General features: G+C 73.5%; 51 protein-coding genes (1 of these 51 cut by a window edge). 28 read left to right on the top strand and 23 right to left on the bottom strand.

Annotation, left to right across the window (positions count from 1 at the left end):
• Positions 1–56, bottom strand: partial view of a bifunctional DNA primase/polymerase gene (locus AC07FY_RS13840; protein ID WP_479005037.1) — the 5' end (the start) only. It extends 631 nt beyond the left edge of the window; the window shows 56 of its 687 coding nt (coding positions 1–56); it begins with the start codon at positions 54–56; its stop codon lies beyond the left edge, outside the window.
• A 214-nt stretch (positions 57–270) separates the two neighbouring features.
• Between AC07FY_RS13840 and AC07FY_RS13835 the strand changes: the two genes are divergently transcribed.
• Both AC07FY_RS13835 and AC07FY_RS13830 read left to right on the top strand, forming a co-directional pair.
• Positions 271–1,653, top strand: coding sequence for a transcriptional regulator (locus tag AC07FY_RS13835; protein WP_479005034.1), 1,383 nt, complete (start codon positions 271–273; stop codon positions 1,651–1,653).
• A 126-nt stretch (positions 1,654–1,779) separates the two neighbouring features.
• Positions 1,780–3,135 (top strand): hypothetical protein, encoded by a 1,356-nt coding sequence (locus AC07FY_RS13830; RefSeq protein WP_479005031.1) that lies wholly within the window; start codon positions 1,780–1,782, stop codon positions 3,133–3,135.
• 13 nt (positions 3,136–3,148) lie between these two features.
• On the opposite strand, the gene AC07FY_RS13825 is transcribed toward AC07FY_RS13830, so the two are convergent.
• Positions 3,149–4,456 (bottom strand): ABC transporter substrate-binding protein, encoded by a 1,308-nt coding sequence (locus AC07FY_RS13825; protein ID WP_479005028.1) that lies wholly within the window; start codon positions 4,454–4,456, stop codon positions 3,149–3,151.
• Positions 4,457–4,664: 208 nt separating this feature from the next.
• Between AC07FY_RS13825 and AC07FY_RS13820 the strand changes: the two genes are divergently transcribed.
• Both AC07FY_RS13820 and purU read left to right on the top strand, forming a co-directional pair.
• Positions 4,665–5,111, top strand: coding sequence for an SCO4402 family protein (locus AC07FY_RS13820; RefSeq protein WP_479005482.1), 447 nt, complete (start codon positions 4,665–4,667; stop codon positions 5,109–5,111).
• Positions 5,112–5,125: 14 nt separating this feature from the next.
• Complete coding sequence (gene purU / locus AC07FY_RS13815) at positions 5,126–6,007, top strand: formyltetrahydrofolate deformylase (protein ID WP_479005025.1); 882 nt, start codon at positions 5,126–5,128, stop codon at positions 6,005–6,007.
• Positions 6,008–6,059: 52 nt separating this feature from the next.
• On the opposite strand, the gene AC07FY_RS13810 is transcribed toward purU, so the two are convergent.
• Positions 6,060–6,578, bottom strand: coding sequence for an EF-hand domain-containing protein (locus AC07FY_RS13810; protein ID WP_479005022.1), 519 nt, complete (start codon positions 6,576–6,578; stop codon positions 6,060–6,062).
• Positions 6,579–6,878: 300 nt separating this feature from the next.
• Here AC07FY_RS13810 and AC07FY_RS13805 point away from each other — a divergent pair, with 300 nt between their 5' ends.
• Both AC07FY_RS13805 and AC07FY_RS13800 read left to right on the top strand, forming a co-directional pair.
• Positions 6,879–7,442, top strand: coding sequence for a sigma-70 family RNA polymerase sigma factor (locus AC07FY_RS13805; RefSeq protein WP_479005019.1), 564 nt, complete (start codon positions 6,879–6,881; stop codon positions 7,440–7,442).
• The gene (locus AC07FY_RS13800) at positions 7,439–8,683 is read left to right on the top strand and encodes a maleylpyruvate isomerase N-terminal domain-containing protein (RefSeq protein WP_479005016.1); all 1,245 of its coding nucleotides are present in this window, start codon (positions 7,439–7,441) and stop codon (positions 8,681–8,683) included. Before AC07FY_RS13805 ends, AC07FY_RS13800 begins: the two co-directional genes overlap by 4 nt.
• A gap of 56 nt (positions 8,684–8,739) precedes the next feature.
• On the opposite strand, the gene AC07FY_RS13795 is transcribed toward AC07FY_RS13800, so the two are convergent.
• Positions 8,740–10,428, bottom strand: a complete 1,689-nt coding sequence (locus tag AC07FY_RS13795) for a class I adenylate-forming enzyme family protein (RefSeq protein WP_479005013.1) — start codon at positions 10,426–10,428, stop codon at positions 8,740–8,742.
• 136 nt (positions 10,429–10,564) lie between these two features.
• Between AC07FY_RS13795 and AC07FY_RS13790 the strand changes: the two genes are divergently transcribed.
• From AC07FY_RS13790 to AC07FY_RS13775, 4 genes are all read left to right on the top strand, one after another.
• Positions 10,565–11,776 (top strand): amidohydrolase family protein, encoded by a 1,212-nt coding sequence (locus AC07FY_RS13790; protein ID WP_479005011.1) that lies wholly within the window; start codon positions 10,565–10,567, stop codon positions 11,774–11,776.
• Positions 11,776–12,933 carry an acyl-CoA dehydrogenase gene (locus tag AC07FY_RS13785; protein WP_479005009.1) on the top strand — a complete coding sequence of 386 codons (1,158 nt, stop codon included), beginning with the start codon at positions 11,776–11,778 and terminating at the stop codon, positions 12,931–12,933. Before AC07FY_RS13790 ends, AC07FY_RS13785 begins: the two co-directional genes overlap by 1 nt.
• 5 nt (positions 12,934–12,938) lie before the next feature.
• Positions 12,939–13,835, top strand: coding sequence for an acyl-CoA dehydrogenase family protein (locus tag AC07FY_RS13780; protein WP_479005479.1), 897 nt, complete (start codon positions 12,939–12,941; stop codon positions 13,833–13,835).
• 311 nt (positions 13,836–14,146) lie between these two features.
• Positions 14,147–14,611 (top strand): ATP-binding protein, encoded by a 465-nt coding sequence (locus AC07FY_RS13775; RefSeq protein ID WP_479005006.1) that lies wholly within the window; start codon positions 14,147–14,149, stop codon positions 14,609–14,611.
• A gap of 242 nt (positions 14,612–14,853) precedes the next feature.
• Here the strand turns inward: AC07FY_RS13775 and AC07FY_RS13770 are convergent, their stop codons facing one another.
• The gene (locus AC07FY_RS13770) at positions 14,854–15,579 is read right to left on the bottom strand and encodes a hypothetical protein (RefSeq protein WP_479005003.1); all 726 of its coding nucleotides are present in this window, start codon (positions 15,577–15,579) and stop codon (positions 14,854–14,856) included.
• A gap of 257 nt (positions 15,580–15,836) precedes the next feature.
• Between AC07FY_RS13770 and AC07FY_RS13765 the strand changes: the two genes are divergently transcribed.
• Positions 15,837–16,430, top strand: a complete 594-nt coding sequence (locus AC07FY_RS13765) for an MBL fold metallo-hydrolase (protein WP_479005000.1) — start codon at positions 15,837–15,839, stop codon at positions 16,428–16,430.
• A 115-nt stretch (positions 16,431–16,545) separates the two neighbouring features.
• Here the strand turns inward: AC07FY_RS13765 and AC07FY_RS13760 are convergent, their stop codons facing one another.
• Entirely contained in the window at positions 16,546–17,472 is a 927-nt protein-coding gene (locus AC07FY_RS13760; RefSeq protein WP_479004997.1) for a cyclase family protein, read from the bottom strand.
• A 108-nt stretch (positions 17,473–17,580) separates the two neighbouring features.
• Here AC07FY_RS13760 and AC07FY_RS13755 point away from each other — a divergent pair, with 108 nt between their 5' ends.
• From AC07FY_RS13755 to AC07FY_RS13745, 3 genes are read left to right on the top strand one after another with little or no spacing between them, the layout of a single operon-like run.
• Positions 17,581–18,492 carry an SDR family NAD(P)-dependent oxidoreductase gene (locus AC07FY_RS13755; RefSeq protein WP_479004995.1) on the top strand — a complete coding sequence of 304 codons (912 nt, stop codon included), beginning with the start codon at positions 17,581–17,583 and terminating at the stop codon, positions 18,490–18,492.
• A 17-nt stretch (positions 18,493–18,509) separates the two neighbouring features.
• Positions 18,510–19,763: an acyl-CoA dehydrogenase family protein gene (locus tag AC07FY_RS13750; protein WP_479004993.1), complete on the top strand. Its 1,254-nt coding sequence runs from the start codon at positions 18,510–18,512 to the stop codon at positions 19,761–19,763.
• Positions 19,760–20,827, top strand: coding sequence for a Zn-dependent alcohol dehydrogenase (locus tag AC07FY_RS13745; protein ID WP_479004991.1), 1,068 nt, complete (start codon positions 19,760–19,762; stop codon positions 20,825–20,827). The genes AC07FY_RS13750 and AC07FY_RS13745 overlap by 4 nt, the downstream gene beginning before the upstream one ends.
• A gap of 90 nt (positions 20,828–20,917) precedes the next feature.
• Here AC07FY_RS13745 and AC07FY_RS13740 read toward each other — a convergent pair whose 3' ends face one another.
• The gene (locus AC07FY_RS13740; RefSeq protein ID WP_479005476.1) at positions 20,918–21,535 is read right to left on the bottom strand and encodes a flavin reductase family protein; all 618 of its coding nucleotides are present in this window, start codon (positions 21,533–21,535) and stop codon (positions 20,918–20,920) included.
• Between the two features lie 204 nt (positions 21,536–21,739).
• Here AC07FY_RS13740 and AC07FY_RS13735 point away from each other — a divergent pair, with 204 nt between their 5' ends.
• The 3 genes from AC07FY_RS13735 to AC07FY_RS13725 all read left to right on the top strand — a co-directional run bounded on the left by AC07FY_RS13735 (position 21,740) and on the right by AC07FY_RS13725 (position 24,248).
• Positions 21,740–22,570, top strand: coding sequence for a hypothetical protein (locus AC07FY_RS13735; protein WP_479004988.1), 831 nt, complete (start codon positions 21,740–21,742; stop codon positions 22,568–22,570).
• Positions 22,571–22,580: 10 nt separating this feature from the next.
• On the top strand, positions 22,581–23,327 hold the full coding sequence (locus tag AC07FY_RS13730; protein ID WP_479004985.1) for a hypothetical protein: 747 nt from the start codon (positions 22,581–22,583) through the stop codon (positions 23,325–23,327).
• 141 nt (positions 23,328–23,468) lie between these two features.
• Positions 23,469–24,248 (top strand): VOC family protein, encoded by a 780-nt coding sequence (locus AC07FY_RS13725; RefSeq protein ID WP_479004983.1) that lies wholly within the window; start codon positions 23,469–23,471, stop codon positions 24,246–24,248.
• A gap of 22 nt (positions 24,249–24,270) precedes the next feature.
• Here the strand turns inward: AC07FY_RS13725 and AC07FY_RS13720 are convergent, their stop codons facing one another.
• The 3 genes from AC07FY_RS13720 to AC07FY_RS13710 form a co-directional block, all read right to left on the bottom strand.
• Positions 24,271–25,074, bottom strand: coding sequence for an enoyl-CoA hydratase/isomerase family protein (locus AC07FY_RS13720; protein ID WP_479004980.1), 804 nt, complete (start codon positions 25,072–25,074; stop codon positions 24,271–24,273).
• Positions 25,075–25,531: 457 nt separating this feature from the next.
• A complete protein-coding gene (locus AC07FY_RS13715; RefSeq protein WP_479004977.1) occupies positions 25,532–27,766 on the bottom strand; it encodes an acetate--CoA ligase family protein in 2,235 nt (744 codons plus the stop codon).
• A gap of 183 nt (positions 27,767–27,949) precedes the next feature.
• Positions 27,950–29,131 carry a flavin-containing monooxygenase gene (locus AC07FY_RS13710; RefSeq protein WP_479004974.1) on the bottom strand — a complete coding sequence of 394 codons (1,182 nt, stop codon included), beginning with the start codon at positions 29,129–29,131 and terminating at the stop codon, positions 27,950–27,952.
• A 191-nt stretch (positions 29,132–29,322) separates the two neighbouring features.
• On the opposite strand from AC07FY_RS13710, the gene AC07FY_RS13705 reads away from it, so the two are divergent.
• Positions 29,323–29,775 (top strand): DoxX family protein, encoded by a 453-nt coding sequence (locus AC07FY_RS13705; protein WP_479004972.1) that lies wholly within the window; start codon positions 29,323–29,325, stop codon positions 29,773–29,775.
• Complete coding sequence (locus AC07FY_RS13700) at positions 29,772–30,185, top strand: Zn-ribbon domain-containing OB-fold protein (protein WP_479004970.1); 414 nt, start codon at positions 29,772–29,774, stop codon at positions 30,183–30,185. Before AC07FY_RS13705 ends, AC07FY_RS13700 begins: the two co-directional genes overlap by 4 nt.
• Positions 30,186–30,333: 148 nt before the next feature.
• Here AC07FY_RS13700 and AC07FY_RS13695 read toward each other — a convergent pair whose 3' ends face one another.
• A complete protein-coding gene (locus AC07FY_RS13695; RefSeq protein WP_479004967.1) occupies positions 30,334–31,011 on the bottom strand; it encodes a pyridoxine/pyridoxamine 5'-phosphate oxidase in 678 nt (225 codons plus the stop codon).
• A 128-nt stretch (positions 31,012–31,139) separates the two neighbouring features.
• The gene (locus tag AC07FY_RS13690) at positions 31,140–32,336 is read right to left on the bottom strand and encodes an acetyl-CoA acetyltransferase (protein ID WP_479004965.1); all 1,197 of its coding nucleotides are present in this window, start codon (positions 32,334–32,336) and stop codon (positions 31,140–31,142) included.
• Between the two features lie 144 nt (positions 32,337–32,480).
• Here AC07FY_RS13690 and AC07FY_RS13685 point away from each other — a divergent pair, with 144 nt between their 5' ends.
• Together AC07FY_RS13685 and AC07FY_RS13680 are read left to right on the top strand one after the other, a co-directional pair.
• Positions 32,481–33,677 (top strand): acyl-CoA dehydrogenase family protein, encoded by a 1,197-nt coding sequence (locus AC07FY_RS13685; protein ID WP_479004962.1) that lies wholly within the window; start codon positions 32,481–32,483, stop codon positions 33,675–33,677.
• Positions 33,674–34,156, top strand: coding sequence for a nitroreductase/quinone reductase family protein (locus tag AC07FY_RS13680; RefSeq protein ID WP_479004959.1), 483 nt, complete (start codon positions 33,674–33,676; stop codon positions 34,154–34,156). Before AC07FY_RS13685 ends, AC07FY_RS13680 begins: the two co-directional genes overlap by 4 nt.
• Positions 34,157–34,217: 61 nt before the next feature.
• Here the strand turns inward: AC07FY_RS13680 and AC07FY_RS13675 are convergent, their stop codons facing one another.
• A complete protein-coding gene (locus tag AC07FY_RS13675) occupies positions 34,218–34,865 on the bottom strand; it encodes a TetR family transcriptional regulator (protein WP_479004957.1) in 648 nt (215 codons plus the stop codon).
• 292 nt (positions 34,866–35,157) lie between these two features.
• Between AC07FY_RS13675 and kbpA the strand changes: the two genes are divergently transcribed.
• The 3 genes from kbpA to AC07FY_RS13660 all read left to right on the top strand — a co-directional run bounded on the left by kbpA (position 35,158) and on the right by AC07FY_RS13660 (position 39,155).
• Positions 35,158–35,952 (top strand): AfsK-binding protein KbpA, encoded by a 795-nt coding sequence (gene kbpA / locus AC07FY_RS13670; RefSeq protein WP_479004954.1) that lies wholly within the window; start codon positions 35,158–35,160, stop codon positions 35,950–35,952.
• A gap of 239 nt (positions 35,953–36,191) precedes the next feature.
• Positions 36,192–38,597 carry a protein serine/threonine kinase AfsK gene (gene afsK / locus AC07FY_RS13665; RefSeq protein WP_479004951.1) on the top strand — a complete coding sequence of 802 codons (2,406 nt, stop codon included), beginning with the start codon at positions 36,192–36,194 and terminating at the stop codon, positions 38,595–38,597.
• Between the two features lie 48 nt (positions 38,598–38,645).
• The gene (locus AC07FY_RS13660; RefSeq protein WP_479004948.1) at positions 38,646–39,155 is read left to right on the top strand and encodes a peptidylprolyl isomerase; all 510 of its coding nucleotides are present in this window, start codon (positions 38,646–38,648) and stop codon (positions 39,153–39,155) included.
• A gap of 157 nt (positions 39,156–39,312) precedes the next feature.
• On the opposite strand, the gene AC07FY_RS13655 is transcribed toward AC07FY_RS13660, so the two are convergent.
• Genes AC07FY_RS13655 through AC07FY_RS13645 form a run of 3 tightly spaced genes read right to left on the bottom strand, consistent with a single transcriptional unit; the run spans position 39,313 to position 41,705 of the window.
• Positions 39,313–40,089, bottom strand: coding sequence for an enoyl-CoA hydratase/isomerase family protein (locus tag AC07FY_RS13655; protein ID WP_479004945.1), 777 nt, complete (start codon positions 40,087–40,089; stop codon positions 39,313–39,315).
• A complete protein-coding gene (locus AC07FY_RS13650; protein WP_479004942.1) occupies positions 40,086–40,532 on the bottom strand; it encodes a Zn-ribbon domain-containing OB-fold protein in 447 nt (148 codons plus the stop codon). Before AC07FY_RS13650 ends, AC07FY_RS13655 begins: the two co-directional genes overlap by 4 nt.
• Positions 40,533–40,553: 21 nt before the next feature.
• Positions 40,554–41,705 (bottom strand): lipid-transfer protein, encoded by a 1,152-nt coding sequence (locus AC07FY_RS13645; protein ID WP_479004939.1) that lies wholly within the window; start codon positions 41,703–41,705, stop codon positions 40,554–40,556.
• Between the two features lie 93 nt (positions 41,706–41,798).
• On the opposite strand from AC07FY_RS13645, the gene AC07FY_RS13640 reads away from it, so the two are divergent.
• Positions 41,799–43,469: a FadD3 family acyl-CoA ligase gene (locus AC07FY_RS13640; RefSeq protein WP_479004937.1), complete on the top strand. Its 1,671-nt coding sequence runs from the start codon at positions 41,799–41,801 to the stop codon at positions 43,467–43,469.
• A 13-nt stretch (positions 43,470–43,482) separates the two neighbouring features.
• On the opposite strand, the gene AC07FY_RS13635 is transcribed toward AC07FY_RS13640, so the two are convergent.
• The 4 genes from AC07FY_RS13635 to afsR all read right to left on the bottom strand — a co-directional run bounded on the left by AC07FY_RS13635 (position 43,483) and on the right by afsR (position 48,233).
• Positions 43,483–43,749 carry a hypothetical protein gene (locus AC07FY_RS13635; RefSeq protein WP_479004935.1) on the bottom strand — a complete coding sequence of 89 codons (267 nt, stop codon included), beginning with the start codon at positions 43,747–43,749 and terminating at the stop codon, positions 43,483–43,485.
• A gap of 47 nt (positions 43,750–43,796) precedes the next feature.
• A complete protein-coding gene (locus AC07FY_RS13630) occupies positions 43,797–44,564 on the bottom strand; it encodes a class I SAM-dependent methyltransferase (protein WP_479004932.1) in 768 nt (255 codons plus the stop codon).
• A gap of 195 nt (positions 44,565–44,759) precedes the next feature.
• Entirely contained in the window at positions 44,760–44,948 is a 189-nt protein-coding gene (locus AC07FY_RS13625) for a hypothetical protein (protein WP_479004929.1), read from the bottom strand.
• A 222-nt stretch (positions 44,949–45,170) separates the two neighbouring features.
• The gene (gene afsR / locus AC07FY_RS13620; protein WP_479004926.1) at positions 45,171–48,233 is read right to left on the bottom strand and encodes an SARP-family global regulator AfsR; all 3,063 of its coding nucleotides are present in this window, start codon (positions 48,231–48,233) and stop codon (positions 45,171–45,173) included.
• Between the two features lie 164 nt (positions 48,234–48,397).
• Between afsR and AC07FY_RS13615 the strand changes: the two genes are divergently transcribed.
• Entirely contained in the window at positions 48,398–49,624 is a 1,227-nt protein-coding gene (locus tag AC07FY_RS13615; protein WP_479004923.1) for an amidohydrolase family protein, read from the top strand.
• A 15-nt stretch (positions 49,625–49,639) separates the two neighbouring features.
• Here the strand turns inward: AC07FY_RS13615 and AC07FY_RS13610 are convergent, their stop codons facing one another.
• The 3 genes from AC07FY_RS13610 to AC07FY_RS13600 are packed head-to-tail and all read right to left on the bottom strand — an operon-like array spanning position 49,640 to position 51,934.
• Positions 49,640–50,842 carry a serine hydrolase domain-containing protein gene (locus tag AC07FY_RS13610; RefSeq protein WP_479004920.1) on the bottom strand — a complete coding sequence of 401 codons (1,203 nt, stop codon included), beginning with the start codon at positions 50,840–50,842 and terminating at the stop codon, positions 49,640–49,642.
• Between the two features lie 46 nt (positions 50,843–50,888).
• Positions 50,889–51,077, bottom strand: coding sequence for a DUF397 domain-containing protein (locus AC07FY_RS13605; RefSeq protein WP_479004917.1), 189 nt, complete (start codon positions 51,075–51,077; stop codon positions 50,889–50,891).
• On the bottom strand, positions 51,074–51,934 hold the full coding sequence (locus tag AC07FY_RS13600) for a helix-turn-helix domain-containing protein (protein WP_479004914.1): 861 nt from the start codon (positions 51,932–51,934) through the stop codon (positions 51,074–51,076). Before AC07FY_RS13600 ends, AC07FY_RS13605 begins: the two co-directional genes overlap by 4 nt.
• Positions 51,935–52,080: 146 nt before the next feature.
• On the opposite strand from AC07FY_RS13600, the gene AC07FY_RS13595 reads away from it, so the two are divergent.
• Positions 52,081–52,503, top strand: coding sequence for an ATP-binding protein (locus AC07FY_RS13595; RefSeq protein ID WP_479005473.1), 423 nt, complete (start codon positions 52,081–52,083; stop codon positions 52,501–52,503).
• A 231-nt stretch (positions 52,504–52,734) separates the two neighbouring features.
• The gene (locus AC07FY_RS13590; protein WP_479004911.1) at positions 52,735–54,438 is read left to right on the top strand and encodes a lytic transglycosylase domain-containing protein; all 1,704 of its coding nucleotides are present in this window, start codon (positions 52,735–52,737) and stop codon (positions 54,436–54,438) included.
• Positions 54,439–55,076 lie beyond the last annotated feature (638 nt).

The raw sequence follows: 55,076 nt of genomic DNA, 5'->3' as shown, positions 1-55,076 counted from the left end.
CGCTGCTTGGGGATGGGTGCGGTCTCCGTGACTCCCATGGTCTCTTCCACGTCCATCACAACTCCGGGGGTCACCCGGGGTTACGGGCGTAAACCGGCCGGTGGGCGGAGCATCGATCCTGCATGCGGGGCGCATCGGTGCACGGGTGGGGGCGCGTAGGAGCCCGGGGCGCCGGAGCTGGGTAGCGACACCACGCAGAGCGGAAGATTCTCCGCACATCAGGCGGGAAGTGATCATTCCAAGGATCACCCGCGGCCTCAGGGGGTTTTCATGGCAGCCAGGCCTCTCGTCGCCCGCCAGCCGAACGAACGGCTGCAGGCGCTCATCCAGGAAGCCGGGTGCTCCAACGCCGGGCTCGCCCGGCGGGTCAACATGTGCGGGGCGGAACACGGTCTCGACCTGCGCTACGACAAGACCTCCGTGGCCCGTTGGCTGCGCGGCCAGCAGCCGCGCGGCCGGGCCCCGGGCATCATCGCCGAGGCGCTCGGGCGCAAACTCGGCCGGACCGTCACCATCGACGAGATCGGCATGGCCAACGGCAAGAACCTCGCGTCCGGCGTCGGCCTGCAGTTCTCCCCGACGGTCATCGGCGCCATCGAGCAGGTCTGCGAGCTGTGGCGCAGCGACGTGGGGCGGCGCGACTTCCTGGCGGGGTCCAGCGTGGCCGCGTCCGCGCTCGTCGAGCCGAGCCGCGACTGGCTGATCACGGGCGCCGATCCGCAGGTGGCGCGCAGCGGCGGTGCGCGCGTCGGCATGTCCGACGTCGAGGCCGTACGAGCCACCACCGAGGCCCTCAAGGAGCTGGACCACCGCTTCGGGAGCGGGCACGTGCGGCCGGTGGTGGTGCACTACCTGAACTCCGTCGTGTCCGGGCTGATCGGCGGCTCCTACCGGGAGCCCGTCGGGCGGGCACTGTTCGCTGCGGTGGCGCGGCTGACGGAGCTCGCCGGCTACATGGCGGTGGACACCGGCCAGCCGGGTCTGGCGCAGCGCTACTACATCCAGGCACTGAGGCTGGCGCAGGCGGCCGGCGACCGTTCGTACGGGGGCTACGTGCTGGCGGCGTCGATGAGCCACCTCGCCGCCGAGCTGGGCAATCCGCGGGAGATCGCGCAACTGGCGCGGGCCGCTCAGGAGGGGACGCGGGGGCAGGTCACCCCGCGGGTGGAGGCCATGTTCTACGCCGCCGAGGCACGCGGTCACGCGCTGATGGGCGACCACCGGGCGACGGCGGTGCTGTCGTCGCGGGCCGTCACGGCACTGGAGCGGGCGGAGCCGGAGTCCGGCGACGACCCGGTGTGGATCCGCCACTTCGACCAGGCGTACCTCGCCGACGAGTTGGCGCACTGCCACCGGGACCTCGGCCAGGCGGACGCGGCGGCCCGGCAGGCGGCGGAGGCACTGCGGCACCTGCCGGCGGCCAAGGCCCGCCGCCGGGCCATCGGCCTGCTGCTGCTGGCGGGGGCGCAGGTCCGGCAGCGGGAGGTCGAGCAGGCGTGCCAGACGGCCACGCAGGCCTCCGACCTGCTCGCGGGCCTCCGCTCGACCAGGGGCGTGGAGTACCTGGAGGACTTCCGGGCCCGCCTCGAGCCGTACGCGGCGGAGGCGCCGGTCCGTGAGTTCACGGCCCGTCTGGAGGCGCGCGCCGCCTGAGCGGTGGCGTCCGGACGGCGCCCGCGGAGCGGACCGGGTTGCCGGGTGGCCTCCCGGTCGCGGTGCGTGACCGGGTAGCGTGACGGACGGTTCCGTAGGTTCGGGCGAGTCGGAGAAGGAGACCCGGTGACGGAGAACGGACAGGGGAGCGGCCCCCAGCCGGGTGCCCCGTGGGGTCCGGAGCCCGCGTACGGCTACCCGCAGCACCCCGAGCAGCAGTCCGCGCACTCCGGGCAGCAGCAGCCGGCCCAGCCGCCGCAGCCGCAGGCGGGCGCCGGGCACGTGGTGGGTCCCGGGTACGAGGGGCCGGGCAATCCGCACGGCTACGGCTACCCGCCGCTGCCCGAGGCGGTCGCCCAGTACATCCCGCCCGTGCCGGCGGCCCCCGCGGCCTCCGGGCACGAGGAGGCGGCGACGCAGTACCTTCCCCCGGTGCCGGCGGCCCCGGCGCACGAGGAGGCGGCGACGCAATACCTTCCGCCCGTGCCGGCGGCCCCCGCGGCCTCCGCGCACGAGGAGGCGACGCAGTACCTCCCGCCCGTGCCGGCGGCCCCGGCGCACGAGGAGGCGGCGACCCAGTACCTCCCGCCCGTGCCCGCGGCCCCCGCGGCCGACGGGCTGGAGCCGTTCGACGGCCTGTTCCGCGGCGAGGGCTCCGCGGCGCAGGCCCGGCACCTGCCGCCCGCCCCGCCGCGCTCCCACCCGCCGCGCGGGCAGCGCCCCGTACCGCCGCAGCACCACCAGCCGCACCAGAACCCGAACCTGCCCCCGCTTCCGCATCCGGCCCAGCACCCGCACCGGAGCGGGTCGTTCGCGCCGCCGCAGCCTCCGCCCCCGCCGCCGGAAGCCCCCCGCAAGATGTCGCCCGCGATCATCGCCGCCGCGATCATCGGCCTGGCCGTGGTCGGGTTGGGCGTCGGCTCGCTGCTCGGCGACGGCAAGCCGCAGAACAACGACCCGGCCGCCGTTCCCCCTGCCGCCACCTCCACCGGCGGCACGGCCGCGCCCGCCGGCGAGGCCCCGGTCGACCCCGCCCGCCCGCAGGCCGTCCAGCTGGACAAACTCCTCGCCGACAGCAACGACAGCCGGGCCGCGGTGATCAAGGCCGTGGAGGACATCAAGACCTGCAGCAACCTCGACCAGGCGGCCGCCGACCTGCGCGACGCCGCCCGCCAGCGCGAGGAGCTCGTCACCCGCCTCCAGGAGCTGAAGGTGGACCGGCTCCCGGACCACGCGAAGCTGACCGCCGCGCTGACGAAGGCGTGGAAGTCCTCCGCGTCCGCCGACAACAGCTACGCGGCCTGGGCGCAGGACGTGGCGGGCGACAAGTGCAAGGACGGCAAGGCCAAGAGCACGGAGAACGCCGCCGCCGGCAACAAGGCGAGCGGCGAGGCGACGAAGGCCAAGGAGTCCGCCGCGACCCTGTGGAACTCCATCGCCGGCAAGTACGGCCTCACCAAGCGGGACAAGTCCCAGCTCTGAGCCGGCGGGCCGGTCACGCCGCTCGGGGGGCCTGCTCCAGGGTCGCGGTCATGTCCATCGTCTGCTCGCCCTCCTGGGCGACGAGCCGGCCCGCCCGGACGACCTGGAAGGTGACCCGGCCGTTGACGATGCGGGGGAACCCCGCGACCGCGCGCATGTCCTGGTAGCGCCACCTCAGGTCCGGGGTGAGGCCGCCGGTGCCGACGGCCTCCGCCTGGTTGAGGGACCGCGCGACCTTGCGGGCGGTGATCTTCTCGTCCGGCCCGAAGCGCCGCACGATCTCGTTCAGCACGGTGTAGGCGATCCAGGTGGTCTGGGTGCCGCTGTCCTCGGGGTCGACCCCGTCGTCGCCGAAGGCGTGGTCGGTGATCACCTCGCGCATCGGGTCCCAGAGGGGGTCGCCCGCCACCGGGTACCAACTGGTCAGCAATGCGCCCTCGAAGGGGCTCTCCTTGCCGCCGGTGCGGTCCACCAGGGACTGGCTGACGCTGCCGAGGACCGAGGCGATCTGCGGCTTCCTGTTCTGGGCGTCGGCGCGGCGGAAGGCGTCGAAGAAGGTCTCGGTGCGCTCGCCGAGCACGGCGGTCACACACGCCTTGGCCTTGTCCTTCTCCTTGCCGCCGACCGCGGCCGCGGCGCCCGTGGCGGTTCCGGTGAGCGCGTCGCGGGCCTGCACCGAGAAGTCCGCGGCGTCCTCGGCGGCCCGGATGTCGGCGGCCTCGGTCGTCCTGCTCGCCCTCAGCCCGGCGTTCAGCAGGATCGGCATCGAGTCGCCCGCGAGGGTGTCGGGGCGGACCAGGGCGACCTGGTCGCAGGCGCGGCCCAACTGGTGGCCGGCGCCGGCCAGGAGGACCGGCTGGCCGCCGTTGACCGGGTAGGAGAGGGTCGACTGGAACTCCTCGGAGGAGACTCCGTAGCCGCCGACGAACGGGATGCCCTCGGCCTCCAGCGGAGCCATGAAGGCGCGCCCGTGCTGGCTGTAGGAGCCGACCACGGCGACGGCCTTCTCCTCCACGGCCTTGCGCGCGCAGTCGGCCGCGCCGCCGGCCGTGTTGTTCTCGTTGCAGGTCAGCACGCGCAGTGTGCGCCCGTTGATGCCGCCCCGGGCGTTGACCCAGCGTTCGTACGCCTTGGCCATGCCGGTCATTCCGGGCATGTTGGTCGCCTTGGTGCCTTCGGGTGCGAACGTCATGACCGTGAGGGTCTGCCCCGAGCCCCCCGGGTCGCCGGGGAGCCCCCCGCACCCGGCGATCAGGCACGCACCGACCGCCGTGGCCAGGAGGGTGCGGGTGAGGGCTGCTGTGCGTCGCCGATCCGTCATGTCCGCACACCCTTCCGCCCCGCGGGTAACTGAGGAGTGAGGAGTCCGCAACAGCCGGTGACGGGAGGGTGAATTGCCGGGGGGAATGATCCCCTCCGCTTGTGTCCACGCCCCTGAAGATCACAGCCGGCGGGAACGTACGATCGACGGCGTGACATTCGCCCAAGGTTCGAAGAACCCTTCCCGTCGCGGTGGCCGCTCCTCCACCATGGGCGGCATGCCCCTGAACGACATGCCGTGGTGGCGCTGGCGCAGCAACGTGCGCTCGGCGCTGCACATGCTCTCCGATCCGGCCTTCCACGAGGACACGTGGCTGGCCGGCGCCGAAGGCTACGGTGACGTCACCGACGCCGTGTACCGGCTCGTCGAGGACACCTGGCTCGACAGCTGGTCGGCCGAGAAGTACATCGGCACGATCTTCCGCGACTCCCAGGAGGCGGCCCTGGTCGACCTCGCCGTGCTGCGCGTGCTGCGCATCATGCACCAGGTCGGTCCCGACGCGGCCGTCCCGGCCTACCTGGAACACCACGCCTGGCCCGAGGCGGTGCGCGCCGCGCGCGAGGCGCACGTACGGCTGGCCGTGGCGGACGGGGACGACCCCGACGTGCGGCCGCGGTCGCTCGAGGTGTTGAGGATCCTCACCCGGGCGGTGTGAAAGGCTATGCGGTCATGAGCGACCCGCAGCCCGAGGCACAGCCCCAGCCCCCGCAGTACGTCCTGACCATGTCCTGCCCCGACAAGCAGGGCATCGTGCACGCCGTGTCGAGTTATCTCTTCATGACCGGCTGCAACATCGTGGACAGCCAGCAGTTCGGAGACCGGGAGACCGGGCTCTTTTTCATGCGGGTGCACTTCGAGGCCGAGCCGGCCGTGACGGTGGAGAAGCTGCGCGCGAGTTTCGCCGCGATCGGCGACTCCTTCCGGATGGACTGGCAGATCCACCGCTCCGACGAGCGCATGCGGATCGTCCTGATGGTGTCGAAGTTCGGCCACTGCCTGAACGACCTGCTGTTCCGTACCAGCATCGGGGCCCTGCCGGTCGAGATCGCGGCGGTGGTCTCCAACCACACGGACTTCGCCGAACTGGTGGGCTCCTACGACATCCCCTTCGTGCACATCCCGGTGACCAAGGACACGAAGGCGGCGGCGGAGGCGCGGCTGCTGGAGCTCGTGCGGTCCGAGGACGTCGAGCTGGTGGTGCTCGCGCGCTACATGCAGGTGCTGTCGGACAACCTGTGCAAGGAGCTGAGCGGGCGGATCATCAACATCCACCACTCGTTCCTGCCGAGCTTCAAGGGTGCCAAGCCGTACCACCAGGCGCACGCCCGGGGCGTGAAGCTCATCGGCGCGACCGCCCACTACGTCACGGCCGACCTCGACGAGGGGCCGATCATCGAGCAGGAGGTCGAGCGTGTGGGCCACGAGGTGACCCCGGACCAGCTGGTGGCGGTCGGCCGCGACGTGGAGTGCCAGGCGCTCGCGCGCGCGGTGAAGTGGCACAGCGAGCACCGCGTGCTCCTCAACGGCTCCCGCACGGTGGTCTTCGCGTAGCCCCCGGTGGGCCCGGCACGCCGGGCCCACCGCAGCCTCACACGGAGACACCTCACGCGTCGGGGGCCTCCACGCCGCAGTACGCCGCGAACGCCACCAGGATCTCGTCCTCGGAGATCCGGCCGTCGCCGTCCGCGTCCAGGCCGGCCGCCACCCGCGCGGCCAGATCGGGCGCGGTGCCGAGGACGCGCAGGACGCGGGCGGCGGCCGCCGGGGTCGCGCCCGAGCCGTCCTCGTCCGCCACCGCGATCACGGCCCGCAGGAACGGCCGCGCGATCTCCGCGAACCGGTCCGGGTTGTCCCGCAGCCGCTTCGCCGCCCCGGTGATGAACTCCTCGCGGGACACCCGCTGGTCCCCGTCGACGTCCGCGATCCCGGCCATGCCCTGCCAGAACGCCTCCGCGCCGCCGAAGACCGCCTGGCCCTTGTCGGACCGGGCGGTGGTGCCGAATTCGGCCAGGACGGCCTTCGCGGCGGCGCTGAAGTCCTCCCGGTCGATGTATCCGGAACCGTCCTGGTCGAAGGTGGCGAATCGGGCGGCGATCTTGCGCTCGTATTCTGCGCTGTCCATGTTCGGCGTTCCGCCTTCACGTGTGCGGTGGGTTCAGATCAAGACAAGGCAGGAGCGTAAGCCCTCGGTGGCCCGCGCGTTAAGCGAACCGGTCAAGGGCGCGTACGCATCGAACCCGCGCACGGGGCGCGCGGCGGGGCGCGTACACCTGTCCCCATGTGCCCGCGCCCCCGGCGCGGTTAACCCTCCGCCACGCCCCTATCACGCAGGGCCCACTTCTCAGGTGACCTTCCCGCAAAACAGGCGCGATCGGCCCGGTGCCCACTACATTCGATGCGTCGACACACGGCTGGGGGCACGATGCCTAAGGACGTACCACCGCGCTGGGACCGCCGCATGCAGCAGCGCCTCGCCCGCGGCGAGGCCGCCGCACTCGGGGAGTTGTACGACCGCTTCGCCTCGCTCGTGCACAGCCTGGCGCACCGCGTGCTGGGCGACGAGAAGGCCGCGGACCGGATCACCCGCGAGGTCTTCGGCTACATCTGGGAGAACCCGGACGCCTACGACCCCAAGCAGGGCTCGATGCGCTCGTGGGTCGCCCGCATCACCCAGGGCCAGGCCGTGGCCCGGCTGCGCCAGGCCGAATTCGGCCGCGGTTCGCGCGAGGAGCTCGAGCAGAAGGTGCGCAGCGCCAACGCCGCGGCCCGCGCGGACTACATCGTCACCTCCATGCCCGCGCCGCTGCGTGCCGCGCTGGAACTCGCGTACTTCAAACGGCGCGACTACCGGCAGGCCGCCGCCGACCTCCAGATCAGCGAGGACGAGGCGCGGCGCCGGCTGCGGCTCGGGCTCCAGCTGCTGTCGACCGCCAACGCCCTCCCGCAGGAGGACACCGCCCCGCCCGGATATGGAACGTCACGATGAACGGCCCCGCCGAGTGGCCCGAGGACGGATACGAGCGCCCCGCGGGCCCGGCCCGGATACCCGGACCGCGCGGCGCCGCCGACGACTTCGACCCGCGGAACGCGCCGCCGGTGCGGCCACTGCCGCCGCCGGCCGCGGAACCGCCCTCGCACGCCGTACTGAAATCGCTGCTCGGCGCGTGGGCGCTGGCGGCGTGCTCCGCGGAGGAGACGCAGGCGGTGGAGGACCACCTCACCGAGTGCGCGCCCTGCGCGGAGGAGGCGCTGCGGCTGCGCGACGCGGTCGGGCTGCTGCACCCGGAGGAGAACCTCGACCTGGGGCCGCTGCTGCGTTCGCGGGTGCTGGAGGACTGCCTGGGCAAGCGGCCGGCCCGGATCCCGGTGCCGGCGTGGGCGAACCCCTACGACACCGAGACCGCCCGGCTGGACGCGCTGCTCCAGGACTTCGGGGACTCCGAGTGGCACACCCCGGTCCGGCTGAAGTGGTTCGAGGAGGAGCGGCGCAGGACGCGGCGGACGACGGTGGCGGGCGTGATCGGGCACCTCCTGGCGGTGGACGGCCTGGTGGCCACCGCGTTGGGGCTGGACGACCCGCTGGGCCGGGAGGGTCCGGTGGCCGCGGGTCCCACGGAGCGGTCGGAGCACTTCTGGCGCGCGTCGGCCTACCCGACCACGCGGAAGGTCCGCGACCCGTGGCGGGAGCAGGGGCACACGCTGGTGCGCACCGTCTCCTTCGCGGGCCGGGGCGTGGCGGAACTGGCCGTGGACTACGGTGACTTCGCCCTGCCGTTGGGGGACGCGTTCCTGGAGCGGGCCTTCGAGTGCTGGGTGCACGCGTGGGACATCGCGGAGGCGGTGGACTACCCGTACGAGCCGCCGTCGGGTCCGCACCTGCACCGGATGATCGACTTGGCGGCGCGCCTGCTGCCGGGCGCGCTGGCGCAGCGGCGCCGGGCCGGTCTGGCGGCGCCCGCGGCGGGTCTGGTCGCGGCGGGCACGCCGGGGCGGACCCTGCACCTGGAGATCGAGGGCGCGGGTGGCGGCGGCTGGGACATCGCGCTGGACTCGCCGGGGGCCGTGCCGTCGGCCGACCGGACGGTGGCGGAGATCGCGCTGGACCAGGTCGAGTTCTGCCAGCTGGCCGCCGGGCACATCTCCCCGGAGGAGGCGGCGGGCCAGCACGGCGACCGCGAGGCGATCCGCGACGTCCTCTTCGCCGCCGCGTCCCTGAGCCGCATGTAGGGGCCCCGCGCCTCGCACGGGGGGTCGGGGGCGGAAGCCCCCAGCCCCCGCCGCGGCTACGCGAAGCGCTCGCGGAGCCGGTACTTCAAGACCTTCCGCAGGGCCTCGTTGCGAGGCAGCGCGTCCAGCACCTCCAACTGCTCCGGCAGCTTGTGCGTCGCCAGCCCCGCCCCCCGCAGGTACGCCGTCACTTCCGCCAGGGTCAGCGGCGCCACCGCGCCCTCCGGCTGTTCGACCACCGCGCACACCCGCTCCCCCCGCTCCGGGTCGGGAAGTCCGATCACGGCCACGTCGGCGACTCCCGGCAGTTCGTGCAGCAGGTCCTCGATCTCCTTCGCCGAGATGTTCTCGCCCTTGCGGATGATGACGTCCTTGCCGCGCCCGGTCAGCACTAAATACCCGTCCTCCGTGAGGTGCCCCAGGTCGCCCGTGATCAGGTAGCCCTCCGCGTCGAAGGCGTCCGCCGCCCCCGGCGCGTGCTCCCGGTTCAGGTAGCCCCGGCAGACCGCCTCCCCGCGCAGCCGGACCTCCCCGTCCACCCCCGCCGGCAGCGCCCCGCCGTCCGGGCCGGTGATGCGGATGGACATGCCCGCCGGCGGCCGGCCCTCGGTGGTGGCCAGGTGCTCGGCCGTGTCGTCCGGGTAGCCCATGGTGATCATGGGGACCTCGGTCATGCCGTAGCCGTGCGTCAGCTGGCAGCCCATCTCCCGGACGACGGCGTGGTAGATCTCCGGGGGCTTCGGAGCGCCGCCGCCCGCCAGGAGGCGCAGGGTGGGGATCAGCGGCACGTCCGGGGCCTTGCGCTGTTCCGCGAGGAACAGGGAGTAGAAGGCCGTGGAGCCGCCTGCCACGGTGACCCCGTGCCGGCGGTAGCCGTCCAGCGCGTCGGGCATCGCGAATTTCTCGAAGAGGACCGCGGGGAAGCCGTACAGCAGCAGCATCACGGTGTAGTCCGGCCCCGCTATGTGCGCGAAGGGGAAGGCCATCGAGCCGACGTCGGCCGGGGTCGGCCGCAGGGCGTGCGCGAGGCAGGAGCCGCCCGCGATGAGCGAGCGGTCGGTGTGCAGGACCCCCTTGGGGTCGGAGGTGGTGCCGGAGGTCCAGTAGATCCACCGCACGTCGGTCCCCGATGCGGGAGGCGGCGGCAGCACGGAGGGATCGCCGTCCGGGAGGTCGCGGTACGCCTCGAAGACGCCGCGCGCGCCGAGCCGCGCGGCCATCGCCGCGTGGTCGAAGCCCCGCCAGACGCCCGGGACGGCGAAGAACTCGGCCTTGGACTCGCGGAGCGCGAAGCCGACCTCCCGGTCCCGGTAGAAGGGGATCACGGGGGACTGGACGGCCCCGATGCGGGCGAGCGCGGCCGAGAGCAGGACCGTCTCGATGCGGGTGGGCAGCTGCCAGGCGACGACGGTGCCCGGGCGCACTCCCCTGGCGTACAGGCCGGCGGCGGCCCGTTCGGAGCGGTCGCGCAGCTCCCCGAAGGTCAGCCGGCGGTCGTCGGCCGGGTCCGGCGCGGCCTCGATGAGGACGGTGGCGTCCGGGGTCAGGGCGGCGCGGCGGGCGATCAGTTCCCACAGGGTCGTGGACCGGCTCAGTTCGATCGCGGTGCGGGTCGTCGCACCGGTCGCGTCCGTCGCGTCCGTCGTCCCGGTGCCCTTCGTCCAGGCCCCCGCAGTCTCCGCGGTCCCTGCTGTCCCTGCCGTCCCTGCCGTCCCCGTCCCCGTCCCCGTCCCCGTCCCCGTCATCCCAGACCTCCCATGCCCGACCCAGACATCTGACGGATAGTCAGGTCCAGTGCAGAGCGTAGGGCGCCGGCGCTTGTCGGTCCAGGGGTGGCGGGGCTAGCTTGTTTCTGACGATGCATCAGATCGAGGAGACGGCATGGGACTGGAACTGCCACGGATCATCAGCGTCGACGACCACGTGATCGAGCCCGCGCACCTCTTCGACGTCTGGCTCCCGGCGAAGTACCGGGACCGCGGTCCCAAGGCGCTCACCGCGGGCATCGGCGAGCTGGAGTACACCGGCGGCAAGTACGTGATCACCATGGATCCCGACGGCCCGCCGACGGACTGGTGGATCTACGAGGACCTGAAGTTTCCGTACAAGCGCAACATCGCCGCCGTCGGGTTCGACCGCGACGACATGACGCTGGAGGGGATCACGCGCGAGGAGATGCGCCGGGGCTGCTGGGACCCGGCGGCGCGCCTCGCCGACATGGACCTCAACCACGTCGAGGCATCGCTGTGCTTCCCCACCTTCCCCCGGTTCTGCGGCCAGACCTTCGCCGAGGCGCGGGACAAGGAGGTGGCGCTCGCCTGCGTACGCGCCTACAACGACTGGATGGTCGAGGAGTGGTGCGGCGACAGCGGGGGCCGGCTGATCCCGCTGTGCATCATCCCGCTGTGGGGCGTCGAGCTGGCGGTCGCCGAGATCCGGCGGAACGCGGCCCGCGGGGTGCGCGCGGTGACCTTCTCCGAGATCCCGACCCACCTCGGGCTGCCCTCGATCCACTGCGGCTACTGGGACCCCTTCTTCGCCGTCTGCCAGGAGACGGGCACGGTCGTCAACATGCACATCGGGTCCAGCTCCCAGATGCCCGCGGCCTCCCCCGACGCGCCGCCCGCCGTGCAGGCCGCGCTCAGCTTCAACAACGCGATGGCCTCGATGATGGACTTCCTCTTCAGCGGGGTGCTGGTGAAGTTCCCGACACTGAAGCTCGCCTACAGCGAGGGGCAGATGGGCTGGATCCCCTACGCCTTGGAGCGCGCGGACGACGTCTGGCGGGAGCACCGCGCCTGGGGCGGGGTCCGCGACCTGATCCCGGAGCCGCCGTCCACCTACTACTACCGGCAGATCTTCTGCTGCTTCTTCCGCGACAAGCACGGCATCGCCTCGCTGGACGTGGTGGGCCGCGACAACGCGACCTTCGAGACCGACTACCCGCACGTGGACTCCACCTTCCCGCACACCAAGGAGGTCGCCCTCGACCACGTGGAGGGCCTGGACGAGGAGACGGTCTACAAACTGATGCGCGGCAACGCCATCCGCATGCTCGGCCTGCCCCTCGACCGGGACCGCCAGGGCCGCTGATGGACCTGACCTACACCGACGAGGAGCGGGACTTCCGGGCCGGGCTGCGCGAGTGGCTCGCCAAGACGCTGCCCGAACTGCCGGCCAAGCCCTCCCCGGACGACTGGCCGGGCCGCCGGGCCTACGACCTGGGCTGGCAGCGCAGGCTGTACGACGCCGGGTACGCGGGTCTGCACTGGCCCCTGGACGCGGGCGGCCGCGGCGCCACCCCGACCCAGCACCTGATTTTCCTGGAGGAGACCGAGCGCGCCGGCGCCCCGTACGTCGGCGCCAACTTCGTCGGCCTGCTGCACGCCGGCCCGACCATCGCCGCCGAGGGGACGGCGGAGCAGCGGGCGCGCTGGCTGCCTCCCGTCCTGCGCGGCGAAGAGGTGTGGTGCCAGGGCTTCAGCGAGCCCGGCGCGGGATCCGACCTGGCCTCGCTGCGCACGCGCGCGGTCCGCGACGGCGACGAGTACGTGGTCACCGGTTCGAAGATCTGGACCTCGCACGCGGAGGTCGCCGACTGGTGCGAGCTGCTCGTGCGGACCGACCCCGGGGCCCCCAGGCACCGCGGCATCTCCTGGCTGGCCATGCCCATGGACGCACCGGGCGTCACGGTCCGCCCGCTGCGCACACTGGCCGGGTCGGCGGAGTTCGCCGAGGTGTTCCTGGACGAGGTGCGGGTGCCGGTCGCCCACCGGGTCGGGGCGGAGAACGACGGCTGGCGGGTCACCATGGTCACGCTGTCCTTCGAGCGGGGCACCGCCTTCGTCGGGGAGGTCGTCGCCTGCCGCCGCACGCTCGGCGAACTGGCCCGTACGGCGAAGGCGAACGGACGCTGGGACGACCCGGTGCTGCGGCGCCGGCTGGGGCGGCTGTACGGGGAGTTCGGCGCGCTGTGGCGGCTCACGCAGTGGAACGTCAGCGAGGCCGGGCGGTCGGCGGGCGGCGTCCCCGGCATCGGCGGCTCGGTCTTCAAGCTCGCCTACTCGCACGCGCGGCAGGAACTCTACGAGGCCGCGGCGCAGGTGCTGGGACCGCTGTCCCTGTCGCTGGACGAGGAGTGGACCCTGGACCGGCTCTCCTCGCTCTCGTACACGATCGCGGCGGGCACCTCGCAGATCCAGCGGAACATCGTCGCCGAGCGGATCCTCGGCCTCCCGAAGGGCCGGTGAGCGCGGTGGACTTCCAGCCGACCGAGGAGCAGCGGGACCTGCGGGCGGGCGTACGGGACCTGCTGGCGGGCCGTTACGGGCGCGAGGCCCTGCGGGCGTCGGTGGACTCGGGCGGGTGCGTGGACCGGGAGCTGTGGCGGGAGCTGGGCGCGGCGGGCTTCTTCGCGCTGCGGCTGCCCGAGTCCGAGGGCGGGGTGGGGCTCGGGATGCCGGAGGCGGTGATCGTCTTCGAGGAGGCCGGGCGGGTCCTGCTGCCCGGTCCGCTGGTGGCCACGCACCTGGCGGCCGGGGTGGTCCCGGGGGCGGCGGCCGGGACGGCCGTGGTCACCGCCTTCGACCTGGGCGGCGGCCTGGTCACCTACCTGGCGGAGGCGGACGCGGTACTGGGCGCCGCCGCACCGCCGCCGGGCTCCCCGGTCCGCTCGGCGGATCCGCTGACCCCCCTGCACCGGGTCGGCCCGGCCCCGGTCCCCTCCGCCTTCCTCGCGCCCGGGGCGCTGCTGACGGCCGCGCTCCAGGTCGGGAGCGCCCTGCGGACGCTGGAGCTGGCGGTGCGGTACGCGGGGGAGCGCGAGCAGTTCGGGCAGCCGATCGGGGCCTTCCAGGCGGTCAAGCACCTGTGCGCGCGGATGCTGGTGCGGGCGGAGGTGGCCCGTACGGCGCTCTACGCGGCGGCGGTGACCGAGGACGCGGCGGAGGGCGCGGCGGCCAAGCTCCTCGCGGACGAGGCCGCGGTCGCCAATGCCCGGGACTGCCTCCAGGTGCACGGGGGGATGGGTTTCACCTGGGAGGCGGACGTCCACCTGCACCTGAAGCGGGCGTGGCTGCGGGCGGAGCAGTGGCGGACCGCGACCGAGGCGGAGGAGCTCCTGGCGGCTGAACTGCTGGGTTCGGCGCCGTAGCCGACTGTTACGGGACGGGAGGCGCGGGACGCATGTCCGATTACAGAGAGTTGATATCGGTTTGTGTCCTTCGCTCTTCCGCTTACGGACCGGAGTCGGGGGGTCGCTCCGGTACGCTCCCACGAATGCGAGCGGTTGAGCGGCGCAGGCGTCGCACAGTATGCACCACGCCCACTCCTTCGCGCGGGAATATGCCCGAAGCGCTTGTTGTGGTGACTGTATGTCAACCATGCTGCTCCACAAGGGGATCACGGTGGGTGATCCCATCCTGTCGCGAGGCGAAGTGTCCGCCGGTTCGGATGGTGTGAGCGGTGCAGGTGCTTCAGGTTCAGCTGGAGGTAGGACCGGACCCCGCCGAGGTCGGCCGGGCGCGCCGGTGGGCCCGGAAGCGGCTGGCGGGGTCGGGCATAGGGGAGGACGAACCGCTCGCGGAGACGCTGATCCTGCTGATCTCCGAGCTGGTCACGAACGCCGTCGTGCACACGGGCTGTCCGGCGGTCCTGCGGATGCTGTTCGGGGGGCCCGGGGTGCGCGTCGAGGTGGCGGACGCGAGCGACCGCGCGCCCGCCCGACGGCAGGCGGCCGGCGACGACACCAACGGGCGCGGCCTGGAGCTGGTGGACGGCCTGGCGGACCGCTGGGGCTGGCAGCGCGAGGGCGCGGGCAAACGGATCTGGTGCGAGGTCGACCGGGCGGAGAAGTCGGCCTCGGACGGGGCCGTGGACGGCCCGCCCGGAATTCACCCCGTGATGCGGGAACCGCGCGTGTACCTCTAACGAGGTGTTGACGTTCCGTCACATCTTGATCACCCTGGTGGGGAGCGATTCGACGCGAGGGGACGCCAAGGGCACGCCTTGACGAGTGCGGGTCGCGGGGTGGCGGCTGCCGTGCCGCGCTCGGGGCGTGCACGCGCACCGCCGCCACCCGAGGTCTTCCCCGGTGCCGCACGCACGGGCGCCACCGGACGGGACGGCCCTCCGCCGGTGGGGCGCAGGGGCCGTGCGTCGCGGGCTCGGGGTTACTTGTCGGCGCAGATCACGTCGTACGGGCGGCCGACCGCCATGGTCAGTTCCATCGGCTCGCTCGTGCCCGCCGGGCACTCGGCCTTCGTCTTCACCAGGCCGAGCACCTTGTACGCGCTCGAGCCGCCGGTGGCGCAGGCGACTTCCTGCGCCTGGTCGGTCACGCAGTCGCCCTTCACCAGCTGGCCGCCGCCCGCGCCCGGGTCGCCGGGGTGGTCATCGGACAGGTTGCGGCCGCAGACGGTGTTGGTGGGGATGCCGCCCTTCTTACTGCTGCCGTAGGTGATGCTCACCTCGATCATCACGTCGGTGCCGGGCGGGCACTGGATGGCGCCGGGGAACATGCTCGCGTCCTTGATGTCGACCGCCTTGAAGGTGGCGCCGGGGGCGGAGCACTTCTGCGGGCGGAAGCCGTCGGGCTGGTTGTCCGGGTCGGGACCGCCGCAGTCGCCCACCTTCCAGGAACTGGAGGTGTCCGAGGAGGACTCCGGGTTGCCGGGCTCGGAGGGCTTGGCGGACGGGGACGCCGTGGCGGCAGCCGAACCCTTGGCCTTGCCCTCGTCCTTGCCCAGCCACTGGGAGGCGCCGTAGATCCCCGCGATGACCAGGGCGACGGCCAGGAAGCCGGCCACTCCGCCGTTCGAGCGGCGCGCGGGGGGCTGGGGCTGGGGCTGGGGCGGGGGCGGGAACGGGGGCGGCGTGGCCTGGTAGGGGTTGGACATGGGGTGTCTCCTGGCGTGAAGGTGAGGGCTGCGGTCCGGCGTCCGAAGCGGCGCGATGGGGGACGCGTCATGGACACCTCATGGTTCCACGGGGTCGGGAGAGCGGATCACCCTGGTCCGCATGCTGGGAGGCGCGCCCGAGCGGCGGCCGGGCGGCGCGGCCGGACCACCGGCCCGAGGCGGCGTGGCACGAAACCCGCGATCACCGGCAGAAGAGCCACTCGTGCGGGTGGGGGGCCGGGCGGGAGGGTGGGGGCATGACAGAGCAGCCCCTCGGCCGCGGCGCCGAGTTCACCGTCCTGACCACCGGCTACACCACCTCCACCGGACCGGGCGTCGCCGCCACCGTCTCCTACGTCTCCGACGGGGACCGGCACGTGATCGTCGACCCCGGCATGGTGGCCCACCGCGACCGGATCCTCGGACCGCTCGCCGAACGGGGCCTGGCGCCCGAGGACATCACCGACGTCGTGCTCAGCCACCACCACCCCGACAACACCATGAACGTGGGCCTCTTCCCCCGGGCGCGGGTCCACGACCACAAGGCCGAGTACCGCGACGACCAGTGGACCGACCGGGACGCCGAGGGATACGAACTCACCGGCTCGCTGCGCCTGATCCGCACGCCCGGCCACAGCGCCGAGGACATCACCCTGCTCGCCGGCACCGCCGAGGGCGTGGTCGCGTTCGTCGGCGACCTGTGGTGGCGCCCCGACGGCCCGGCCGAGGATCCCGTGGCCCCGGACCGGGACCTGCTGCGCCGCTCGCGCCGGCGGGTCCTGGGGGTGGCCGACGTGATCGTCCCCGGACACGGGCGGCCGTTCCCGGCGGGGGACGGGGCGCCCCTCTAGTGCTGTGGCCGGAACCAGGTCCTGCCGGCAAGAGCAGCGCGGGCCGGGCGGGACGGTGACGACAGGACCCGGGACACGCCCTGAGGCGCCCCGGACGCGTCCTGAGGCGCCGGCGTCACAGGACGGCCACCGGGGCGACCGGGGTGCCCGTGCCGCCGACGAACGGCTCCGGCATGGCCGACAGGAGGAAGGCGTAGCGGCCCTCTTCCGCACAGGCTGTGGACAAAGTCTCGAGGTTCCAGTTCTGGCCCTGCAGCATGCCCATCTCGACCAGGTCGAGCGCGTGCACCGGCAGCCACAGGTTCTCGATCTCCGGCGGGAAGATCTCGAAGGTGAGCGTGTCGTTCGCGACCGCCGCCACGTCCCGCGCGTGGAACCACTCCGGGGTGCGGACCGACAGGCCCGGGGACGGGAAGCCGTAGCCGTGCTTGTCGCCCGCCAGGTAGACCTGGACCTGTCCGGTGCGCACCAGGACGATGTCCCCGGCGCGGACGGCGACCCCGCCGAACTCCGCCGCCTCGTCCAGGTCTTCCGGGGTCACCGCGTGCCCGCCGGGCAGCCGGTCCAGGCCCTTGGCGCGCGCCACGTCCAGCAGGACGCCGCGCGAGACGACGGGCCCCGCCGTGTCGATGCCGCTGAACTCCGAGCGCGCGTGCGCGGTGATCGAGGATGCCGGGCGGCCGTTGTAGATCTTCCCCGAGTGCGAGACGTGCGTCAGGGCGTCCCAGTGCGTGCCCGCCTGGAGGCCCATGGTCACGGCGTCGTCGCTGCACGCCACCGTGCCCGGGCCGAAGAGCTCCTGGTTGATCTGCACCATCGTGTGCAGCGGGTTGACGCGGCCGGGGATCATCCCGACCTGCACCCCGTCCTCCTTCAGGGGCAGCGCCAGCGGGATGCGGCGGCCGGTGCGGATCTGTTCGGCGGCCGCCCTGACGACTTCGTCGGTGACCAGGTTCAGGGTGCCGAGCTGGTCCTCGGCGCCCCAGCGCCCCCAGTTGTTGACGCGCTGGGCGATGTCGTGGAACTCGGCGGGCAGTGACATGGGCCTCAACAGCTCCTCGGGTGGAAACGGCAACGAGGTCTTGTGCCGGTGCGGCGTACTCCCCATAGAATCTAACGGTCCGTCAGAAAACGCGGGAAGGGGCCGGGCGTGGGGAACTTCTTGACAGGCAAGGTCGTCGCCGTCACCGGCGCCGGCCGGGGCATCGGGCGGGCCGTGGCACTCGCCGCCGCCGCCGAGGGCGCCAAGGTCGTCGTCAACGACTACGGAGTGGGCATCGGCGGCGGGGAGCCCACCAGCGAGATAGCCGAGGCCGTGGTGAAGGAGATCCTCGCCGCGGGGGGCGAGGCCGTCGCCGTGGCCGACGACATCTCCACGATGGCGGGCGGCCTGCGCGTCGTCGACACGGCGCTCACCCGCTACGGGCGCGTCGACGGCGTCGTGTGCGTGGCCGGCATCCTGCGCGAGCGGATGCTCTTCAACATGTCCGAGGAGGAGTGGGACCAGGTCGTCGCCACCCACCTCAAAGGCACCTTCACCGTCTTCCGCGCCGCCTCCGCCGTCATGCGCCGGCAGGGCTCGGGCACCCTCATCGGCTTCACCAGCGGCAACCACCAGGGCTCCGTCGCCCAGGCCAACTACAGCGCCGCCAAGGGCGGGATCATCTCCCTGGTCCGCTCCGCAGCGCTCGGACTGGCCAAGTACGGGGTGACCGCCAACGCCGTCGCACCCGTCGCCCGCACCCGCATGTCCGCGAACGTGCCCATGGAGCTCAAGGAGATCGGCGAGCCCGAGGACGTGGCGGCGCTCGTCACCTACCTCCTCGGCGACCGGGCCAGGGCGGAGGAGATCACCGGGCAGGTGTACACCATCGCCGGGCCGAAGATCGCCGTGTGGGCGCAGCCGCGCGAACTGCGCGCCGGGTACGCCGAGGGCTCCTGGACACCGGAGAAGATCGCCGACTTCCTGCCCGGCACGGTCGGCAAGGACCCGATGCCGATGCTCGCGCAACTCAAGGCCATGGCCGAGGCGGCGGCCGCCAAGGACCGCCCCAACGCCTAGGAACGGGGGAAGCGGCAGTGGATTTCGGCTTCGGGACCGAGGACGAGGAACTGCGCGCACGCGCCCGCGCGTGGCTCGCCGAGCACCTCGTGGGCCCGTACGCGCGGGCCCGCGGCCTCGGAGGGCCGGGCAGCGAGCACGAGGGGGTGGCGGCGCGGCGGGAGTGGGAGCGGGAACTCGGCCGGGGCGGTTGGATCGGGCAGGGCTGGCGGGCCGAGGGGTACGGCAACCGCCGGCTCTCCCTGACCGGGCAGGTGGTGTGGGCCGAGGAGTACGCGGCGCTGCGCGCGCCCGGCCGGGTCGGCCACATCGGGGAGAACCTCCTCGCGCCCACGCTCCTCGCCCACGGCACCCGCGAGCAGTGCGACCGCTACCTGCCCGGCATCGCGCGGGGCGAGGAGCTGTGGTGCCAGGGGTACAGCGAGCCGGGCGCCGGCTCCGACCTCGCGGGCATCCGTACGGCGGCGGTGCGGGACGCGTCCGACGGGCTCTTCCGCGTCACCGGCCAGAAGATCTGGACCTCCCTGGCCCGGGACGCCGACTGGTGCTTCGTCCTGGCCCGCACCGAACCGGGCTCACGGCGCCACCGGGGACTGTCGTTCCTGCTCGTACGGATGGACCAGCCGGGCCGGATCGACGTGCGGCCGATCCGGCAGCTGTCGGGGACCTCCGAGTTCAACGAGGTCTTCTTCGACGGGGCGGTGGCCGCCGAGGCCGTGGGCGCCGAGGGCGACGGCTGGAGCGTCGCCATGGGCCTGCTCGCGCTGGAGCGGGGGGTCTCGACGCTCGTCCAGCAGATCGGCTTCGCCGCGGAACTGGAGCGCGTGCTGGCGGCGTACGCGGCTTCGGGCGCCCCGGATCCGGTCCTGCGGGCCCGCCTCGTGCGGCAGTGGGCCGAGCTGCGCACGATGCGCTGGAACGCGCTGCGGACCTTGGGCACGGCGCCGGGCCGCGCGGGCGGCGGTGCGGGGGTCGGCGGGGGAGCGGGGGGCGGCGGCGCGGAGGCGGGGGTGGGTGCGCCGAGCGTGGCGAAACTGCTGTGGGGCGGGTGGCACCGGCGGCTCGGCGAGCTGGCGGTGGAGGTCCGCGGCGCGGCGGCCGCGGCCGGTGCGGAGCCCTGGGCGCCGGAACTCCCCTACGAACGCGGCCTCGACGAGGCGCAGCGGCTCTTCCTGTTCACCCGGGCCGACACGATCTACGGCGGCTCGGACGAGATCCAGCGCAACATCATCGCCGAGCGCGTGCTCGGCCTGCCGAAGGAGTCCGGGTGAGAGGCGTCGTGTTCGACGGCAAGCAGGCCCAGGTGGTCGACGACCTGGAGATCCGCGATCCGGGGCCGGGAGAGGTGCTGGTCGCGATACGGGCGGCCGGGCTGTGCCACAGCGACCTGTCGGTGATCGACGGCACGATCCCCTTCCCGCCGCCGGTGGTGCTCGGGCACGAGGGCGCGGGGGTGGTCGAGGCGGTCGGGACGGGGGTCGCGCACGTGGTGCCCGGCGACCACGTGGCGCTGTCCACCCTCGCCAACTGCGGGGCCTGCGCGGACTGCGACCGGGGACGGCCGACGATGTGCCGCAAGGCGATCGGGATGCCCGGGCAGCCGTTCTCGCGGGGCGGGAAGCCGCTCTTCCAGTTCGCCTCCAACTCGGCCTTCGCCGAGCGGACGGTCGTCAAGGCCGTGCAGGCGGTGAAGATCCCCGCCGACATCCCGCTGACCTCGGCGGCCCTGATCGGCTGCGGGGTGCTGACCGGGGTGGGTGCGGTGCTGAACCGGGCGAAGGTCGACCGGGGGGAGTCGGTGGTCGTGATCGGCGCCGGCGGGATCGGGCTGAACGTGCTCCAGGGGGCCAGGATCGCGGGCGCCACGACGATCGTGGCGGTCGACGCGAACCCGGCGAAGGAGGCGGTGGCCCGGCAGTTCGGGGCCACCCACTTCATCGACGCCTCGGCCGTCGCGGACTCCTCGGCGGAGGTGAGGCGGATCCTGCCCACCGGCGCCGACCACGCCTTCGAGTGCGTGGGCAGCGTGAAACTGATCCGGCAGGCCGTCGACCTCCTCGACCGGCACGGGCAGGCGGTCCTGCTCGGGGTACCGGGTTTCACGGAGGAGGCGTCGTTCCTCGTCTCGTCCCTGTACCTGGACAAGACGATCATGGGTTGCCGGTACGGGTCCTCGCGTCCGCAGCGTGACATCGTGCTCTACGCGGACCTCTACCGGCAGGGCCGGCTGCTGCTGGACGAGCTGGTGACGGAGGTCTACCCGGTGGAGGACTTCGCCAAGGCCGTGGACGACGCCCACCACGGGCGGGTGGCGCGCGGGGTGCTCACGTTCTGAACGGCGGGGCGGGCGGGGCGGGCCGGGTCGGGTCGGGTGGGGCGCCGGATTCCGGGCCGCCCCGCCTCCCGGTGAGGCGGCGCGCTCGGCTCAGTGCGCCAGCCGCCCGAAGCGGCCCTTGTGGAAGAGCAGGGGGTCTCCCTCGCCCGCCGCCCCCATGGCCACGACCCGCCCCACCACGATGAGGTGATCGCCGCCGGTGTGGACGGCGTGGATCCGGCAGTCGATCCAGGCGGGCACGGCGTCGAGCCGGGGCGACCCGGTGACGGGGGCCGGGCCGTGGTCCACTCCGGCGAACTTGTCCGCGCCGCTCACGGCGAAGGACCGGCACAGCTCGCCCTGCTCGGCTCCCAGGATGTTCACGCAGAACACCCCGGCGCGGGCGATCCGCGGCCAGGTGGTCGACGTACGGGCCACCATGAACGTGACCAGGGGCGGGTCCAGGGACAGCGAGGCGAAGGACTGGCAGGCGAAGCCGGCCGGGCCCTCCCCGTCCGCGCCGGGCGGCGCCGTGACGACGGTGACCCCACTGGCGAAGTTCCCGAGCACGGCCCGGAACTCGGCGGGGGAGACCGGCGCGCGCTCGTCCGCGCCGACGGCCCGCAGATCGGGGCGCGGCAGGGCGTCGACGGACTCGGGTCCCTGCTCCGGCGCGGCGGAGGTGGGGGAGCCGACTGACCTGAGGTACCGGACGACGGTGGCCGCCATCCCTGCGTGTCCCATCACACCTCCGATTGAACCTGACGGTTCGTCAGATGGGAAGGGGGGTCGGCGGGCGCCGGGGCCCGCGGCTGCTCCAGAAGGGCTTGTCGGGGTGAATTGCCTTATACACAACGAGACATGACCTCTCGTCACGTCGATACGCGCGCCTGTGTACAGTCGTCGCCAACGACAAGGACGTCGGGGGCTGGGATGAGCATGGGGAACGGTTTTCGCAACCGCGCCGAGCGGATCGCCCTGGGTGCGATGGCGACGGCGGGCGTCGGGGTCCTGCTCGCCGACCTCCTCGGCTGGCTCGACAAGATGGCCCCCGGCGGCACGCTCCCGAAGATCACCCTGCTCATCCTGAGCACGGTCACCCTCTTCCTCCTCATGGAGTTCGACCGCCTGAAGGTGCTCGACACCATGAACGCCCAGGTCTCCCGGCTCGACATCGACGGCATAGAGGGCCAGCTCCGGCGCGAGCGCTACGACGGCGTGACCAGGGTCCACCCGCGGTTCCCCGAGGCGGCCTTCCTGGAGCTGCTCAAGGACGCGCGGTGGGAGGTGTCCATCCTGCAGACCTGGATACCCAACCTCGAACAGCTGAAGACCGAGCTCACCAGGGCCGTCGCCGAGCGCCGGGTCGAGGTGCGGATCCTGCTGCTGCACCCCTCCTCGCTGGTGGCGGACCTGCGGGACCGGGCGCTGCAGATCGGGGAGCCCGGCCGGGGGGTGGACGTCAGGGGCAGCCTGCACCTCCTGAAGTCCGTCTACGACGACCTGCCGCCGCAGCTGCGGCACAGGCTCCAGGTGCGGGTGTACAACTCCCTGCCGTCGATCGCCGTGTACAAGGCCGACGACCGCTACCTGGTCAGCTCGTTCCTGCACGGCCGCCTCGCCATCCAGTCCACCCAGCTCGAGGTCGACGGGTGCGGGACGGCGATGGGCCGGGAGGTTCAGGGCGAGCTGGACAAACTGTGGGGCATCGGCAGGGACGTCGACCTCCGCGACTGGCAAAGATCCATCGACACCATGAATTAGGGGTAGGGCCGTGGAAGAACTGGACCGGTTCGAGGACGAACTGATCGCGCGGTACGCACACCACCCGGTACTGGCGAACGTCGGGCGCCTCTCGGAGGAGGACTTCGCCGCCGTCCTCCTCCAGCGGCGCTTCCTCTCGCTCGCGTTCACCCCGGTCTACGACCTGGCGATCGACCTCCTGCGGGACGAGGAGGGCCTGCGGGTCGCCCGGGTCATCCTGCGCGAGGAGTACCCCGACAGTCGCGGGATGCGCTCGCACCGCGAGGACATGACGTCGGACATGTACCGGCTCGGCGTCTCCCGGCAGGCCCTCGTCCACACCAGGCCGACCGCGGCCACCAAGCACGCCGTCGACGCCACCTTCGGCCTGATCGCCGACGCGGGCACCCGGGAGGACGCCGACCTGCGGGTGCTGACGATCCTGCGGTTCTGGGGCGAGATCCTGGTGTCCGTCGAGTACGGGCGGCTGTGGGAGCGGATGGAGCCGCTGCTCACGGAGGACGGGGAGAACGTCTCGCGCTTCTACTACCCGCACCACTCGCACGACGCCAAGAGCGAGTCGCTCGCCCGGGCGGACCTCCTGGCCACGTCGCACGCCGACCGCCTGGCCACCCGAGTCCGGGCGTTCCTCGCCGGCGGGGGCGAGGCGGCGGCCGAGTCCTTCCGCGAGATGGAACGGCGCTCCCTCCAGATCAAACTCGACTTCTACGACCAGTTCCTGCCGGCCCTGGAACGGGCCGGGGTGCGGGGCGGCTGAGGCGCGGGCGGGGTCTCGTCGCGCCGTCGCGTCCGGACGGGTGAACCCCCGGCCCGGCCGGGGGCCGTACGCCTGGCGGCGGCCGGGGGCTCGGCATCGTGGCCGGCGGACCCCCTACCACCGGACCTGTGGAGGCACCTGATGCTCGGCACCGACTTCCGTCCCGGATCACCCAACTGGATCGACCTCGGCAGCCCCGACACCGACGCGGCCGCCGCCTTCTACAGCGCCGTCCTCGGCTGGAGCTTCGTCTCGGCCGGGCCCGAGGCGGGCGGGTACGGCTTCTGGCAGGTCGACGGGAAGACCGTCGCCGCCCTGGGCCCGCTCACCGAGGAAGGGGCCCGGTCCGCCTGGATGGTCCACTTCGACAGCCGGGACATCCAGGCCACCGCCGAGGCCGTCCGGGCGGGCGGCGGGCGGGTGCGGATGGAGCCCATGGACGTCATGGGGGAGGGCTGGCTGGCCCAGTTCACCGACCCGCAGGGCGCGGAGTTCGCGTGCTGGCAGCCGGGCCGGACCCGCGGGGTGGGGCTCGCCTCCGCCGAGAACAGCCTGGTGTGGGTGGAGCTCCACGTGCCCGACCCGCTCGCGGCCCTCGCGTTCTACGGCGGGGTGTTCGGGTGGCGGCACGCGGAGATGGACGCGCCCGGGATGAGGTACCGGGTGCTGAGCACCGCCGAGGGGGAGCAGCAGGACAGCTCCTTCGGGGGGATCGCTGAGCAGCGGGAGGGCGGCGGCGGGGCGCGGTGGGTGCCGTACTTCCACGTGGCCGACGTGGACGCCACCGTGTCCGCGGGCACGGGCAACGGCGGCTCGGTGGTGAATCCGGCGGCGGACGTGCCGGGGGTCGGGCGGATCGCCTGGCTCGCGGATCCGGCGGGGGCCGTGTTCGCGCTGCTGAAGCCGGATCCGCGCATGTAGTCGGGGTGGCCGGTGGTCCGTGTCAGCGGCCGGTGTACTTGGGCGTGCGGCGCTCCAGGAAGCTCGCCACGCCCTCGTTCGCGTCGGCCGTCCCCATGTTGATCTCCTGGGCGGTGGCCTCGGCGGCCAGCGCGGCCGCCCGGTCGCCGTCCAGGGAGGCGTTGACCAGCTGCTTGGCCAGGGACAGCGCCCGGGTCGGGCCCTGGGCGAGGCGCTCCGCCCATTCCCGGGCGGTGGCCTGCAGCTCCTCGCCCGGGACCACCTTGTTGACCAGGCCCAGGCGTTCGGCCTCGGCGGCGGGGACGGCGTCGCCGAAGAAGATCAGCTCCTTGGCCTTCTGCGGGCCGATCAGGCGGGGCAGCAGGTAGGCTCCGCCGCCGTCGGGGACGAGGCCGCGGCGGACGAACACCTCGATGAAACGGGCCTCCTCGGCGGCGATGACCAGGTCGCAGGCGAGCGCGAGGTGGGATCCGATGCCGGCGGCGGTGCCGTTGACCGCGGCGATGACCGGTTTCTCGCAGTCGAGGACCGCGGTGATCAGCCGCTGCGCGCCGAGGCGGATCATGCGGGCGACGTCCCCGGCGACGCGGGGGCCGCCTGCCGCCGGTCGGGGCCGGCCGGATGCCCCGCGGAGGTCTGCGCCCGCGCAGAATCCCTTGCCGGTGGCGGTGATGACGACGGCCCGGACGTCGGGGTCGGCGGAGGCGTCGGCGAGCAGGGCGATGACGCGTTCGCGTTGGTCCCAGGTGAGGGCGTTCATGGCGTCCGGGCGGTTGAGGGTGACCCACGAGACGTCGGCGTCTTGGCGGTGCAGGATCTCGTCCATGCGGTTCGCTCCCGGGGGGGTCGGGGGTGGCGGCGGGGTGTGCGGAGTCGAGGGGGTCGGGCCGGGACGGGGCCGGGGGTGGGGTGGGCCGGGCCGGAGCCGGGCCCGGAGCTGGGGTGGGCCAGGCCGGAGCCGGTTCCGGGGCTGGGGTGGTGTCGGGCAGGGGCGGGTCGGGCCGGGGCGGGGCCGGGGGCGGGGTGGGGTGTCGGCCGGGACGGGCTTCGATGTTCGGCGCCCGGGGTCGGTCGGATGGGCGGAGCCTCGCCGTGCGCCGAAGTCATCTCGTTTTGGTCCCGGCCGATACCCCACCCCACCCCCGACCCCTCACGTCCGACCCGCACCGCGTGTCCCCAAGCCCCGACGGCGTTTGAGGCGCGGGGCCGGGCGGAGCCCGGGGGACGGGGGCCGTGCGGCGGCAGCCGGAGCCGCACGGGACAACCGCCGGGCCGGCGCAGCGTCAACGGCAGACGGCCAGCGCGTCCAGCGCCACGGCCCCCTGCCCCCGCGGCAGCACCATCAGCGGGTTGATGTCCAGCTCGGAGAGCTCGTCGCCCAGTTCGAGCGCCATCCGCTGGATCCGCAGGATGACCTCCACCAGCGCGTCGACATCCGCCGGCGGCGCCCCCCGTACTCCCTCCAGCAGCGCGTGCCCCCGCAGGTCGGTCAGCATCGTGCGGGCCTGGTCCTCCCCGAAGGGCGGCACCCGGACCGCCGCGTCGTGCAGGACCTCCACCAAGACCCCACCCAGGCCGACCGTGACGGTGGGGCCGAAGAGGTCGTCCTGGGTGACGCCGACGACCATCTCCACTCCGCGTTCGACCATCTGGCAGACCAGGATGCCGTCCAGCGGTACGTTCTCGTAGCGGGCCGTGTCGGTGAGTTCGCGGTACGCGTCGCGGATCTGGCTCGCCGAGGTCAGGCCGATCTTCACCAGGCCCAACTCGGTCTTGTGGCCCAGCTGGGGGCCCGAGGCCTTCATGACCACCGGGTAGCCGACCAGCCCGGCGGCGCGCACCGCGGCCGCCGCGCTGGTCACCAGCTGCTCGCGCGGGACGCGGATCCCGTACGCGCGCAGCAGCTGCTTCGCCGCGTGTTCGCTGAGCTGCTGCCCGGGCCGCATCAGGGCCTGTGCCTTGCGGTAGGAGGGGGAGGGGGTGCGGGGGGCCTCGTCGAAGGGGGAGCGGTAGCCGGTGGTGAAGCGGTGGTGGCCGAGGTAGGCGCGGACGGCCGTGATGCAGTTGCCGAAGGTGCGGAAGGTGGCCACCCGGGAGGAGCCGAGCAGCACCCGGCGGTAGGCGTCCTCCGTGCCGACCGGGGAGCCCCAGATCACGCAGATCAGCTTGTCGCTCCGCTCGGCCGCGTCCACCAGGTCCTGGGCGAGCTTGTCGCTCATGGGCGGGAAGGGCCCGGTGATCGGGCAGATCAGCACGCCCACCGAGGGATCGGCGAGGATCGCGTCGATGATCTTGCGGCCGCGCCAGTCGCCGACGGGATGGCCGCCGTTGTCGACGGGGTTGGCGACGTTCAGGTACGGGGGGATCCACTGGTGGAGCTCGTCCTGCTTGGCCCGGGAGAGGGTGGGGAGGGGGAGCCCGGCCTCCGTGGCCAGGTCGGAGAAGTGCGCTCCGGTGCCGCCGGAGATCGAGTACACGACGACGCCCTCGGCCTGCGGCTTGCGGGCCCGGGCGAGCAGGGCGGCCGTGTCCTGGAGTTCGTCCAGGCCGTCCACACGGATCACCCCGAACTGGCGCATGGCGGCGTCCACGACGGTGTCCGCGCCGGTCAGCTTCCCGGTGTGGGAGGCCGCCATCCGGGCGCCGGTCTCGGTGCGGCCGACCTTGACGGCGACGACCGGGACCCCGTTGCGTGCGGCCCGGTCGGCGGCGAGCAGGAAGGACCGGCCGTCCTTGAGGCCCTCCACGTAGCAGGCGATGGCCCCGACCTCGGGCTGCTCGGCAAAGTAGGAGATGAAGTCGGAGGTCTCCAGGTCCGCCTCGTTGCCGGTGGGCGCCCAGTGGGAGAGGCGTATGCCGAGCTCCTGGAGGGTGTAGACCGGCCGTCCCTGGTGGCCGGACTGGGTGATCAGGGCGATGGCGGGCCCGGTCAGGTCCTCGCGGAACTCCTCGAAGGCGTTGAGGTTGGTGTTGGGGCCCAGCAGGCGCAGGCCCGAGCGGCCGACGGCGGCGGTGAGGCGCGCTTGGGCTGCCGCCCCGGCGTCCCCGGTCTCGGCGAAGCCGGAGGCGAAGGCGACGGCGAACCGGACCTTGGCCTCGGCGAGTTCCTCGATGACGGGCAGCGGGTCGGCGACCAGGAGGACGGCGAGGTCCACCTGTTCCGGCAGGTCCGCGACGGACGGCACGCACGGCAGCCCGAAGACGCTCCCGCGGGTCGGGTGCACCGGGTGGACGCGTGCGCCGACCCGCTGCGCCCAGGCGATCAGCTGGCGGGTGATGCCCGCGTTGGGCCTGCCCTCGGCGTCGGAGGCGCCGACGACGGCGACCGACTCGGGCCGGAAGAACCGGTCCAGGTCGGGGACATCGGCGTGCAGGGGCCGGCCGCTCACGTCCAGGGCGGCCGTGTCCTCGGGGGACGGCGGCGCCGAGGAGTGGACGGCCGTCCTGGGGGACTCGCCGCAGGCCTCGACACGTGCGCGGAAGTCGGTGGTGAGGGTGCCGTGAGTAGATCCAAGCATCGTTCCGCCCGCTCCTGCTCGATGAACCTCGATGGAACTCGATAACTGACGTGTAGTCAGATTACTGAACTGACGTGTCGTCAGGAACAGGGCTGCGCAGGAAAGGTGGTGGAGGTGGTGTGTGGAACGGTGTCAGATCCCCGCGGGGCCGGTCCAGAGTGCCATTCCGGCCGGAACCGGGCCTCAGCTCCGGGGCGTGCGCAGGTGCCGCTGCACGGCCCGCGCGATCTTCTCGGCGTCCCGCGCCATCTCCCGGAACATCCCGCTGATGGGGTTGGAGAAGCCGGTGAAGTACAGGCCGGGGGCCTGCGCCGAGGTGCGGGCGCCGTGTGCGCGGGGTCGCCCGTGCTCGTCGAGCACCCCGTCCAGCCCGCCCACCAGGCCCTCCAGGGCGCGGTGGTATCCGGTCGCCGCGACCACGGTGTCCGGGGTGATCCGCGAGCCGTCCGCGAGCAGCACCTGGCCGCCCTCGAAGCCCGCGACGGCGGCGACGGGCTGCACCCGCCCGGTGCGGACCGCCTCGATCAGGCCGACGTCCTGGACCGGGATCGCCCCTTCCCTGACCCTGCTGTACAGCCCGGTCGCGGGCCGCGGGAGCCCGTGCGCCGACAGGTCCGGGACCGAGGCCCTGGCGACGAGCGCACCCAGCCGGTCCACGAGCGGCACGGGCAGCCGGCGCACGAGGATCCCCGTGCGCTGGGCCGGCCAGCCGGCGGTGGAGCGGCGCACGATGTGCGGAGCGGTGCGCACGGCGAGCCGCACCCGGGCCGCGCCGCCCTCGGCGAGGTCGACGGCGATCTCGGCGCCGGTGTTGCCGACACCGACGACCAGGACGTCGCGGCCGGCATACGGCCCGGGTTCGCGGTAGTCGGCGGCGTGCAGCAGTTCACCGGTGTACGTGCCGCGGCCCGGCCAGTCGGGGAGCCGGGGCGTGTGGTTGTACCCGGTGGCGACCACCACGGCCGCGGCGGTCAGCACCCGGCCGCCGCTGGCGTGCAGGGTCCAGTCGCCGTCCCCGTCGCTCTCCAGGCGGGTGACCTCGACGCCGGTGACGATCTCCAACTCGTGGAACTCGGCGTACTTCTCCAGATACCGCACCACGTCGGCGCGCGCGACCCAGCGGCCGAAGCGGCGCGGCATGGGCAGGCCGGGGAGCGCCGAGAGCCGGCGCGTGGTGTGCAGGCGCAGCCGGTCGTAGTGCCGCCGCCAGGACGCGCCGACCGCGTCCGACTTCTCCACGACCACCGCGCGGACCCCGCGGCTGCGCAGCGCCGCAGCCGCTGCGAGGCCGCCGGGGCCGCCGCCTATGACGTACACGGGGCGGGGCTGGGTGGTCATGTCGGGTGCTTCGGGGACTCCAGGCATGAAGGGTGATCGTATCGCCACGCTGAGTTGATGGGTCTCGGTCGGGCGGGGAATCGATTGCGGATCGATCACGGTCCGGGCGCCGTGCGGCGGCGGCCGTGAACCGTGGCGGGCGCGGGTCTTGCGCGATCGCCGCGCATCCGCTGAACTGACGTATCGTCAGATTGTGGGGATGAGGGGTGGGGCCGCCGATGCAGACCGTCTGGCTCAGTGGGGCCGAGTGGCTCGCCGTGCTCCGGATCGGGCTCGGCCTGTGGTGGCTGGAGAGCTGGCGGCACAAGGACAAGAAGGGCTGGTTCGAACGCGGCACGGGCATCGCCTGGGCCGCCGACGTCGCCGCCAAGCACCGCTGGACCTTCGTCAGGGGCGGCTTCGAGCTGGTGGTGAAGCCGCGCCCCAAGGTGATGGCGTACGTCGTCGTCTACGCGGAACTCGCCCTCGGACTGGGGCTGGTCCTGGGGTTCCTCACCCCGGTGGCGCTGGTGGGCGGGCTGCTGCTGAACCTGCTCTACCTGGTGCTGATGATCCACGACTGGGCCGAGCAGGGGCAGAACGCGATGATGGCGCTCATCTCGCTGGTCGCCCTCCTGGCCGTGTCCTGGCAGACCTGGTCCCTCGACGCGGCGATCGGACTCTTCCTGTGAACGACGTGCGCCACGACCTCCCCGAGGTGGACGCGTTCACCCGCCCCTACTGGGACGCGGCGGCCGAGGGCCGGCTCCTGGTGCGCCGGTGCGCGCAGTGCCGGCGGGCGCACCACTACCCGCGCGAGTTCTGCCCGTTCTGCTGGGCCGGCGAGGACCGGGTGACGTGGGAGGAGGCGAGCGGCCGCGCGGTGCTCTACACCTGGTCGGTGATCCACCGCAACGACCTCCCGCCGTTCGCCGCGCGCGTGCCCTACACGGCGGCGGTGGTCGACCTGGCGGAAGGCCCGCGGATGATGACGGAGGTCGCCGGCTGCGCCGCCGCGGACCTCCGCGTCGGCATGGCCCTGAAGGCCGCCTTCCGCGAGGTGGCCCAGGGCCTGCGCGTCCCGGTCTTCACACCCGCCTAGGTCCTGTCGTCAAAGTGGCGCCGGGCGTCGCGGGCCAGGCGCGACTTTGACGACAGGGCCTGGTGCCGTGCCCGGGGGCACCTCCCGGCGGTGGCCGGGGGAGGGCCGCGACGCGGTGAACCTTTGCGGTCACAGCACTGGGGCGGCCTCAGGGCCAGAGCAGCTCGCGGACCCAGCCGCCGGCGGCCGGGTCGCGCCGGTAGCGCAGCCGTACGTGCCGGCGCTCGGCGTCGCCCTGGAAGAACTCGACCTCGTCCGGGTCCAGCACGTACCGCGTCCAGGTCGGAGCGGGAGCGTCCGGCTCGGCCCCGGCCCGCGCCCAGGCCGCCGCGGACGCCCGTACGAGCTCCTCCCGCGAGCCGAGCACCTCGCTCTGGCGGCCCGTGAGCGCGGCGGCGAGCGCCCCGCGCGAGCGGACCGCGAGGTCCGCCCGGCTCTCCCGCGGACCGCAGGCGCCGACCCGGCCCCGGATGCGCACCTGGCGGCCCACGGCGGGCCAGTAGAACCCGAGCGCGGCGGCCGGCTGCCCGGCCAGCTGCGCCCCCTTGGCACTGGTGGCGTGCGAGGCGAAGTGCCAGCCGCGCGCGTCGGCGTCGTGCAGCATCAGCGTCCGCACGTCGGGCCGCCCCTGCGCGTCCACGGTCGCCAGGCTCATGGTGTGCGGCTCCGCCTGCCCCGCCCCGACGGCCTGCACGAACCACTCCCGGAACAGCCCCACCGGCTCGTCCGGCGCCTCCCCGGCCTCGAAGCCGGGAAGCGGCCCGTCCCACACCCGCAACGCGTGCAGGGCCTCGCGGAACTCGTCACTGCTGATGTCACGGCTCATGCGGCCAGGCTAGTGCCGTGGCCGTGGCCGTGGCCGTGGCCGTGGCCTGGCCGTGGCCGTGCCGGGCGCCGCGAGGCGCTGGACGCCGCCGGCGTCCGACCCGCCCGCCCCCTCACCCCCTCACCCCCTCACCCCCGGCCCAGCAGTACCGTTCCCGACGAGCAGAACCAGCCGCCCGTGCCCGAGGCCAGGGCCACTTCCGGCAGGCCGCCGCCGGCCTTGAGGACCTGGGCCGCGCCCGCCTCGCCGCGGAGCTGGCGGACCGCCTCGACCAGGAGGAACAGGCCGCGCATGCCGGGGTGGCAGGCGGACAGGCCGCCGCCGTCCGTGTTGACCGGGAGTTCGCCGCCCCGCAGCAGCCGGCCCTTCTCCACGAAGGGGCCGCCCTCGCCCTTCGCGCAGAAGCCGAGGTCCTCCAGGGTCACCAGGGTCATGTAGGTGAAGGCGTCGTAGATCTCGGCCAGGTCCACGTCCGCCGGGCTCAGGCCGGCCCGTTCGAACGCGATGCGGCCCGAGACCGCCGCCGGGGAGACGGTGAAGTCCTCCCACTCCGACATCGTGGTGTGGGAGACGGAGGTCCCGGCGCCGAGGACCCACACCGGTGCCTTGGCCGTGTCCGGGACGAAGTCCTCCGCCGCCAGCAGCACCGCGCAGCCGCCGTCGGAGCGGATGCAGCAGTGCAGCTTGGTGAAGGGGTCCGCGATCATGTCGGAGGACAGGACGTCGTCGACCGTGATCGGGTCGCGGAACATCGCGTCGGGGTTGGCGGCCGCGTTCGCCCGCGCCTGCACGGCCACCGAGGCGAGCTGCTCCAGCGTCGTCCCGTACTGGTGCATGTGGCGGCGGGCGGCCATCGCGTACTTGGAGATCAGCGTGTGGCCGTAGGGCACTTCGAACTGCAGCGGCCCCCGCGCCCCGAAGGAGAGGTTCGCGGTGCGCCGCCGGGCCTTGATGTCGGCGCGGGCCGTGGAGCCGTAGACCAGCAGGACGGCGTCGGCGTGCCCGGCCGCGATCGCGTCCGCCGCGTGCGCAGCCATGACCTCCCAGGTCGAGCCGCCCACCGAGGTGGAGTCCACCCAGGTGGGGCGCAGGCCCAGGTACTCCGCCACCTCGACCGGGGCGAGCGTGCCGAGGCCGGCCGAGGCGAAGCCGTCGATGACGGAGCGGTCGAGGCCGGAGTCGGCCAGCGCGCGCCGGGCCGCCTGCGCGTGCAGGGCGTACGGGGTGGGGCCGTCGACCCGGCCGCAGTCGGAGAGTGCGACGCCGACCACCGCGACCCTCCGGCGGGGGCGGGCGGAGACCGGTCCGGGTGTGAGTCCAGGCATGGGAGGACCGTACAACTGACGATGCGTCAGTTTCTAGCCCTCGCACCCGCCCCCTGTGCATCCGCGGCCGCCCGCTCTAACATGACGGTCCGTCAGATCCCTCGCCGGCCGCCGCCGGGAGGTGCCCCCAGGAGGAGCCAGACGATGGATGCCGCCTTCACCCCGGAGCAGGATGAAATACGGCGCACCCTGCGCGAGATCCTGGGCAAACGCTGCGGCCCCGACGAGGTCAAGGCCGCCGTCCGCACCACCGCCGGGTACGACCGCGAACTGTGGCAGCAGCTCGCCGAACGGCTGGGGCTGCCCGGCCTCGCCGTCGCCGAGGAGTACGGGGGCGTCGGCTGCACCCCGGCCGATCTGGCGCTGGCCTGCGAGGAGACCGGCCGGGCGCTGCTGCCCTCGCCGCTGCTGGCCACCGCCGCGCTCTGCGTGCCGCTGATCACCGCGCTCGCCACCGCGGGCCAGCGCTCGGAGCTGCTCCCGCCGCTGGCCGGCGGCGCGCTGACCGCCGCGCTCGCCGTGCCCGGCCCGGCCCTGGCCACCGCCCTCGCGCTGACCGGCGACAACGCCGCCGGACCGTGGTCCGGTGGCGGCCGCGCGGGCGGCGTGCAGGCGCGCTCCGCCGGAGCCGGGGGCGGCTGGCGGCTGTACGGGGAGGCGGCCCAGGTCCTCGACGGGCACAGCGCCTCGCTGCTGCTGGTCGCCGCGCACACCGGTGGCTTCGCCCGCAGCCGCACCCTGCTCTTCCTGGTCCGGCAGGACGCGCCGGGGCTCCTGCGGTCACGGCAGACCACCCTGGACGAGACCCGCCCCCAGGCCCGGATCGAGCTGCGCGAGGTGCCGGCCGAGTTGCTGGGGAGCGAGGAGGGCGACGTCCTCGCGGCCCTCGCCGCCACCGGCCGGACCGCCGCCGCCGTGCTCGCCGCCGAGGCGGTCGGCGCGGCGGGTCAGGCACTCGCCCGCACCGTGGAGTACGTGCGCGGCCGCGAGCAGTTCGGCCGGGCGATCGGCTCCTTCCAGGCGGTCAAACACCGCCTCGCCGACCTGTACGTGCAGGTGGAGGCGGCCCGTTCCGCGGCCTACTACGCCTCCTGGGACCCGCGGCAGGGCGCCCTCGCCCTCGCCCAGGGCCTGGAGGCGCTGCGGACGGCCGCCGCCGAGGCGATCCAGCTGCACGGCGGCATCGGCTTCACCTGGGAGCACGACGCGCACCTCTACTTCAAGCGGGCGGCGGCCGACGAGCTGCTGTTCGGCCCGGTCCACCGGCTCCGGGCGCACGCCGCCGACCGCGCGGGCCTGTTCACCCCGTCCGCCGCACCCGAGAAGGCGGCCCTCCGATGACTCGCGTGGCTCCCGGCGTCAAGCTGATCCGGCGCGTCTCCTCGACCAGGCTCTTCGCCAAGGTCGCACCCCACTTCATCCCGGCCGTGGACAAGGCGGTGCACCGGCTGACCCGCGGCAGGGTCCTGCTCAGCGCCCGGATGCTGCCGGGCGTGGTCCTCACCGCCAAGGGCGCCAGGACCGGCGAGCCGCGCACCACCCCGCTGGCCTGCATGCCGGAGCGGGACGGGGCGAGCTGGCTGCTGATCGGCTCGAACTTCGGCCGGCCCGGACACCCGGCGTGGACGGCGAACCTGCTGCGCAACCCGGACGCGTCGGTGAGCTGGAAGGGCCGGGACATCGCCGTACGGGCCCGGCTGCTGACGGGGGAGGAGCGTGCCGCGGCGTGGCGGGCGGCACTGGAGTTCTGGCCGCCGTACGCGGCCTACCAGGCGCGCATCGAGCGCGAGATCCGGCTGTTCCGCCTGGAGCGTCGCTGATCGCAGGCGGGCGGACGCGGGAACCGTTCCCGGGGCGGCGGCCCTGGTCAGGGGCCAGCCGTCACTTAGTGGGCTTCTTGCCCGTGATGCCGAGGTGGACGAGCAGCGCCAGGTTCGGCTTCAGCTCGGCCTGCTTGACGCCCCAGGTCTGGAAGCCCTTCTGGTGCGAGGCGACCGCGGCCAGCATGGCGACCAGCGAACCGGCCATCGCCGCGGGGCTGACGTCCTTGTCGACCTTGCCCTTGGCCTGGAGCTCCTTCATCGACTCCGTGAGGGAGTTGGTGACCGAGTTCAGGATCTTCATGCGGATCTTGTAGAACCGCTTGTCCCCCTCGGCCGCCCCGAGGTCGACGACCCGCAGGATCGCGTCGTTGCGCCGCCAGAAGTCCAGGAATCCCTCGACGAGTTCCTCGGCGGCCGCCCAGCCGGACTTGCCCACCCAGGTGCGGCCCTCGACGAGCTGCGTCAACTGCGCGCCCTCGCTGGCCATTTCCTCGGCGATCTCCAGGACGGCGCCCTCGACGTCCGGGAAGTACTGGTAGAAGGTCGCGGGGGAGGTGCCGGCCTTGCGCGCGACGTCGATCACCTTGACGTCGCGGTACGGCGAGGAGCTGAGCATCTCGCTGAGGCAGTCGAGCAGCTTCTGCCGCGTCGCCTGGCCGCGCCGGCCGGCGACACGCCCGTCGACGGTGCGTACTTGTCCTGTCATGCCGTCAGCTTACCGAGGGGTGATCGGCGCGCTATTCGGCCGCCTGCAAATGGGGTCACGGGGTGCCTGGCCTGCTCTGACGCCGCTCCGGTACGCCCCGGGGAGCGGAATCCGGCCGGATCCGGTGCGCGCGCGGCCGGCGCGAGGGGTGCCCGCTTGGGAGCCGTTTCCCCCGAATAGTCTTATCAACAGGCTGTGGACAAGTTTTCGGGCGGACCATGGCAGGGAGAGGTGGGACGCGTGGGAGAGGTGGGACGGTACACATCCCCGCATAACGGAAGGAACCGGGCTCATGGCCGCATTCGCGGAAGGCGCTCCCTGCTGGGTGGACGCCTCACTGCCGGACGTCGAGGCGGGCAAGCGCTTCTACGGTGAGCTCTTCGGGTGGACCTTCGGGGACGGCGCGGGCGCCGAGTACGGCCACTACACCCAGGCCTACAGCCGCGGCCGCAACGTCGCCGCCCTCGCCCCCAAGCCCGACGGGCGGATGCCGACCGTATGGGGGATCTACCTCTACACCACCGACGCCCACGCCTGCGCCCAGCGCATCCGCGCCGCCGGCGGCCAGATGGTGATGGACCCGATGCCGGTCGGCCCGTACGGGACCGCCGCGATGGCCGCCGACCCCGGCGGGGCCGTCTTCGGCCTCTGGCAGCCCGGCACCCACCACGGCTTCGATGCCCAGGGGGAGCCCTACACGTACTGCTGGACCGAGGTCTACACCCGGGCCCGGGACGCCGTGGACGCCTTCTACGCCAAGGTCTTCGGCTACGTCCCGCAGGACCAGGACGACGCGGGCGTCGAGTACCGCCTCTGGTCCCCGCCCGGCGCCGCGCCCGGCGAGGAGACCGCGGTGATGGGCCGCAGCATGATCACCGACGCCTTCCCGGAGATCATGCCGGCGCACTTCCTCGCCTACTTCGCCGTACCCGACTGCGACCAGTCCGTCGCGATGGTCCAGCGGCTCGGCGGGCGGGTCACCGCCGATCCCTTCGACACCCCGTACGGCAGGATCGCGGTCGTCGCCGACGATCAGGGAGCGGTCTTCGGGCTGCTGTCGGAACCCAGGACCAGGCCCGAATCCTGAGGTTCGGGCACCCCCGCCCGGCGGCCGCCCGGCCTGCGGCCCGCGCCGGCGGATCCAAGACCCGCCCCGGCCCGCCGCCGTGCCGGGGCCGGACCGGGCGCGGGCCTGACAGAATCGGGGTTGCACGACCCGGGCCGCGCCCGGGGTGAGACGCTGCACGGGGCAGGAGCCCCGCACCGGCGGCGCGTGCTGGTGGTAGCGGGCCCGGCGAGGGCCCGTACGGGGAGGTGTGGAGGCGAGTGGTGGAGCAGCTGACGCAGCACGACCCGAGACGGATCGGCCCCTTCGAGGTGCTGGGACGGCTCGGCGCCGGCGGCATGGGGCTGGTCTATCTCGCGCGGTCAGCGTCCGGTCGGCGCGTCGCGATCAAGACGGTGCGCACGGAGCTCGCCGAGGACCAGCTCTTCCGGGTCCGCTTCACCCGCGAGGTGGAGGCGGCCCGCGCCGTGTCCGGCTTCTACACCGCCGCCGTGGTCGACGCCGACCCGCGTGCCGCCGTGCCGTGGCTGGCCACCGCCTACGTCCCGGCGCCCTCCCTGGAGGAGATCGTCAACGAGTGCGGGCCCATGCCCGCGCAGGCCGTCCGGTGGCTCGCGGCCGGCATCGCCGAGGCCCTGCAGTCCATCCACGGCGCGGGGCTGGTCCACCGCGACCTGAAGCCGTCCAACGTCCTGGTCGTCGAGGACGGGCCGCGAGTGATCGACTTCGGCATCGCGAGCGGGGTCTCCAACACCCGCCTGACCATGACGAACGTCGCCGTCGGCACCCCCGCCTACATGTCCCCCGAGCAGGCGAAGGACTCGCGCAGCGTCAAGGGCGCCAGCGACGTCTTCTCGCTCGGCTCCACCCTCGTCTTCGCCGCGACCGGCCACCCGCCCTACCACGGAGCCAACCCGGTGGAGACGGTCTTCATGCTGCTGCGCGAGGGCCCCAACCTGGAGGGCCTGCCCGGCGAGCTGCGGCCGCTCATCGAGTCCTGCATGCAGATGGACGCCACCCTGCGGCCGACCCCGGCCGACCTCCAGGCGCAGCTCGCCCCGCACCTCTTCGACGGCGGCGACGACAGCGGCACCGCCTCGGCCTGGCTGCCCGGACGGGCCGTCGCGATGATCGAGGCCCGCCGCGCGGGCAACCGCACGCCCGCCGCCGTGCCCGCCCCCGCCCCCGGCCGGGACGGCGGAGCCGGATCCGGGGCCGCGTCCAGGGGCCCGGCCTCGGGCCCGGCCACGCACCGCCGCCAGCGCGGCGCCGAGGGATGGGCGGACCCGCGGACCGGGCACGCCGTGCCCCAGCGCCCGCACCACCCGCCCCGCTCGCCCGCGGCCTCGGGCGAGCCCGTCCTGCTCGGCGGCTCCCCGGTGCCGATCGGACCGGGGCCGCGGGCGACCGCGGCGGCGCCCGCGGCGCACGCCGCCGCCGACGCGGCGACCGGCTGGATCCGCCCGCCCGGCGGCTCGGTGGCCGCGCCCGCCGCGCTGCCCTCCGTACCGGCTCCCGGACCCGCCCCGGACAGCGGCCGCTGGCGCCCGTGGCGCTTCCGCATGTCCAACGACGTCTGGGGCACCCCCACCGTCGCCGGCGACCTGCTCTACGTCACCTCCTTCGAGGTGCACGCCCTGGACGTGGCCAGCGGCCGGCGCCAGTTCAAGACCCGTGACGTCGCCTGGTCGATGGCCGTCGCCGAGGGCCGCATCCACGCCTCGGACGGCCCCTCCCTCTTCGCACTCGACGCCTCCGACGGCTCCGAGCGGTGGCGGGTGTCCGCCGACGCCTGGGTGTACGCCCTGCGCGCCGGGCGCGGCACGCTGGTCACCGCCACCCGCGGCGGCGGCGTACAGGGCTGGGAGGCATCCAGCGGCCAGAAGCTGTGGGAGCTGACCGGCGCGCAGACCGACTTCGAGACCCCGGAGGCGGCCCCCGTCCTCCATGACGGCACGGTGTACGTGTGGCAGGACGCCCGGCTGCGGGCGCTCGACGCCCGCAGCGGCCGGGAGTCCTGGTCCTACCCGGTGGGTGACGCGGCCTCCTGCGGCAACGTGCCCGTACGGGTCACCCCGGCGCCCGACGGCAATGTCTACGTCGCCGCCGGCACCCGCGTGCTGTCCGTCGACCGGGCCTCGGGCCGGGTCCGCTGGCACTTCGAGGCCCCCGCCGTCTTCCTGGCGCCCCCGGCCTTCGCCCCCGGCGCCGCGGTCACCGGCGGCGGGGTCTACCTCGCCGACTACCTGGGCACCGTCTACGCCCTGGACGCGGCGACCGGCAAGGACCGCTGGCGCATCGCGACCGAGGCGCGCACGTCCAGCGACCCGGTGCTGGTCGCGCACGGCAACGTCCACCTGGGCGCGGGCAGCGCGCTGTACACGCTCGACGCCGTCACCGGCACCCCGAAGTGGCGGTTCGCGGCGGGCGGCGAGATCACCGGCCTCCCGGCGGTCGCGGACGGCCGGGTGCACTTCGGTTCGGCCGACCACTGCCTCTACACGCTGGACGCCGCTGGCGGCCAGCTGCGCTGGAAGCTGGCCACGGGCGGCGAGATCACGGGCGCGCCGGTCGCGGAGGCGGGCGTGGTCTACGCGTGCAGCAAGGACCGCTGCGTGTACGCCCTGGACGCGGCGAAGGGCACGGGCACCCGGACGAGCGGCTGAGGCGACTCGGGCCCCCTCCCGCTCGCGGAGCGCACCGGGAGTGACAGGATGGACCCCATGAGCAACGAAAACGTCTACTTCGACATCACCATCAACGGCGAGGCCAAGGGCCGCATCGTCTTCAACCTCTTCGACGAGGTCGTCCCGAAGACCGCGCGCAACTTCCGCGAGCTCTGCACGGGCCAGAACGGCTTCGGCTACGCGGGCTCGGGCTTCCACCGCGTCATCCCGCAGTTCATGCTGCAGGGCGGTGACTTCACCAACCACAACGGCACCGGCGGCAAGAGCATCTACGGCGAGAAGTTCGAGGACGAGAACTTCCAGCTGAAGCACGACCGCAAGTACCTGCTGTCGATGGCGAACGCCGGCCGCAACACCAACGGCTCGCAGTTCTTCATCACCACCGTCCTGACCCCGTGGCTCGACGGCAAGCACGTCGTCTTCGGCGAGGTCGTCTCGGGCCAGGAGCTCGTCGACCAGATCGAGGCCCTGGGCTCCCAGTCCGGCGCCCCCAAGGGCAAGGTCGAGATCGCGGCCTCGGGCGTCGTCTCCGCCTGATCCCCTCCGCCGTTCCGGCCGGTCGGCCCCGCCCCCTCCCGGGGGCCGGGGCCGCCGCCGTTTCCGCTCCCAGCCGCTGTGGTCCGGCCCCCCGCCCTTCTTCCCGGCGTCCCCCGCCGTCCCCGCCGCCCCGCGCGCTCCGCAGGCGGCTCGGAGCTCAACGCAGCCGGAACTCCGTCCCCGGCCGCCGGGCGGCGAACAGCTCGGCCTGCCGTTCCGGGGCCAGGTTCCCGAGCGCGATCAGCGCCGGCGCCTGGGCCAGGGCCTGCTGGAGCGCCGCCTGCTTCGCCGACCACAGCGCCCGTACGGTGCCCTGCACGGCCTCGGTGGGCAAGGCGGCCAGGGTCCCGGCCGCGCGCAGCGCCGCCGCGCGCAGCTCCCCGGGCTCGGCCAGTTCCGAGACCAGTCCGATCTCGTGGGCCCGCCGGGCGGAGAGCCGCTCCGCCGTGCCCATCAGGGACATCCGCGCCGCTTCCCCGAAGGGCATCCGCTGCGCCATGTACACCGCCTCGTAGGCGCTGACCATCCCGTAGGAGGTGTGCGGGTCGAAGAAGCTGGCGGAGGTCGAGGAGATGAGGAACTCCGCCTCCCCGAGCAGGTAGAACGCCCCGCCGCAGGCCATGCCGTTCACGGCGGCGACCACCGGCTTCCACAGGTCGTTGGCCTTGGGGCCGATGGAGAGCAGCGGATCGTCGGCCGAGTAGGGCGACCCGGGTTGCGGCACGTCCGCCCCCCGGTCGATGCCCGTGCAGAAGGCGGCCGTGCCGGCGCCGGTCAGCACGACCGCCCGCACCCCGTCCTCGAAGCGGAACCCGCGCCACACCTCGGCCAGCGCGGCGGCCGTCTCCAGGTCGACGGCGTTGTGCCGGTGCTCCCGGTCCAGGGTGACGACCGCGACGCCGCTCGCCCCGTTCCGCTCCACGCGCAGCGTCACGGCTTCTCCAGGATCCAGCGCGGCACCGTGAACCCGCCCGTCTCGGTGAAGGCCACCTGCACCCGCGCCCCGATGCGCAGCCGGGCCGGGTCCACCGAGTTCAGGGGTGCGTCGGCCGAGGACACCAGGTTCCCGGCCAGCCGGATGTGCGGGGCGTCGGCGAGCTCCACGAGCACCACGTTGTAGGGGGCCTGCGCCGCGTAGGCGGGCAGCAGCGGCGGGTGCGGCCGGACGTAGGACCAGATGCGGCCCCGGCCGCTGGTCAGGCGCCACTCGGAGTCGAAGGACCGGCAGTGCGGGCAGCAGGGGCGCGGCGGGAAGCGGAGCCGGCCGCATGCGGCGCAGCCCTGGACGCGCAGTTCGCCCCGGGCGGCGTACTCCCAGAAGGGGGCGCCGTCCGCGTCGGGGACGGGGAGCAGGAGCGATTCCTCGGTGGTGGTCATGGCGTGGCCCTCCTCGAAGGCTCAGGCGCGCAGCAGGATCGCGGACGTCGGCACGCCCTCGCCCGCCGTCACCAGGCAGGTCGCGGCGTCGGGCACCTGGGCGGTGGAGACGCCGCGCAGCTGCTTGACGCCCTCGTTGATCAGGTTGAAGCCGTGCACGTAGGCCTCCGACAGCCCGCCGCCCCCGGTGTTGATCGGGAGCCTGCCGCCCATCTCCAGGGCCCCGCCCTCGGTGAAGGCGGCGCCCTCGCCCCGCCCGCAGAAGCCGTAGCCCTCCAGCGAGAGCGGGATGAGCGGGGTGAAGGCATCGTAGATCTGGGCGACGTCGACGTCCTCGGGCCCGAAGTCGGCCTGCTTCCACAGGTGCCGGGCGGCCGTCCAGGCGGGCCCGGACAGCGGGTCGTCGTTCCAGTAGTTGACCATGCCGTGGTGCTGGGCGGGCAGGCCCTGCGCGACGGAGTGCACGTAGACGGGCTTCTGGCGGCAGTCCCGGGCCCGTCCTGCGGAGACGACGACGCAGGCCAGCGCCCCGTCGGTCTCCAGGCAGTTGTCGAAGAGGCAGAGCGGGTCGCTGATCATGCGGGAGGTCATGTACATCTCGCGGGTCAGCGGGCGCTCGTACATCATGGCGGCCGGGTTTTCGTTGGCCCGGTTGCGGCAGGCCATCGCCACGTTGAAGAGGTGGTCGCGGGTGGCGCCGTACTCGTGCATGTAGCGGCGGGCCAGCATGCCGATCTCGTCGGCCGGGCGCAGCAGTCCGAAGGGCCGGGTCCACTGGCCGGGGGTGGGCAGCTGGACGGCGGTGTTCTTCCACGGGCGCGGGCCGGACCCGCGCTTGCGCGAGCGCCAGGCGACCCCGACGGTGGCCTGGCCGGTGGCCACGGCGGAGGCCAGGTGGCCGACGGTGGCGCAGGAGCCGCCGCCGCCGTAGCCGACTTTGGAGAAGAAGGTGACGTCGCCCGCGCCGATGGCCTTGGCGACCTCGACCTCGTCGGTCTCCTCCATGGTGTAGGAGGCGAAGGCGTCGACCTCGGTCGGCTCTATGCCCGCGTCGGCGAGGGCTGCCAGAATGGCCCGGCAGGCCAATTCCTTCTCGGATTGCGGCAGTTGCTTGGCAAAGGCGGTCTGTCCGATGCCGACTATCGCCGTCGCGTCCTTGAGCGTTGCCGCCATCGCCACCTCCGGGGGTGTATCGGTACTGACAGCCGCGAAGGCTACAGCTAATCTGACGGATAGTCAGCTACTGGGATCGCAGGAGGGCGTGCGATGGACGAGGGCGTGGACGCGGGCGGACCGGTGCCGGGCTACGGGCGGACGGGCGCCGAGGAGGAGGTCGACCCGCGCGGGGACCTGCGGTGGGGGAGCATCGCGGGCCTGGTGCGGGACGCGGCCGCGCGGTACGCCGACCGCGAGGCCGTCGTCGACGGGCGGGTCCGCCTGGACTACGCCGGGCTCGGCGAGCGCGTCGAACGCGCCGCCGCGGCCTGCATCGCCGCCGGGGTCGAACCGGGCGACCGGGTCGCCGTCTGGGCCCCCAACACCCTCGAGTGGATCGTCTCCGCCCTCGGCGCGGTCTCCGCCGGCGCGGTGCTCGTCCCCCTCAACACCCGCTTCAAGGGCACCGAGGCCGCCTACGTCCTGCGGCGCAGCAGGGCCCGCCTGCTCTTCGTCACCGGCACCTTCCTCGGCACCTCCTACGTCGCCTCCCTGCGCCGCGCCGCCGCCGAGGGCCCCGGGGACGGCCCGCTGCCCGGCCTGCCGCACCTGGAGCGGGTCGTCGTCCTCGCCGAGGACGCCCCGGACTCCTTCCTCACGTGGAAGGAGTTCCTGGCGGGCGGGGACCGCGTGCCGGCCCGCACCGTCCGCGAGCGCGCCGACGCGATCTCGGGAGACGCGCCGTCCGACATCATCTACACCTCCGGCACCACCGGCAGCCCCAAGGGCGCCGTCATCACCCACGCCCAGACCCTGCGCTGCTACGACGTGTGGAGCGAGCTCGCCGGACTGCGCGAGGGCGACCGCTACCTGATCGTGAACCCCTTCTTCCATACCTTCGGCTACAAGGCCGGGATCATCGCCTGCCTGATGCGCGGCGCCACGATGGTCCCGCAGCCGGTCTTCAACGTGGACACCGTCCTCGCCAACATCACCGCCGAGCGGATCTCCGTGCTCCCCGGGCCGCCCACCCTCCACCAGTCCCTCCTCGACCACCCCCAGCGCGGCCACCACGACCTGTCCGCCCTGCGCCTGGTCGTCACCGGCGCGGCCGTCGTCCCGCTCCGGCTGGTCGAGCGGCTGCGCGGCGAACTGCGCATCGCCACCGTCCTCACCGCCTACGGGCTCTCCGAGGCCAGCGGCATCGTCACCATGTGCCGGCGCGGCGACCCGGTGCGGACCATCGCCGAGACCTCGGGCCGGGCCATCCCCGACACCGAGGTGATGATCAGGGACGCGGAGGGCCGGCCCCTGCCCACCGGCCAGGTCGGCGAGATCGCGGTGCGCGGCCACCACGTCATGCGGGGCTACTTCGAGGACCCCCACGAGACGGCGAAGGCCATCACCCCGGACGGCTGGCTGCTCACCGGCGACGTGGGCTTCACCGACGCGGACGGCAACCTGCGCATCACCGACCGGATCAAGGACATGTTCATCGTCGGCGGGTTCAACGCCTACCCGGCCGAGATCGAGCAGCTCCTCGGCCTCCACCCGGACGTCGCCGACGTCGCGGTGGTCGGCGTCCCCGACCCGCGCCTGGGGGAGGTCGGCAAGGCGTACGCCGTCCGGCGCCCCGGCTCCACCCTCACCGCCGACGACCTGATCGCCTGGTCCCGGCGGGAGATGGCCAACTACAAGGTGCCGCGCGCCGTGGAGTTCGTCACCGAACTCCCGCGCAACGCGAGCGGCAAGATCCTCAAACGCGAACTGCGGGCCCGCTGAGTCAGGGGCCGGATCAGGGGACGAGCCTGCCCGGGTCGATGGCCCCGGGGAACGGAACCGACACCTTCACCCACTCGCGGTGGATCCCGGGCGCGACGTACGACCGGGTGATGGTGTCCAGTTCGTAGACGTGGACGGCTGGCCCGCTCGGCTCGTCCTCGACCCGGTCGTAGGCGACCGTGACAGCGCTCCATCGATGAGCTCGGTGTGCCGGGGTGCCTGGGGCAGGTGGTCGAGGTCGTCCGCCTCCCAGCCGCTCGGGCGGGGCGGGAACATCCATGCGGGAAGTTCGGCTGACAAGGTGCCCTCCACGGGTGCTGAGCCGGCCTACTGAACCGAGCCGCTCCACCCGGGCGTCCGGTGTGACGACCCGTCCTTGCGGGCCAGGACCAGCCGCCAGTTCGGGGCGCCGGAGGGCCGGCGGCCGAAGTGGTCCAGCGGCACCGTCTCCACCGTGAAGCCGGCCGCCACCAGGTCGGCGCGGACCCCGCCCAGCGGGAAGGTCCGGTAGTACATGACGAAGGGCGGGCGCCAGAGCGCGTTGCGCACCCGCATCACCGCGTCGAAGCCCGTCAGCACCCACCACAGCGGGTGGCCCACCGGGACCGGTGCGCCGATCGGGAACGCGAAGAGCCCGCCCGGGCGCAGCGCCGAGTGGATCCCGGCGAAGAGGGCGGGCCGCTCGGCCGGGAGGAAGTGGCCGAAGGCGCCGAAGCTCACGGCCAGGTCGTAGGAGTCCGCGAGGACGGGCGGCAGGGCCCGCGCGTCGGCCCGTACGAAGTCCACCCGCGGGTCCGGATGCGCCCGCCGGGCCTCCTCCAGCATGCCCGCGCTCAGGTCCACCCCGCTCACGCGCCCCCGGCACAGCCGCCGCAGCATCCCGGTCCCGGCTCCCGTGCCGCAGCACACGTCCAGCCCGGCACCGAAGGAGCCCTCCCGCTGGGCCAGGACCTCCTCGACGGCGTCGAGCATCCGGTCCGGCGTGCGGAAGGGCGTGTGGTCGAACTTCGGTGCGAGCAGGTCATAGCCGCGCTCGACCGAGGAGAGGGCCTGGATGGCGAGTTCGCGGACGCTCGGCCCGTTGCTGGTGAACACGTCCCCAGGGTAGGCCCACGCCCCACCCGCCCACGGGCACACGGCGGCGGCCGCGATGGCCCCCCCTCCGGGCCACCGCGACCGCCGTCCCCCCGTGCTCCCCCGTGTCCCCCGTACGGGTTCCCCCCCGTGTCACCGCACCCGTTCCCCCGTACGTTTCCCCCGTACGCCGGTGCGGTTCCCCCCGAGCCGTCCCTACGGGCGCGGCCCGGACGCGTGGTTGTCCATCGTCAGGAGCTCCTCGCCCGACGCGTGGTTGTCCAGCGGCTTGATCTCGACCCCCGAGGCGTGGTTGTCGAGCGTCTCGATGTCGGCGCCCGACGCGTGGTTGTCCAGCGGCTTGACGTCGCCGGTGTCCGGCAGGATGTTCTCGTTCGTCGTCATCGGATCTCCTGATGGGTGGGTAGGGCCCGCTCGGCGATTCCCCCGCGGCCGCCGAGCGGGTGTCCTCCAACCGACCCGGTAGCCCCCCGACGCGCCGGGTCGATGAACCAAGAGTGGCGCGCGGCGATAAACGAACGATGAACGCCTCGTTCATCGACCGTCACCGCAGGTCACGACGCTGGGCCCGGTCGTCGAAGTCCCGCCTGGTTTTGACGACAAGGCCTAAGCCGCGATCTCCGACGCCAGCAGCTCCCGCACCTCGGCCAGTTCCGCCGATCCGAGCTGCGTGAACACGGCCTCCGCGTCCCGCCAGCAGGCCCGCGCCCGGTCCGTCTGCCCCAGCCGCATCAGGGCCTTGCCCAGCACCGTCAGCACCGTCGCCCGCCGCCACTCGCCGCCGATCCCGCGCAGCGCGATGGCCTGCTCGGCGTGCGAGGCGGCCAACGTGGGCCGGCGGGCTGCCAGATGGGCCTCGGCCAGCCGGAAGTGGGTCACGCCCTCCCAGAGCGGCTGGCGGTTGTCGTGGAACAGCGCCAGCGCCTCCGTCAGCTGCGCCAGCGCCTCGCCGAGCCGGCCCGCCTGGGTGAGGGCGATGCCCAGCGCGTAGCGGCCGTTGGCCAGGCGCAGCGTCAGGCCCATCCGGTCGTAGATGGCGATGCCCTGCTGGGCGAGGTCTATGGCACTGCCGAGCCGGCCCAGCTCGACGTGGATGCGGGAGAGGTTGCACAGCGCGCTCGCCTCGCCCACGTTGTTGGCGTCGGCCCGGAAGCCCTCGATGGCCTCCAGCAGGTACCGCTCGCCGTCCGCGTGCCGGCCCTGGTAGAGCGCGATGATCCCCCGGTCGTTCGGCGCCCAGCAGCTGGGCAGCGGGTCACCGGCCTCCCGGGCCAGCGCCGTGGCCTGGCGTGCCTCGTCGTCCGCTTCGGCGAACCGGCCCGCGACCAGGTGCACGTTGGTGAGCGTGGTGCGGGCCCGGCCCTCGGCGTACGGGTCTTCGGCGGCCCGGGCGGCATCGCGCAGCGCGACGGCCGCCGACTCGTACTGCCGGGAGTTGGCGCCCGACTCGGCCAGGTCCTTCGCCGCCCACAGCAGGTCCACGGCCCGCCGCAGGACGAGCGTCCCGCCGCCGCGTACGGAGGCCTGCCGGACGCAGGCGAGCAGCGGGTCGGCCTCCGCGTACAGCCAGTCCAGGGCGGCGCGCGGCTCGGCGAAGACGAGCCCGGGGTAGTGGGTCCGCGACAGGTGCGCCGGGAGCCGGTCGCCGGGGCGTTCCAGCGCGTACACCCCGGAGGCGGTGGCCAGGTAGAAGTCCAGCAGCCGGTCCAGGGCGGCCTCGCGTCCGCCCGGCGGCTGCTCGTCGCGTTCGGCGCAGGCACGCGCGTAGAGCCGTACGAGGTCGTGGAAGCGGTAGCGGCCGGGGGCGGCGGATTCCAGCAGCGAGCAGTCCACTAAGGCTTCGAGGAGGTCCTCGGTGTCGTGCTCGGGAAGGTCCAGTACGGCGGCGGCCGCCGCGAGGGAGATGTCCGGGCCGTCGGCGAGGCCGAGCAGGCGGAACGCGCGCTGCTGGGTCGGCTCCAACTGGCCGTAGCCCAGCTCGAAGGTGGCCTTGACGGCGAGGTCCCCGGCCTGCAGCTCGTCGAGGCGGCGGCGCTCGTCGGCCAGTTTGGCGGCGAGGACGGAGACGGTCCACGTCCGGCGGGCGGCGAGCCGCGAGGCCGCGATGCGGATGGCGAGCGGCAGGAAGCCGCAGGCGCCGACCACGTCCAGGGCGGCCTGGCGTTCGGCGCGCACGCGCTCCTCGCCGACGATCCGGGTGAAGAGCTGGAGGGCCTCCTCGGGGCTCATCACGTCGAGGTCGACGAGATGGGCTCCGGCGAGGCCCGCCATGCGGACCCGGCTGGTGACCAGGGCGGCGCAGCCCGCGGTGCCCGGCAGCAGCGGGCGGACCTGGGCGGCGTCGCGGGCGTTGTCGAGCAGGACCAGGACGCGCCGGCCGTCGAGGGTGGAGCGGTAGAGCGCGGCGCGGTCGGCGGGGGAGTCGGGGATGAGGGTGTCGGGGGTGCCCAGCGCCCGCAGGAAGGAGCCGAGGACGGCCTCGGGCTCGGCGGGCCGGGGCTCGGTGCCCTGGAGGTCGACGTAGAGCTGGCCGTCGGGGAAGTGCCGGCGGGCGGCGTGCGCGACGTGCACGGCGAGGGTGGTCTTGCCGACGCCGCCGATCCCGGCGAGCGCGGACACGGCCATGACCTGGCCCTCGGCGCCGTCGGAGAGGAGGGTGCCGAGCTCCTCGACGAAGCCGGTGCGGCCCGTGAAGTCGGGGACGGTCGCCGGCAGCTGGGCGGGCCGCACGTGGACGGCCGCGGCGGCCGGGGCCGGCTCCTCGGCGCGGGCGAGGTCGGCGTCGGCGTTCAGGATGCGCTGCTGGAGGGCGGCGAGTTCGGGCCGCGGATCGACGCCGAGCTCGTCGGCCAGGAGGCGCCGGGTGTCGGCGTAGACGGCGAGGGCCTCCGCCTGCCGGCCGCTGCGGTAGAGGGCGAGCATCAGCAGCTCGCGCAGCCGTTCGCGCAGCGGGTGGGCGGCGGTGAGGGCGGTCAGCTCGGACACGGCCTCGGCGTGGTGGCCGACCTCCAGGTCGAGGTCGAGACGGGTCTCCACCAGCTGCAGGCGCCATTCCGCGAGCCGGGTGCGCTCGGTCTCCGCGGCGGGACCGGGGACCCCGGCCAGGGGTTCGCCGTCCCACAGGTCGAGGGCGCGGGCCAGCAGGGTGCGGGCGAGGGGCCGGTCGCCGGCCGCGCGGGCGGCCTCGGCGTCGGCGGCCAGGCTCCGGGCGACACCGAGGTCGAGGGTGGCGGCGGAGCGCAGCCGGATCGCGTAGCCGCCGGACTCGGAGACGAGCAACCCCGGGTCGAGGACCTTGCGCAGGCGGGAGGCATAGGTCCGGATGGTGGCGAGGGCCTGCTGCGGCGGGTCCTCGCCCCAGATGGCGTCGATCAGCTCGGGCGCGGTCGCGGTCCGTCCGTCGCGCAGCAGCAGCGCGGCGAGCAGGGCGCGCTGCTGGGGGGTCCCGGAGGGCAGCGCGTCGCCCCCGCGCCAGGCGCGGATGGGGCCGAGTACGGCGAAGCGGGACTCGCCGCCGGCCGCGGCGCGCTCGGGGCCCCCGGTCGCGCGGTGCACCGGGGCGGGGCGGCCGGGCCCGGCGCCGGGGCGGGCGAGGGCTGCGGGTGCGGCGGTGGCCGTCACGGACTCGGGGTGCTTCCGCGGCTGCGGGATGGCCGGTACGCCGTCCATCTGTCGTCCCCCTGCCTTCCGTCGGTGTAAGGGTCAGTCTGCCCTGTCTTGCGCGTACACGTCAGCCCGTCCCGGACGGAGTCGTTCCTGATCCGCCCCTGATCCGGGCCCGATCGGCGCGCGAGGAGCTGACGGTTCGTCAGATCGGCGCTACCGTATCCGGCATGGAGAACTTCCCGAAGATCATCTCGGTGGACGACCACACGGTGGAGCCCCCTCATGTCTGGCGGGACCGCCTCCCGTCCAAGTACCGGGACACCGGCCCCCGCGTCGTCCGCGCCCCCCTGAAGGACATGACCTTCCTCGGCGGCAAGTTCTCCCCCGTGATGGGGGAGAAGGGCGACGACGGCCCCGTGGGCGACTGGTGGGTGTACGAGGACCTGCACCGGCCGCTCACCCGGCTGGACACGGCCGTCGGGTACGACCGCGACGAGATCAAACTGGAAGTCATCACCTACGAGCAGATGCGCCCGGGGTCCTTCTCGGTTCCCGAACGCCTCGCGGACATGGACGTCAACCACGTCCAGTCGGCGCTCTGCTTCCCGACCTTCCCGCGCTTCTGCGGCCAGACCTTCACCGAGGCGTCCGACCGCGAGCTGGGACTGCTCGGCGTGCGGGCGTACAACGACTGGATGGTCGAGGAGTGGTGCGGCCCCGATGCCCGCGGCCGGCTCATCCCGCTGACCCTCATCCCGCTGTGGGACGCCGACCTCGCGGCCGCCGAGGTCCGCCGCAACGCCGCCCGCGGCGTCCGGGCGGTCGCGTTCTCGGAGATACCCCCGCACCTCGGCCTGCCGTCCGTCCACACGGACTACTGGGACCCCTTCCTGCGGGCCTGCGACGAGACCGGCACCGTCATCGCCATGCACATCGGCTCGTCCAGCCGGATGCCGTCCACCTCGGCGGACGCCCCGCCGGCGGTCGGCTCCACCATCACCTTCGCCAACTGCTGCTTCTCGATGGTCGACTGGCTGATGAGCGGCAAGTTCGAGCGCTTCCCCCACCTGCGGATCATGTACGCGGAGGGCCAGATCGGCTGGATCCCCTACATCCTGGAGCGTGCGGACGTGGTCTGGGAGGAGAACCGCGGCTGGGGCGGGGTCGCCGACAAGGTGCACCGCGCGCCGTCCGAGCTCTTCGCGGAGCACGTCTTCGGCTGCTTCTTCGACGACGCCTTCGGTCTGAAGAACCTGGACGCGATCGGCGCGGGCAACGTCCTCTACGAGACGGACTACCCGCACTCCGATTCGACGTGGCCCAGGTCCCGCGAGGTCGGCCAGGCCCAGATGGGCCACCTGGCACCGGATGTGGTGGACCGCATCGTGCGCGGCAACGCCATCGGCCTGCTGGGACTGACCGAGGACGGCCTGTGGCCGGGCCCCGGGGCCTGATCCGAAGGACACGCCCTAGGAGGACGGGTGCTTCGACTTCAGGGGGTGGTCCGGGGCCAGGAGCGCCGAGATCCGCTCGGCCACGGTCTGGGCCTGGTTGCCCTCGGGGGTCTTCGGGCCCTTGGTCGCGCTGACGGCGATGGCCAGCTTCTGCGCCGGAAGGTACGCCTGGAGGGCCGCGTAACCGGAGAACGAGGGATTCTGCTCGATCCAGCCGTTGACGACGAGCACCCCGAAGCCGAAGTGCGCCTCCGGCGTGTTCTTCAGGCACACGGTGGCCGGGCATCCGCCCTTCGTGCCGCCCAGCCCCACCGTCCCGGGGTCCAGCTGGGTCTCGAACGACTCCGCGGACAGCAACTCGCCGGTGCCGACGGCGCGGGCGGACCGCTCCAGATCACAGATGTCGGTGGTGAGGACGGCGCCCGGAGCGGTGGTCCACGACGGGTTCCAGTAGCTGGACTCCTCATAGATCCCGCGGTCCGAGGTGAAGGAGTGCAGCGCGGGCACCGGGATCTCGGGGGTCGCGGCGTTGGCGGTCTCGCTCAGCCCGAGCGGCCCCATCACGCGTTCCTGGAGCAGCCGCTCCAGCGACACGCCGCTGATCTTCTCCAGGGCGGCGCCGAGGAGCTGGAAGTTCGCGTGCGAATAGCTGAAGTTGGTGCCCGGCTCGTACCAGAGCGGATGGGCGGCGGCGATGCCGATGACCTCCGCGGGGGTCCAGTGCCGGAACGGCGCGGCCTCCAGCTCGGCGAGGAACTTCGGGTCCGTCACGTAGTCGTGCAGGCCCGAGGTGGAGTTGCCGAGCTGGCGCAGGGTGATCTTCTCGGCGTGCGGCGCGTCCGGCAGCCAGCGGTCGATGGTGTCATCCAGTCCCGCCTTGCCTTCTTCGACCAGCTGGAGCAGCACGGTGGCCATGTACGCGATCGCCACCGACCCCGAGCGGAAGTGCATCGCCGGATCCGCGGGAACGCCCGTCACGGACTCGCCGAGCGCGGTGGTGACCAGCTCCTCGCCGTCCTGGGACACCCGGAGGATCAAGGAGTTCAGTCCGAGCTCCCGCTTGGCCTGCTCGGCGACCCTGAGCACGTCCGCGGCCCGGCCCCGGGCGGGCCCGGGGGTGCTGACACAGCCTGCCGGCGCGGCATCTGCCACTCCGGCGGGGAGCGTGGCCGCGACCAGCCCGGCGATGCAGAGCAGCACCGTACGAGTACGCCTCACAAGCCCAGCATGGATCCGTACGGGCTCCCGCGCGCGCCGGGCGGGATCAGCGAACCGCGGTAACCCCGCCCAGGAAGGCGTCCCAGGCCCCGGGGGCCACGGCCAGCTCGGGACCGCCGGCCACCTTGGAGTCGCGGACGTGGACGGCGGCGGAGCAGGCGGCGACCTCGACGCAGTCCCCACCCTCGCCGCCGCTGTAACTGCTCTTGAACCAGGCCAGTCCGGTGCTGTTCATGGCTCTCCTAGCTTCTTTTCGATCAAGGCCAGCGACTCGTCGGGCGAGAGGGCCTGTGCCCGGATGATCCCATAGCGCTCGGCGTAGACACGGACCTCCTCGGGGTCGGTGATCACGCGCGCGTGGTTGTAGGTCTCGGTGTAGGCCACCTGTTGCCGCCCCTTCGGGTGCAGGAGGTTGAACGAGCCGTCCATCGCGGGGTGTTCGCTTCGCCTTGTCGGCATCACCTGGAGGTGCACCGTACGAAGGCTGCCGACCTGAAGAATCCGTCGCAGTTGCTCGCGGTGCACCTCGGGTCCGCCGATCGGGCGGTCCAGGATTGCCTCCTCCAGGACGAAGCTGAACGTAGGGGCCGGCCACTTGTCGAGGATCACCTGACGCGACAGGCGGTCAGCCACGCGCTTCTCGACGGTCTCTTCGTCGAGTACTGGCCGGCGGTGCGAGAAGAGCGACCGGGCGTGTGCTTCCGTCTGGAGGAGTCCGTGTACTGCCTGAACGCTGTACACGTGCAGAGCAACAGCTTCAGCCTCGGCGTTGGCATAGCTCCGGAACCAGTCCGGGTGCCGGGTCCGCGCCCGCTTCAGCGCGTCCTTCACGTCCGGGACCGCCGCCCGGAGGACCCCGCGCGCTCCCAGGACCTCGTCCGCCCGCTCCAGCAGGTCCGGCTGCGGGGTGCGGACGCCCCGCTCGATCGCGCCGATCAGGTCCTCGCTGACATGCAGCCGCGCGGCCAGTTCCCTCTGGTGGAGGCCGGCCGCCTCCCGCAGTGCCTTGATCTGTTTGCCGAGCGCCCGGAACAGATGGGCCGTGCCGTCCGCCTCCACCGGGCGTTCGGGCCGTTCCTCGCGGTCTGTCATGTCTTTCACGCTGTACCGCCTTCGTCCGTACAAGCCGTACACACGGACGTCGGCGTGCCTACACCGCAAGGGCGTCACGCCGCGACCACTGGAAAGCGTAGAGCGCGGCGGACACGCTCGGTGATGTGACGACTGAAAAGAGTGACATGGCACAGCGGTTCAGCTCCACACGGCGCGGGGCCCGGCTCGCCCGGAGGCTCGCGCAGGCCCAGTTGGACATCTGGGGCATCCCCTACGGGTGCGAGCTGTCCGACGACGTCGGGCTCGTCGTCGGGGAGCTGGCCGCCAACGCCGTACTGCACGGGCACCTGCCGGGGCGGGACTTCGAACTGCGGCTGGAGCACGAGGCGGGGAACGTGCGGGTGATGGTCAGCGACACCCGCTGCGACAGGGAACCGCCGGCCTCGCCCGCGCCCGTCGACCCGTGGTCGGCGGAGGGCGGGCGGGGGTTGCTGGTGGTGGCCGCCGTGGCCCGGGAGTGGGGGGTGGTGGCGCGGGGGCCGGGCAAGACGGTGTGGGCCGAGCTCGGAACCGCGCCACCGGACCGGGCTCGGTACCAGCGGCCGTAAACACCGGGAAAGGGCGGTGAACCGGGCGGAACCGGCGGTCATGTGGCCAATGCGGACAGGGATTTTGGCCCTGTGTGCGAACGGCCACCGGACCGCGGTGAAGGTGAGACGAATGGTCCGTCATATCTTCCGGGGTGACGGCGAGTCTCCTGGGAATACCTGATAGACAGTGGATATTCACGGCCCGACCGGCCGTACGCCCATGACGGCTCCTGGGGGGATCGCCGCACTGTGAAGCCGCTTCACCGTCACCTCGTCAACACCTCGCGCAAGGTCTTGTGCACCGCGGCACTCGCGGCCAGTCTGACCACCGCCGCGGTCGTGACCAGCCCGTCGACCGCCGACGCGGGGGAGTCCGAGCCGACTCCCGACAGCCCGCAGGCCACCGACCGCGGTGATGCCCGGCTGGACCTGCCCGACCTCGTCGCCGATCCGCCGCCGGCCGCCGACGGGACCGTGCCCGAGGGGGCCAGCGGCATCCCCGCGACCGCCCTCGACGCCTACCGGCGGGCCGAAGTGGCCGTGGCCTCGGCGCTCCCCGGCTGCAACCTGCCCTGGCAGCTGCTCGCCGGCATCGGCCGGGTCGAGTCCGTGCACGCCTCGGGTTACGGGCTCAAGGCCGACGGCTACACCGAGAAGTCGATCCGCGGCCCCCGCCTCGACGGCAACGGCTTCGCGGAGATCCGCGACACCGACAAGGGCGAGTTCGACGCGGACACCGAGTTCGACCGCGCCGTCGGCCCGATGCAGTTCATCCCCTCCACCTGGGCCACGTGGGGCGCCGACGGCAACGGCGACGCCAAGCGCGACCCGAACAACATCTACGACGCGGCGCTCGGCGCGGGCCTCTACCTGTGCGCGGGCGACCGCGACCTCTCGGTGGAAGCGAAGCTCGACGCGGCGGTCCTGAGCTACAACAACTCGCGCGAGTACGTGAACACCGTGCTCGGCTACATGCGGCAGTACCAGAACGGCGGAGTCGGCGAGGTCCCGAACCCGCCGGCCGGGAACTTCCCCGTCGAGACGCCGGGCAGCACCCTGCCCACGCCGCAGTCGCCGGCGCGGACCACCCCGACGCCGAAGCCGACGCACACGCCGAACCCGAAGCCGACTCCCACCCCCACGCCCACCCCGACTCCGACTCCGACTCCGACCCCGGAGAAGCCGAAGCCGCCGGCCCCGCACCTGAAGGACCTGTCGGTGATCGGCAGCGCCGGGCTGACGGCCGAGGCGGGTTCGGCGTTCACCGAGGTGCCGCGGGTGAAGGTGCTTCTCAGCGACGGGAAGCCGGCCGCCGGGCAGCAGGTCGTGTTCGTGGTCGTGGGCGACACCACCGGGGGCACCCGCTTCCCGAAGGCCCCGGCCGACTCCCTGGTGGCCGTGGCCGACGCCGAGGGCATCGCGTCCGCCCCCGGACTCACGGCGGGCCCCCGGGAGGGCACGTTCACCCTGCGGGTCTCGGCCACCGACACGACGGGCCGGCTCGAGAAGGCGTTCACCGGCACGGTCACGGCCAAGCCGAAGCCGGTCGCCGACCGGCTGGCCCGCCCGGACGGGGCGAAGCCGCTGGAGGCCGTCGCCGGTACGGGCATCGAGGACATCACCGTCCTCGCCACGGCCGCGGGCAAGGCCGTGGAGGGCGCGGAGGTCTTCGCGGAGCTGGTGGTGAAGGACGCCGGCGGCGCGTGGGTCCCGGTGGACCCGGGGACCGCGAAGAGCCCGTACTTCAAGGACGGGGCCGGCAAGAAGACCTACCGGCTTCCGCTGCTCACGTCGGGCCCCGACGGCAAGGTCGTCCTCCCGGAGCTCTTCACCGACGCGGACCTCGTCCCGGCCACGTACACCCTCCGCCTGACCACTCCTCAGGGGGTCACCCTCCTCCTGGACCTCAGGATCACGGCCCCGGCCACCACCACCCCGGCCCCCAAGCCGTAAGCCGACGCCTGCCACCCCGCCGGCGTGCCTCAGTGGCCGGCGGGGCCGGTGGTGCCGGAGCCGGTCGGTGACTCACGAAGCCCGGCGGTGGGGCGGGGGTGCGCAGGAGGGTCCCGCAGGACGAGCGCGCAACCCGGGTCCGCCCTCCCGCAGCCGCGGCTCGATGCGCGAGCCGAGGAGCCCCTCCGGAGGGCCCCCGCCCCACCCCCCGACAGCCCCACCCGGACCAGGTCTCCCCGCCCCCGGGAACCCGATCCCCGGCCGGCTCATGGCCCCCGGCCCCGGCCCGTACACAGCCCCCGGCCTCGGCCCGTACACAGCCCCCGGCCTCGGCCCGAACTGGGCCCCTGGCCCCCGGGCCGCGGCCCGCACTCGGCCCCCGGCCCCGGCCCGTACACAGCCCCGGCCTCGGCCGAACTAAGCCCCTTGGCCCCCGGGCCCCGGCCCGCACTCGGCCCCCGGCCCCGGCCGGCCCGCCCCCCGGGGGCGATGGGCGCAGGCGGGAGCCGCACCCGCCGTCCCGGCCCCGGGCACCGGTAACGACGTGGGGGGGGGGGGGGGGGGGGGGGGGGGGGGGGGGGGGGGGGGGGCCGCCCCCCCCCCCAGCAGGGGGGAGGGGGAGGATGGTCCGTTTTTTT

The organism is Streptomyces sp. NPDC045967, assembly GCF_056430495.1.
Note: the sequence above shows the minus strand (reverse complement) of the source record. Positions and strands in the feature narration are given on the sequence as shown.

Excerpts from the sequence above, each read along its gene's own strand:
- AC07FY_RS13600 (WP_479004914.1), bottom strand. The coding sequence starts at position 51,934 with ATGACAGACCGCGAGGAACGGCCCGAACGCCCGGTGGAGGCGGACGGC.
- AC07FY_RS13810 (WP_479005022.1), bottom strand. The coding sequence starts at position 6,578 with ATGGACAGCGCAGAATACGAGCGCAAGATCGCCGCCCGATTCGCCACC.
- purU (WP_479005025.1), top strand. The coding sequence starts at position 5,126 with ATGAGCGACCCGCAGCCCGAGGCACAGCCCCAGCCCCCGCAGTACGTC.
- AC07FY_RS13705 (WP_479004972.1), top strand. The coding sequence starts at position 29,323 with ATGCAGACCGTCTGGCTCAGTGGGGCCGAGTGGCTCGCCGTGCTCCGG.
- AC07FY_RS13725 (WP_479004983.1), top strand. The coding sequence starts at position 23,469 with ATGCTCGGCACCGACTTCCGTCCCGGATCACCCAACTGGATCGACCTC.
- AC07FY_RS13820 (WP_479005482.1), top strand. The coding sequence starts at position 4,665 with ATGGGCGGCATGCCCCTGAACGACATGCCGTGGTGGCGCTGGCGCAGC.
- afsR (WP_479004926.1), bottom strand. The coding sequence starts at position 48,233 with ATGGACGGCGTACCGGCCATCCCGCAGCCGCGGAAGCACCCCGAGTCC.
- AC07FY_RS13825 (WP_479005028.1), bottom strand. The coding sequence starts at position 4,456 with ATGACGGATCGGCGACGCACAGCAGCCCTCACCCGCACCCTCCTGGCC.
- kbpA (WP_479004954.1), top strand. The coding sequence starts at position 35,158 with ATGGCCGCATTCGCGGAAGGCGCTCCCTGCTGGGTGGACGCCTCACTG.
- AC07FY_RS13835 (WP_479005034.1), top strand. The coding sequence starts at position 271 with ATGGCAGCCAGGCCTCTCGTCGCCCGCCAGCCGAACGAACGGCTGCAG.
- AC07FY_RS13595 (WP_479005473.1), top strand. The coding sequence starts at position 52,081 with ATGGCACAGCGGTTCAGCTCCACACGGCGCGGGGCCCGGCTCGCCCGG.
- AC07FY_RS13805 (WP_479005019.1), top strand. The coding sequence starts at position 6,879 with ATGCCTAAGGACGTACCACCGCGCTGGGACCGCCGCATGCAGCAGCGC.
- AC07FY_RS13790 (WP_479005011.1), top strand. The coding sequence starts at position 10,565 with ATGGGACTGGAACTGCCACGGATCATCAGCGTCGACGACCACGTGATC.
- AC07FY_RS13645 (WP_479004939.1), bottom strand. The coding sequence starts at position 41,705 with ATGGCGGCAACGCTCAAGGACGCGACGGCGATAGTCGGCATCGGACAG.
- AC07FY_RS13770 (WP_479005003.1), bottom strand. The coding sequence starts at position 15,579 with ATGTCCAACCCCTACCAGGCCACGCCGCCCCCGTTCCCGCCCCCGCCC.
- AC07FY_RS13650 (WP_479004942.1), bottom strand. The coding sequence starts at position 40,532 with ATGACCACCACCGAGGAATCGCTCCTGCTCCCCGTCCCCGACGCGGAC.
- AC07FY_RS13675 (WP_479004957.1), bottom strand. The coding sequence starts at position 34,865 with ATGACAGGACAAGTACGCACCGTCGACGGGCGTGTCGCCGGCCGGCGC.
- AC07FY_RS13695 (WP_479004967.1), bottom strand. The coding sequence starts at position 31,011 with ATGAGCCGTGACATCAGCAGTGACGAGTTCCGCGAGGCCCTGCACGCG.
- AC07FY_RS13735 (WP_479004988.1), top strand. The coding sequence starts at position 21,740 with ATGAGCATGGGGAACGGTTTTCGCAACCGCGCCGAGCGGATCGCCCTG.
- AC07FY_RS13800 (WP_479005016.1), top strand. The coding sequence starts at position 7,439 with ATGAACGGCCCCGCCGAGTGGCCCGAGGACGGATACGAGCGCCCCGCG.
- AC07FY_RS13615 (WP_479004923.1), top strand. The coding sequence starts at position 48,398 with ATGGAGAACTTCCCGAAGATCATCTCGGTGGACGACCACACGGTGGAG.
- AC07FY_RS13720 (WP_479004980.1), bottom strand. The coding sequence starts at position 25,074 with ATGGACGAGATCCTGCACCGCCAAGACGCCGACGTCTCGTGGGTCACC.
- AC07FY_RS13785 (WP_479005009.1), top strand. The coding sequence starts at position 11,776 with ATGGACCTGACCTACACCGACGAGGAGCGGGACTTCCGGGCCGGGCTG.
- AC07FY_RS13625 (WP_479004929.1), bottom strand. The coding sequence starts at position 44,948 with ATGACGACGAACGAGAACATCCTGCCGGACACCGGCGACGTCAAGCCG.
- AC07FY_RS13660 (WP_479004948.1), top strand. The coding sequence starts at position 38,646 with ATGGACCCCATGAGCAACGAAAACGTCTACTTCGACATCACCATCAAC.
- AC07FY_RS13685 (WP_479004962.1), top strand. The coding sequence starts at position 32,481 with ATGGATGCCGCCTTCACCCCGGAGCAGGATGAAATACGGCGCACCCTG.
- AC07FY_RS13680 (WP_479004959.1), top strand. The coding sequence starts at position 33,674 with ATGACTCGCGTGGCTCCCGGCGTCAAGCTGATCCGGCGCGTCTCCTCG.
- AC07FY_RS13715 (WP_479004977.1), bottom strand. The coding sequence starts at position 27,766 with ATGCTTGGATCTACTCACGGCACCCTCACCACCGACTTCCGCGCACGT.
- AC07FY_RS13640 (WP_479004937.1), top strand. The coding sequence starts at position 41,799 with ATGGACGAGGGCGTGGACGCGGGCGGACCGGTGCCGGGCTACGGGCGG.
- AC07FY_RS13765 (WP_479005000.1), top strand. The coding sequence starts at position 15,837 with ATGACAGAGCAGCCCCTCGGCCGCGGCGCCGAGTTCACCGTCCTGACC.
- AC07FY_RS13795 (WP_479005013.1), bottom strand. The coding sequence starts at position 10,428 with ATGACGGGGACGGGGACGGGGACGGGGACGGGGACGGCAGGGACGGCA.
- AC07FY_RS13710 (WP_479004974.1), bottom strand. The coding sequence starts at position 29,131 with ATGCCTGGAGTCCCCGAAGCACCCGACATGACCACCCAGCCCCGCCCC.
- AC07FY_RS13760 (WP_479004997.1), bottom strand. The coding sequence starts at position 17,472 with ATGTCACTGCCCGCCGAGTTCCACGACATCGCCCAGCGCGTCAACAAC.
- AC07FY_RS13635 (WP_479004935.1), bottom strand. The coding sequence starts at position 43,749 with ATGGATGTTCCCGCCCCGCCCGAGCGGCTGGGAGGCGGACGACCTCGA.
- AC07FY_RS13605 (WP_479004917.1), bottom strand. The coding sequence starts at position 51,077 with ATGAACAGCACCGGACTGGCCTGGTTCAAGAGCAGTTACAGCGGCGGC.
- AC07FY_RS13740 (WP_479005476.1), bottom strand. The coding sequence starts at position 21,535 with ATGGCGGCCACCGTCGTCCGGTACCTCAGGTCAGTCGGCTCCCCCACC.
- AC07FY_RS13690 (WP_479004965.1), bottom strand. The coding sequence starts at position 32,336 with ATGCCTGGACTCACACCCGGACCGGTCTCCGCCCGCCCCCGCCGGAGG.